This is a genomic window from Teichococcus wenyumeiae, from assembly GCF_003696345.1.
GTDB classification, from domain to species: Bacteria; Pseudomonadota; Alphaproteobacteria; order Acetobacterales; family Acetobacteraceae; genus Pseudoroseomonas; species Pseudoroseomonas wenyumeiae.
Genome location: NZ_RFLX01000012.1, coordinates 112,943 through 168,333, shown reverse-complemented (window position 1 = coordinate 168,333; position 55,391 = coordinate 112,943). Strand labels below are relative to the sequence as shown.

Genomic DNA, 55,391 nt, shown 5'->3' with positions numbered 1-55,391 from the left:
CGGAAGTGGTCGGGCTTGCTCACCTCGATGACGCGGGTGCCGGTGCGGATCTCCACCCCCGCCGCCGTGCATTCGGCCAGCAGCATGGCCACGATGTCCCGCGCCGAATGGTCGCAGAACAACTGCCCCAGCGTCTTCTCGTGGAAGGGGATGCGGTGCTTCTGCACCAGCTCGATGAAGTGGCGCGGCGTATAGCGCGCGAGTGCCGAGCGGGCGAAATGCGGGTTCGCGGAGAGGAAGCGGTCCGGCACCGTGCCCGTATTGGTGAAGTTGCACCGCCCGCCGCCGGAGATGAGGATCTTGGAGCCCACCTGCGGCGCATGGTCCAGCACCAGCACCTTCCGGCCCCGCTGACCGGCGCTGATGGCCGCCATCAACCCGGCCGCGCCGGCGCCGAGCACGATAGCGTCATAGTGATTCATGGCAGGTGTGGCTCCGGCGGGACGGGGGACATGGGCGCGGGGTCTTTCCACCGCCATTCGCCGCGACAGCGAAGAGGGCGGAGGAACAACGGCCTGGGGGGCGATGCCGCGAAAGGGTGTGAACAGGCGGGCTCTAGCGCCCCCTGTGGACAACATCAAGGACGACTCGCGTCAATTGCAAACTACGCAAAATCCACAGCTTTATTCCCATATCTAGTGTCGAAACCTGATAAGGTGACTAGATGTTGGGTGCGGGAAGCTTTAAGTGAGCCGCAACCGAATTGCGAATCAGCGCATCGATTCGCAACTTCAGTGCGTCTTGGCACTGACCATTTTCTGAGGGGCCCGCCATGCCTGACACCCACCTCGCTGCCCGACCCGTCACCACGACGCTGCAGATCCTGCGCCGTGATGGCCGGCCCGCGTCCTTCGACCCGGGCAAGATCAGCCGCGCCATGACCAAGGCCTTCCTGGCCGTGGAGGGCGCCTCCGCCGCCGCTTCCCACCGCATCCATGAGGTGGTGGAGGAACTGACGGAGCAGGTGGTCGCCGCCCTGACCCGGCATGGCACCCAGACGCTGCATATTGAGGACATCCAGGACCAGGTGGAGCTGGCGCTGATGCGCAACGGCCACCACAAGGTGGCCCGCGCCTATGTCCTGTACCGGGAGGACCGCAAGCGCGAGCGCGCCGCGGCGGCGCAGGTGCCGGCCGCGCCGGTGCTGCATGTGCGCGGCGCCGACGGCACGCTGCGCCCGCTGGACGAGGCGGCGCTGGCGGCGCTGGTGGCCGAATCCTGTGTCGGCCTGAGCGATGTGACGCCGGAGCCGGTGCTGGTCGAGGCCCGCCGCAACCTCTACGACGGCATCAGCGAGGAAGAACTGGCCCAGGCGCCGATCCTGGCCGCCCGCACGCTGATCGAGCAGGAGCCGAACTACGCCTATGTCTCCGCCCGGCTGCTGCTGGCGGTGGCGCGGCGCGAGGCGACGCAGTTCGTGCAGGGCAGGGCGGCGCAATCCCAGGCCGAGATGGCGGCGGCCTATCCCGAGTATTTCGTGGCCTATGTCGCCAAGGGCGTCGAGGTGCAGCTGCTGAACCCGGAGCTGGCGCGCTTCGACCTGAAGCGCCTGGGCGCCGCCCTGAAGCCGGAGCGGGACCTGCAGTTCCAGTATCTCGGCTTCCAGACGCTGTACGACCGCTACCTGCTGCACAATGACGGCACGCGCTTCGAGATGCCGCAGGCCTTCTTCATGCGCGTCGCCATGGGCCTGGCGCTGAACGAGATCGACCGCGAGGAGCGGGCGATCGAATTCTACAACCTGCTCTCCTCCTTCGACTTCATGTGCTCGACGCCGACGCTGTTCAACAGCGGCACGCGGCATTCGCAGCTGTCTTCCTGCTTCCTGACCAGCGTGCCGGACGACCTCGATGGCATCTTCGCCGCCATCAAGGACAATGCCATGCTGTCCAAGTTCTCCGGCGGCATCGGCAACAGCTGGACGCGGGTGCGTGGCCTCGGCGCGCATATCCGCGGCACCAACGGGCAGAGCCAGGGCGTGGTGCCCTTCCTGAAGGTGGCCAATGACACCGCCATCGCGGTGAACCAGGGCGGCAAGCGCAAGGGCGCCGTCTGCGCCTATCTGGAAACCTGGCACATCGACGTCGAGGAATTCCTCGACCTGCGCAAGAACACCGGCGACGACCGCCGCCGCACGCATGACATGAACACGGCCAACTGGGTGCCGGATCTCTTCATGCAGCGCGTGGAGCAGGATGGCGAGTGGACGCTCTTCTCCCCGGACGAGACGCCGGACCTGCACGACCTCTATGGCATCGCCTTCAAGGAGGCCTATGAGCGCTACGAGGCCAAGGCCCGTGCCGGCGAGCTGAAGGTGCATAAGACCGTGCGCGCCCTGGACCTGTGGCGCCGCATGCTGACCATGCTCTTCGAGACCGGCCATCCCTGGATGACCTTCAAGGACCCGTGCAACCTGCGCTCGCCACAGCGGCATGCCGGCGTGGTGCATTCCTCCAATCTCTGCACCGAGATCACGCTGAACACGTCCGACAGCGAAGTGGCGGTCTGCAACCTGGGTTCCATCAACCTGGGCCAGCACGTGACGGAGAAGGGCCTGGATCGCGAGCGGCTGGCCCGCACCATCCGCACCGCGATGCGGATGCTGGACAACGTCATCGACGTGAATTTCTACACCATTCCGCAGGCCCGCCGCTCCAACCTGCGGCACCGGCCGATCGGCATGGGCATCATGGGCTTCCAGGACGCGCTGCACGCGCTGCGTCTGCCCATCGCCTCCGACGACGCCGTGCGCTTCGCCGATGAAAGCATGGAAGTCATCTCCTACCACGCCATCGAGGCCTCGGTGGAACTGGCGGCCGAGCGCGGTGCCTATGCCTCCTTCGAGGGTTCGCTCTGGAGCCAGGGCATCCTGCCGGTGGACAGCATCCGCTTCGTCTCCGAGGCGCGCGGCGAGGCGCTGGACCAGTCCGCGACGCTGGACTGGGAAGGGCTGCGCGAGCGGGTGAAGACCATCGGCATGCGCAACAGCAACACCATGGCCATCGCGCCGACGGCGACGATCTCCAACATCGTCGGCGCCACGCAGTCCATCGAGCCGACCTTCCGCAACCTCTACGTGAAGGCCAACATGTCCGGCGATTTCACGGTGGTGAACCCGGCGCTGGTGCGGGACCTGAAGGCGCGCGGGCTGTGGGACCAGGTGATGGTCTCCGACCTCAAGTACTACGACGGCAGCCTGGGCCCGATCGACCGCATCCCGGAGGACCTGAAGGCGCTCTATGCCACGGCCTTCGAGGTGGACCCCTCCTGGCTGGTGGAAGCCGCGGCGCGCCGGCAGAAGTGGATCGACCAGGCGCAGTCGCTGAACCTCTACCTGGCCAACCCGAATGGCCGGAAGCTGGACCAGCTCTATCGCCTGGCCTGGAAGCGCGGCCTCAAGACCACCTACTACTTGCGCACCCAGGCGGCGACGCATGTGGAGAAGTCCACGCTCCGCAAGAGCGACGGCAAGCTGAATGCCGTGAAGCTGGAGCCCACGCCGGCGCCCGCCCCCGTCGCGCCGCAGGTCTGCTCCCTCGACGACCCCACCTGCGAAGCCTGCCAGTAAGGAAGCCTGACAACCATGGACACCAATATCCTGAGCTGGGGCGATGGCGAGGCCGAGAAGCCGGTGGCGGATGCCACCGGCCTGGGCGAGATCACCCAGGGCGCCGCGCGCGTCTCGGTCGATGACAAGGCGATGATCAATTGCCGCGCCGACGTGAACCAGCTGCTGCCGCTGAAGTACCGCTGGGCCTGGGAAAAGTACCTCGCCGGCTGCAACAACCACTGGATGCCGACCGAGGTCTCCATGCAGGCGGACATCGCCCAGTGGAAGTCGCGCGACGCGCTGACGGAGGAGGAGCGGCACGCCGTGAAGCGCAACCTGGGCTTCTTCGCCACCAGCGAATCCCTGGTCGCCAACAACATCGTGCTGGCCGTCTACCGCCACCTGACCAACCCGGAATGCCGCCAGTACCTGCTGCGCCAGGCCTTCGAGGAAGCGGTGCACACGCATACCTTCCAGTACATCGTGGAAAGCCTCGGCCTGGATGAGGGCGAGCTGTTCAACATGTACCGCGAGGTGCCCGCCATCACCGCCAAGGCGGCCTGGGCGCTGAAGTATACGCAGAACCTCTCGGACTCCGCCTTTGCCACCGGCACGCCGGAGAACGACCGCGCCTTCCTGCGCGACCTCATCGCCTTCTATGTCGTCTTCGAGGGCATGTGGTTCTACACCGGCTTCGCGCAGATCCTGTCGCTGGGACGGCGCGGCAAGATGGTGGGCATCGCCGAGCAGTATCAGTACATCCTGCGCGACGAGAGCATCCACCTGAACTTCGGCATCGATGTCATCAACCAGATCCGGGCGGAGAATCCCGGCCTCTGGACGGCGGAATTCGCCGGGGAGGTGCGCGAGATGCTGCGGGAGGCCTGCGAGCTGGAAGTGGCCTATGGCCGCGACACCATGCCGCGCGGATTTCTGGGCCTGAACGCGGCGCTGTGCGAGCAGTACATGCACTTCATCACCAACCGCCGCTGCGCGCAGCTCGGCCTCGCGCCGCTCTTCCCGGAGACGGAGAACCCGTTCCCCTGGATGTCCGAGGTGATGGACCTGAAGAAGGAGAAGAACTTCTTCGAGACGCGGGTGATCGAATACCAGAACGGCGGCGCGCTGAGCTGGGATTGACCTGACGCCGGCTGGAACTCTTGCCCGCATGACCCGTTCTTCCCGCCTGGAACGGCGGGAAGGGCCCCAACCGTGGACGAGGTGAATGAAGGCGGGGCCTGGGACGCCGTGATCGTCGGCGGCGGCCCGGCCGGCTTGAGCGCCGCGCTTCTGCTGGGGCGGGCGCGGCGGCGGGTGCTGCTGTGCGATTCCGGCACCTATCGCAATGCGCCGTCCCACGCCATGCACGGCTTCCTGTCCCGTGATGGCATCGACCCGGCCGAGTTCCGCGCCAGGGCGCATGAGGAACTGGCTACCTATCCCGGCATCCGGCTGCTGCCTGCCGAGGTGCTGGAGGCGGAGCGGAAGGAGCAGGGCTTCACCGTCTCCCTCCGCCAGCACTCGCGCCCGGTCCAGGCCCGGACCTTGCTGTTGGCCACAGGGCTTGTGGACGCGTTGCCGGATCTGCCCGGGCTGAGCGAGGTCTATGGTCGCGATGCCTGGCACTGCCCTTATTGCGATGGCTTCGAAAATGCCGATCGTGTTCTCGCTATTTATGGGCAGGGCATGCTGGGCGTGCGGCTGGCGCTGGAACTGCGCGGCTGGAGCCAGAACCTGACCCTCTGCACCAACGGCCTGCCCCTGGCGGCGCGGGAGCGGCGGCATCTGGCACCGCTCGGCATCGGCTTACGGGAAGAAGCCTTGGCGGGACTGGAGATCGCGGAAGGGCGCCTCCGCGGCATGCGCTTCGCGGGCGGCGAGGTCCTGCCGGTGGAAGGGCTGTTCCTGGCCATGCCCACGCACCAGCGCTCCGCGCTGGGGCAGCGCCTGGGGTGCCAGCTGACCAAGACGGGCAGCCTGCGCGCCGACAAGCACGGCGCGACCGAGGTGCCGGGCCTTTTCGTCGCCGGCGATGCTTCCCCTAGTTTGCAGATGGCCATCGTGGCGGCGGCGCAGGGCACCGTCGCGGCCTTCACGCTGAACAACGAGCTGCTGCGGCAGGATCTCTCGGCGCGGCGGCGCAGGCCAGCAAAGCCTGGATAAAGATCGATAAGGCCGAGTTGAAAGCACCCACGGCCTCGCTGGGCGGCGGAACGACACGGTGGAGATCATGGAGGCTATCGCTTCCGCCTGCCGCCGGAGGATACCGACGCTCTGGGCGCAGTATTTGAGCAGGCTGCGGCCGGTGCGCGAGGCCGCCGCGGCGCCCTGAGCCTCAGGCCAGCGGCGCCGGGGCGCAGAAGAGTTCCTCCAGCACCAGCGGGGCGGCGCGGGGCGCGCAGAGCAGCTCGCCCTGCACCTCCTCGCAGCCCAGTTCCAGCGCCGCCCGCCATTGCTGCGGGCTCTGCACCCCCACCATGTCCACCGCCATGCCCAGCCGCAGCGCCAGCCCGGTGAGGGCCCGCGCCACACTGGCGGAGGGCTCGGTGGCGACACTGCGCACCGGCGCACCGCCCAGGCGCAGGCGGTCGAAGGGGAAGGAGAGCAGGGTGGTGACGGCCATGGCGCTGTCGCCGAAGCTGTCCAGCGCGACCGAGACACCCAGCGCGCGCAGCTTGCACAATGTGCGGGCGGCGGCGCCCTGGGCCTCGTTCAGCATGGCCTCGGTGACGGAGATGCGCAGGCGATGCGGCGCCAGCCCACTGGCTTGCAGCGTGTCCTCCACCAGGGCCGGGAAATGCGGGTCGCGCAGCTGCACGGCGCTGGCGGGCACCTGCACCCGCAGCGCCGGGGGCCATTGCCGCGCGGCCTCGCAAGCCTGGCGCAGCAGCAGGGCGCCCAGCGGGATGATCAGCCCGGTCTTTTCCGCCAGTGGCAGGAAGACCTCCGGCGCCACCGGGCCAGCCTCCGCGCAGTGCCAGCTGGGCAGCACGGCGCAGCCCAGCATCCGGCGCTCCCGCGCCGCGTAGAAGGGCTGGAACAGGGCGCCGATCACTTCCTCCGCCACCGCGCGGCGCAGGGCGGTCTCCAGCCCCTCGGCGGCGCGGGCACTGACTTCCAGCGCGGCGCTGTAGAGGCAGACGCGGCCGCGCCCCTGGTGCTTGGCATGGTAGAGCGCGAGGTCGGCGCGGCGCAGCAGGGTGGCGCCATCCCGCGCATGCAGCGGCGCCAGGGCCAGCCCGGCGCTGACGCCGATCACCGCCTGCCGCCCCTCCAGCTCATAGGGCGCGGCGAGGCTGCCGACGATGGCGGTGGCGGTCTCCATGGCATCCGAGACATCCTGGTCCGCCAGCATCACCGCGAATTCGTCGCCGCCCAGCCGGCCACCGAGGCTGCCGGGCGGCAGAAGGTCACGCAGCCGCTGCGCCAGCTGCCGCAGCAGCGCGTCGCCGCTGGCATGGCCCAGGCGGTCGTTGACCTCCTTGAAGAAATCGAGGTCCAGCAGCACCACGGCGGTGCGCGGCTGCACCTCGCCGGAGGCCATCCGCGCATCGAGCCGGCTGAGGAATTCGGGGCGGTTGCCGAGGCCCGTCAGCGCATCGTGGCGGGCCATGTAGTCGATCCGCGCCGCCCGCTCCTCCCGCTCCGTCACGTCCCGGTCGATGCCGCGGTAGCCGAGCAGCGTGCCGTCCTCGGCCAGCAGCGGGATGCCGCTGGTTTCCAGGATCACCATGCGCCCATCGGCGCGGCGGTTGCGGTTCAGCAGGCCGGAGAAAGGCTGCTTGCCGGCGATGATGCCGCCGAAGATGGCGCCGACGCGCGCCGCTTCCTCCGGAGGCATGAAGTCGAAGGGCGTGTGGCCGAGCATCTGCTCCGGCGCATAGCCCAGCAGATGCCGCGAATGTTCGGAGACAAAGACGTAGCGGCCCTGGGCATCGACCTCCCACAGCCAGTCGCTGTTGGTGTTGATCAGCCGCTGCAGGCGGTCACGCTCACGCGCCAGCGCCTGCCGGTCCGGCAGTTCCTCGGGCGAGGGCGGGGCGGGAAGTGGTGTGGCGGAGGTGGACCGAAACCGAAGCCTGGAAAATGCGCGGCGCAGCCAGGGTCCGGAGTGTTGCACGGCGATGCCTTGGTCAATCAGAGAGATTGCCGAGGGCTCCCCGGCAGCAGGGAAACGCACGGGTCAGGCCAGCGGCGCCCGACATCGGAAAAAGAAGTAAGCCTGGTCCGTATCCCTTTGGAGATCCGGCTGATTTCGGGAGATGGCCGTTGCGGCCTTGTATCCATGCCATGCCAGGGAAACAAGACCCCTGGCCATGTGGGCGGGCTGGTGTGGCCTTCCGGCACCAGCGGATCGCCGTGCCGCAAGGGATGGCGGGGCAGGCCGGGAAAAACCCGCTCCGTGTCCCCCGGTAACCTGCCGGGTCCATCCGAAGCCGATCGCCAGAGGCCGGGAGCCACGCCCGGACGATCCCATGAGCAGGCCCGTTCTGGCAGCCGCTGGAAAGAAGCCGGCGCGTTGAACCGCAGGCGCTCAGGCCGCCACGGCGCTGTATCAGACCATCATGTCAGAAAGACAAGGAATGGTGCCCAGAAGTGGAATCGAACCACCGACACTGCGATTTTCAGTCGCATGCTCTACCAACTGAGCTATCTGGGCCCATAGCGAAGGTGGCGTTTCCGTCACCGTCTGTAGAGGAGGCGTCAATTAGACGAAGGCGGCCCCCCTGTCCAGCCGTCTTTGCCGATTATTTCGCTTGCGCTTAAGCTTTAGTTCTCCGCCTCGTCTTCCTCGGGCTCGACCGGCGCGCCGGGGATCACATAGCTGCCGCTCAGCCAGCGGCCGAGGTCCACCTGCCGGCAGCGGGCGGAGCAGAAAGGGCGGTGTTCGGGCGTGGCGGCCTTGCCGCAGATCGGGCAGGCGGTGGTCGGCTTACTCGGCATAGATATCTTCCTCTCCCGGCAGGCAGAGCGGGTCGGGCCGGAGTTGCAGGGGGCCGGCCTGCGCCACGAAATCCTGCAAGGCGCCAGGCCAGTCCTGCAGGGCGGCGCAAACGGCGGGATGGGCCTTCAGCACCAGCCGGGCACCCGGCCGCGCCTGCCGCAGCCCCCGCCGCAGCGCGGCCAGGCCGCGCGTCAGTGCAGAGGTCGGTTGGCCCAGCACCTCATGCAAGGGGGTGCGGACGCGGCGGCGCTGCAACTCGATCAGCCCCAGGCCGGTGATGCCCACCACCCGCAGGTCCGGGTCGGCGGCGGCGGCTTCCTGCATCGCCGGCAGCAGCGCCTTGCGGCGGGCCATGGGCAGCCCGGCCATGTCCACCAGGATGGCGCCGGCCAGATGCCGCAGGCGGATCTGCCGCGCCACCTCGAAGACCGCGCGCCGGTTCAGCGCCAGATGCGCCCCGGCATCGCGCCCGCCGGCCAGGCTGCCGGCATCCACGTCGATGGCCACCAGGGCCGGCGTCGGATGGATGCTGAGCCGGCCGCCGCCGGGCAGGGCCACATCGGGGCCGGCCAGTTCGTCAAAGGCGGCTTCCACCTCGTCATCGAAGACGGGGGTGGGGGAGAGGGTGACGCGTTCCTTGCCCAGGGCCGCGCGCAACCGGGCGGCGGTGGTGGCGCTGTCGGTCAGCAGCGGCGCGTCGGGATACTGGCCAGCCAGCCGCAGCGGCGCATCCGGCCCGCGGGACAGCAGGCGGGGCGGGCCGCTCACCGGCTCCGGCGCGGGGCGCGAGGCCAGACGCGGGCCCTTGCCGCCCTGGGCGGCGCGGGTGATGGCCACACGCAGCCAGTCGCCTTCCGTATGGCCCTTGGCGCCGTCTGAATCGGGGAGGAAGCCGGTCTCGCCTCCGGCCAGGGCCACGAAGGCGCCGCCCATGGCGGGCGCGCGGGCGGCAAGGCGGCCGATATGCAGGTCGCCCAGCCCCTCCGGCCGGGCGGGGCGTTCCACGAAGGCCGCCTCCAGCCGGTCATCCAGCAGCAGCGCCGTCCGCTGCTCGCCGGGGGAGGTGCTGACCAGGATCAGGGGCGCAGCCAGCCGATGCCCCGTAGGAGCTGTGCCGTCTCGAACAACGGCAGGCCGACGACATTGGAATGGCTGCCCGACAGGAAGCGGACAAACATCTCGGCCGATTCCTGGATGGTGTAGCCGCCTGCCTTGCCGCGCCATTCGCCGGAAGCGACATAGGCGTCGATTTGCTGCTGCGTCAGGCGCTGGAAGGTGACGATGCTTTCCACCACCCGCTTCAGCACCCGCCCGTCCGGCAGGGCCAGGGCCACGCCGGTGGTGACGCGGTGCCGGCGGCCGGAGAGCAGGTCGAGGCAGGACCGTGCCTGCTCCTCCGTCTCGGCCTTGGGCAGGATGCGGCGGCCGACGCCCACCACCGTATCGGCGGCCAGCACCAGGCAACCCGGCGCGGCGGGCGCCACGGCGGCGGCCTTGGCGCGCGAAAGCCGGCCGGCGAGCTGGCGTGGCAGCTCGTCCTTCAACGGCGATTCGTCGATCTCGGAAGGCAGGATGCGGTCGGGTTTGATGCCGATCCGCGCCAACAGGTCCACGCGGCGCGGGCTGCCACTGGCCAATACCAGCGGCGGGCGTTCAGCCGATGCCACGTTACTTGAAGCGGAAGGTGATGCGGCCCTTGGTCAGGTCGTAAGGCGTCATCTCGACATTGACGCGGTCACCGGCCAGCACGCGGATGCGGTTCTTGCGCATCTTGCCGCTGGTATGGGCCAGGACCATGTGCTCGTTGTCGAGCTTCACGCGGAACATCGCGTTGGGCAGCAGTTCAACGACCTGGCCGCTGAACTCGATCATATCTTCTTTCGACATCAGACCTCTATCGTCGCCGGAGCGGGAGCGCTGGGGTGGATACATGCCATTTAGGCATGCAATGGCGCCCGCCACTGGCAGGTGCCGGAAAATTCACAGGCGGAACATGATGGCGCAGCCGCCGCCGGTCAAGGACAGGCTCACTGTCCCAGGCGCATGGCGATGCTGCGGGCATGGGCGGTAAGGCCCTCCGCCTCGGCCAGAAGCACGGCATCGGGGCCGATGGCATGCAGCCCTGCTTCCTCCGGCTCGATCCAGGTGGTGCGCTTCAGGAAGTCGAATACCGAGAGGCCGGAGGCGAATCGGGCCGTGCGGCCGGTGGGCAGCACATGGTTGGGGCCGGCGATGTAGTCGCCCAGCGCTTCCGGGCAGAAGCCGCCCAGGAAGGCGGCGCCGGCATGGCGGATGCGGGCGAACAGCGCGCGCGGCTCCGCCACCAGCAGCTCCAGGTGTTCCGGCGCCAGGCGGTCGCAGAGGGTCGCGGCCTCGTCCAGGTCGCGGGTCAGCAGGATGGCGCCGTTGCGGGCCCAGCTTTCGCCGGCGATGGCGGCGCGGGGCAGGGTCTTCAGGGCATCCTCGACCGCGCGGGCCACGGCCTCGGCCAGGGCGGCGCTGTCGGTGATCAAAATGGCCTGAGCGCTTTCGTCATGCTCGGCCTGGGCCAGCAGGTCCATGGCGACTCGCGCCGGGTCCTGCGCCGCATCGGCGATCACCACGACCTCGGAGGGGCCGGCGATGGAATCGATGCCGACGCGGCCGAAGACCTGCCGCTTGGCCTCGGCCACATAGGCATTGCCGGGACCGGCCACGCGGTCCACCGGGGCGATGGAGGCGGTGCCCCAGGCCAGGGCCGCGATGGCCTGGGCGCCGCCGATGCGCCAGATCTCGGTGACGCCGGCGCGGCGGGCGGCGGCCAGCACCAGCGGGTTCAGCACGCCATCCGGGGTGGGAACGCACATGGCGACGCGCGCCACGCCCGCCGCCCGGGCCGGAATGGCATTCATCAGCACGGAGGAGGGATAGGCCGCCTTGCCGCCCGGCACATAGATGCCGACGGCGTCGATGGCATTCCAGCGCATGCCGAGTGTCAGCCCGGCCGGGTCATCCAACTGCAGGTCCTGCGGCAGTTGCGCGCGGTGGAAGGTCTCGATGCGGCGGGCGGCATGGTCCAGCGCCGCGATCAGCGCCGGGTCGCAGGCGGCGACGGCGGCCTCGATCTCGGCTTCCGTGACGCGCAGCGCCACGGCGGAGGCGGGCGTCCAGCGGTCGAAGCGGCTGGTCAGGTCCAGCAGGGCGGCATCGCCCTCCTGGCGCACCTGGGCGATGATGCCGGCCACGGCGGCATCCACCCGGGCGGTGGTGTCGCGGGCCATGTCGAGCAGCGCGGAGAAGCCGGCCTCGAAGCCGGGCTCGCGCGTGTCCAGCCGGATCATGCGGCCTCCAGCGCCGCGCGGAAGCGGGCCAGCCAGGCGCCGATGGCCTCTGGCTGGGTCTTCAGCGCCGTGCGGTTGACGATGAGGCGGGAGGTGACAGGGGCGATGACCTCGGTCTCCACCAGCCCATTGGCCTTCAGCGTGGAGCCGGTCTGCACCAGATCGACGATCAGGTTGGACAGGCCCATGGCCGGCGCCAGTTCCATGGCGCCGTTCAGGTGCACCACCTCGGCCTGGATGCCGCGCGCGGCGAAATGGCGGCGGGCGATGTTGGGGTACTTGGTGGCGACCCCGACGCGGGAAAGGCGGGCGCGGTCGGCGGCCGGCTGCCCCTCGGGCTCGGCCACCGAGACGCGGCACTTGCCGATGCCGAGGTCGAGCGGCGCGTAGATCTCGGGATAGTCGAATTCCATCAGCACATCGGCGCCGCAGATGCCGATCTGCGCCGCGCCGAAGGCCACGAAGGTGGCGACGTCGAAGGAGCGCACCCGCACCACGTCCAGCATCGGGTCGCTGGTCTCGAAGCGCAGGCGGCGGCTCTTCTCGTCATGGAAATCGGCGGCGGGATGGATGCCGCTGCGGGCCAGCAGCGGCCCCAGTTCCTTCAGGATGCGGCCCTTGGGCAGGGCCAGGACAAGGGGAACGGCGCCATTGGCCTGTTCCGTGCCGGTGGTGGTGAAGGGCTGGTCCATGTCGGCTCTTAGCACCGCTGCTGTTGCGGAGTCATGTCACTCGCGCAGACGTTGGATGTCGGCGCCGACGCGGGCCAGCTTCTCGTCCACCCGCTCATAGCCCCGGTCCAGGTGATAGACGCGGTTGACCACCGTGTCCCCCTGCGCCGCGAGGCCCGCGATGATCAGGGAGACGGAGGCGCGCAGGTCGGTCGCCATCACCGGCGCGCCGGTGAGGCGGGAGACGCCGCGCACGATGGCCGAGGAACCATGCGCGTTGATGCGCGCGCCCATGCGGGTCAGTTCCGGCACATGCATGAAGCGGTTCTCGAAGATCGTCTCGGTGATCATCGCGGCGCCCTCGGCCACCGACATCAGCGCCATGAACTGGGCCTGCATGTCGGTCGCGAAGCCGGGGAAGGGTTCCGTGACCGCATCCACGCCGCGCAGGCCATCGACACGGGCGACGCGCAGGCCGGCATCCTCCTGCACCAGCTCCACGCCGGCATCGCGCAGGTTGGCGGCGCAGGCGCCAAAGATCTCCAGCCGCACGCCTTCCAGCAGCACCTCGCCGCCCGTGATGGCGGCGGCACAGGCGAAGGTGCCGGCCTCGATGCGGTCGGGCAGGATGGGGTGGGTGGTGCCGTGCAGGCTGTCCACGCCCTCGATGACCAGGCGGTCGGAGCCGATGCCCTCGATATTGGCGCCCATGGACACCAGGCAGGTGGCGAGGTCGCAGATCTCCGGCTCCCGCGCCGCGTTCACCAGCGTGGTGGTGCCGCGCGCCAGCGTGGCCGCCATCAGCAGGTTCTCGGTGGCGCCCACCGAGACCTGCGGGAAGAGGATCTTGGCGCCCTTCAGGCCATCCGGCGCCGAGGCGTCGATATAGCCGGCCTCCAGGTCGATCTTGGCGCCCATCGCCTCCAGCCCCTTCAGGTGGAGGTCCACCGGGCGGGTGCCGATGGCGCAGCCGCCGGGCAGCGAGACGCGCGCGGAGCGGTAGCGCGCCAGCAGCGGCCCCAGAACCAGGATGGAGGCACGCATCTTGCGCACCAGGTCGTAGGGCGCTTCCAGGTTGGTGGCGGCGCCTTCTAGGTGGATCTTCTGCCCCGCCCGGTCATGGTCCACCCGCAGCCCGTGCTGGGCCAGCAGGGCGCCCATGGTCACCACGTCGGACAGCGCGGGGGCATTGGTCAGCGTCACGCCCTGGTCGGTCAGCAGGGCGGTGGCCATCAAGGGCAGGGCGGCGTTCTTGGCGCCGCCGATGGCGATATTGCCCTTCAGGGTACGGCCACCCCGGATGCGGATGCGGTCCATCGCCTTACTTCCTTACCAGCTTACAGCCGCGGCAGCGCGACGCCGCGCTGGCCCATGTACTTGCCCTTCCGGTCCGCATAGGACACGTCCGGCGGCGCCGAGCCCTGCAGGAACAGGAACTGGCAGATGCCCTCATTGGCATAGATGCGGGCGGGCAGCGGGGTGGTGTTGCTGATCTCGATCGTCACCTGCCCCTCCCATTCCGGCTCCAGCGGCGTGACATTCACGATCAGGCCGCAGCGGGCATAGGTGGACTTGCCGAGGCAGATCACCAGCACGTCGCGCGGCACGCGGAAATACTCGACCGTATGGGCCAGCACGAAGGAATTGGGCGGGATGATGCAGGTCGGCCCCTGGCGGGTGACGAAGCTGCCCTCGGCGAATTCCTTGGGGTCCACCAGCGCGTTGTCCACGTTGGTGAAGATCTTGAACTCATCCGCCACGCGCGCGTCGTAGCCGTAGGAGGAGAGGCCGTAGGAGATCACGCCCTCCCGCCGCTGGTTCTCCACGAAGGGCTCGATCATGCCGTGCTCGGTCGCCATCCGACGGATCCAGTGGTCGGGCATGATGGACATGGGCGTGGCTTCCGTGCGGCGGGGCGGGAGCGCGCGACCCGGGCCCGGGCGCACGCGGAGAGGCGCCGGGGTCTAGCCCAGCGGCAGCCTGGCCGCAACCAAGACGGACAAGGCCGTCAGCCTTGTTCCGGCGTCGATGCTGGGGTGGGGGCGTCGGCCTGGCTGGCCTCGCGGGCGCGGGACTGCGCCTTGCGGCGGCGCAGGTTCTCGCGCAGCGCGGCGGCGAGGCGTGCCTCGGCTTCGGCGGCGCGGCGTGCCGCGGGTGTCTCTGAAGAGCCTGGGGGGGCTGAGGCGGAAAGCTTCGTCATCGGGGCAATGCAACCTGGCCGATGCGGAAAGACATCCCGATGGTGCTGCTGCAGGGAATCGAACCCTGGACCTCTCCCTTACCAAGGGAGTGCTCTACCGCTGAGCTACAGCAGCAGGACCGTCGGTATGCGGCGCTTCCTAAGGTCTGGCTCGGTGGCGCGCAACCCCCATTATGCGTGGAGGTGCATAGAATTGGGTGGAGGCGCGCCGATTCTTGTCACGTGACAGACACGCGGTTCCCAATGCGTTCACCTGGCCTGCCTGACAGAAGCCGGCGCCGGCCAGATGCCCCACATCTCGCGGATGGCGTCCTCATGGCCGACCGGCATGATGTGAGCGTGCGAGGCCGCCTCGGTGGTGCCGGAACCTGCGCCAGTCTGGCGGGCGCTGGAGGGCCATGACCTGCTGGCCTACGCCCTTGCTCGCCTGCTGCTGCTCACCGACCCCTATGCGGTCCCCGAAACGGTAAACGCTGGGTGGGATTGCTATGCGAAGGGACTGTGGCGCCCGGGCAAGCCGCACCGCGACAAGTGGGACACGGCCTGGGCATATGCCGTGGGCCAGTATCCATTGGAGATGGCGGATCTGATGCGGGAGGGGTGAGGTCGGTTCTGCACAGGTTGCAGCAATCGTAGGCGGATGCGTTAACAGGTCCTAGAAATCGCCTACTTTTGCCCGCGCTGGGCTGCGCGTCTTTGCGAGCGATTTGGCGCACTGCTCGTTCGCCGCTGTTTGGCTGCAGGAGGTACCTTATCTTTCTTGCCTGCCGTAATAATCGTTCTAATCAAAACAAAGACAGGCACCGTCATGAATACGCCGCCGCCATAATATTCTTTGTGATAGAAGAAAAAGGCGGATATCGCAAAGGCGGCGGCTGCCAATATCCATCCCAGTATTAGCGCGCCAGACTGCATGAACACATCGTTGATGAGAGCCTTCTGCTCCCAAGAATGCCGATGTTCCTGCTCTTTTTTTGCCATTTCTACGATGTCTCTCCCTAAACCAGGGAGGACGCTCTCGTAGTGGTGGAGCATTCCTGGGGGAGGTATAGGTCCGGAGAAGCTGGCCTGAACTGACATAGTTACCGACCGCGTAAGCTCGGCTTCCAGCTTCTCTTTCTGCCTAGTCGGCAAGTTAACATTGGACCGACCCAAGGCGTCAGCAACGCTTGCCTTGATCAGCTCGCTAGCTTCTGGATCGACCTCTTCGACTTCCGGGAGGTTATCCGGCTGGGCAGTGTCCCTACGAGGGTCTGGTTCGCTAGGCCCAGCCACAGCCTCCATTAGGAAGCTTTTTCCATCTTCTGTGTGGACCTAGCAATCGCTCGCGCGAAGTCAGATCCAATGGCGCGCTGATCACCGCGGAACCCTTGGCCATTGTAGGTCACGGTTCCCGACGGAGCAGCATGATTAAGTGTTAGGCCCAGGAACAGGCTAGCGCCGAAGCCGGCTTTACCCTCGCTAAGGCGCGCCATGCGAGACAGCCCCTTACGAACGGTGGTCATACATTTCCCTTTCTGCCTTCACCCTGCGGCGATAACGCTGGACGTGCGAGATCAGCTACAGGCCCCATACCGAAGGCGGTTTATGATATAGTTAAATCCCACGAGAGTGTCCACGCCCAGCTTGTAACGCTGAGATGACGGTTTTTCCGTCATGGTTATCGCAGCCAAGCAGGCTGATTGGCGGACACCTAATCTAGATGGGCCTGCATCCGCCGATATCAACCAAACGATCCCGGCTTCGCGTGGCCATCCACCCAATAGGGCGCTGTCACGACAGCGACACGCAAGCGCCCGCAATGCCGAAAATCGTCAAGATAATTCATGTGGTTAGAAGTGTCGCGGGAGCCCCTTACCAAGGGAGTGCTCTACCGCTGAGCTACAGCAGCAGGACCGTCGGTATGCGGCGCTTCCTGAGGTCTGGCTCGGTGGCGCGCAACCCCCATTATGCGCCGGGATGCACAGAATTGGCCGGGAGGCGCTGATTTCCGCCACATCGCAGGCACGCGGTCGCTGGGCGTCGATCCTGCCTGTTTCACGGGTTGGCTCTCGGGCAGCGCTACAGCTCCCACCCCGGCCGCTTCTCAGGCAGCAGGCCATTTCCGGGCCCGAGCCGCAGCACCGCGCCACAACAAAACCCTACTCGGGACGTTGAGCTGCCCCGATTCAGGGCTTCCTGAGGCTGGACGCAAGCTGCGGCCGTTGGCCGGGGCTCTTCACGGGGTACAGGGGATAGGCTGATGAAGCGGAAGGGAGGTCTGATATCCGAAGCGGAACTGGGCTTCGCACTGGCGGTGACGGAACAAGGCCTGGGCTCGGTGCCGCCCGGCACCCGTTTCACCTCCTTGTGCCTGATGGCTGTGGTCGTGGCGCGGTACCCGCCTGGAGACGCCCAGGACGCGGCCGAGGACCGGCTTGCCGCCGCGATCGCGCGTTGCGAGCTTGGGCATGACGATATCGACATCATCCGCAGGTTCCGGCGGGACGGCTTGAAGGCCGACATGGAACAACCGGGCTTGAGCCGGAAGATCGCGCCGAGCCTGCGCCGGCAGTTCTGACCAGCCGCGCGCGCCTCAGCCCTGCTGGCCTTGCCCTTCGTGCAATGAGGCCACCGGCCCTTCAAGCTGGTAGAGCAATCCTTCAGGCCGGAAGTCGAGGTTGGCGCTGCCCTCGAAATAGCCCGGCAGGGTGCGGCGGATCATGAAGCTGCCGAAGCCGGCGCGGGCCGGGGGCTGCACCGGAGGGCCGCCGCTTTCCTGCCAGCGCAGCTGAAAGGTGGTCTCGGCGCCATCGAAAGGCGGCAGGATACGCCAGGAGAGCGACACCCACCCGTTCTCGGCCGAAAGGGCGCCGTATTTGGCGGCATTGGTGGCCAGCTCATGCAGGGCCAGCGTCAGGGCCAGGGCGCAGCGGGAGGAGAGGCGGAGCGAAGGGCCCTCGACTCGGAAGGCGCTGGCGCGGCTCTCATGCGGCAGCAGGGCGGCGCGCACCACCTCATGGATCTCGGCACCCTGGCTTTGCATGTCCAGCAGCCCGCCATGGGCGCCGCTCAGCGCCACCAGGCGCGCCTCCAGCGCCTCCTGTGCCTCGGGCAGCGAGCGGGACTGGCGCAGCGTCTGGTTCATCACCGCCTGCACCATGGCCAGGGTATTCTTCAGCCGGTGCTTCAGTTCCTGGTTCAGCAGCTGTTGCTGTTCCTCCAGCCGCCGCTGCGCCGTGATGTCGCGCGCGACGCAGAGCAGCCGCTCCGGCTGCCCGTCACCGTCCAGCATGGGCGTCACCGCCACGTCCCACCACAGCGGCCGGCCGCGCATGGTATGCGCCAGCCCCTGGAAGCGCGCGGCGCGGCCGGCGCGGGCCTCGGCCACGGCGGCCTCCGCCTCGGCCCTTGCCTCCCCCTGCCACAGCTCGGGCCAGGGGGCATGGTGGATGGTGGCGAAATTCGCCACCTCCATGCTGCGGCGGCCGCCCTCGCTCATGAAGGTCAGGCGGGCATCGAGGTCCAGCACGGTGATGCAGTCGGCGGAACTGGCCAGCACGCCGCTGAGGAAGGCGTTGCTGGCATCGGCCGCCGCACGGCCGTCTGCCGCATCGGCAAGGGCCTGCCGCAATTGCGCGAGATCGGCGTCCCGGGCATCCAGGGTGCGGCGGAAGGCGGAGCAGACCAGCGCGAGGGCGGCGGCGACCAGGGCGAAGAGCGCCGTCGCCGTCCATTGCTCGAAGGGGATCTGCAGCGTGTAGTAGGGGGGAATGAACAGGCCCACGGCCAGCAGCGTGGCCAGGGCGGTGGCGAAGAGGCCGGGGCCGTTGCCCAGCAGAAAGGCCACCGCCATCACGGGCGGGATGAAGAACAGGTAGGGCGGGCCGATGACGGGCAGTGCCAGCCGGATGCCGCCCGCCGCCAATACCATCAGCGCCGCGAGGCCATAGCGTCGCGGCATGGAAAGATGCCGGCGCGGCAGGCGCCGCATGACCTTCTGCCGCAAAGGCGTGTGGTGGCGCAACTAAGGCATGATCCTGAACAAGCGGAGCGACGGCCACCGGCCACCTGCGCCGCGAGGCCTGGCATCCCGGCGCTGTGACAAGACATGGGCCGGCATATATAGGCCGGCCCGGCGAAAAGCACACGCCTTCGCTTTTCGCCGGGCTGGGGAGAGGCTCAGCCGGCGCGCATCATCATGGCCATGCGCTGCGCCCGCGCCGGTGTCTGCCGTGCCCAGAGCGAGGCCAGCATGCCTGCCGCCGCGGCCTCGTGGTCGCCGCGCCGCAGGGCGGCCAGGGTGCCCTTGAAGCCCAGCAGCCCGGCGAGGCCGAGCTGGAAGGCCATGGCCTCCAGCACCATGCGGCGGTTGTCGGTGAGTTCCGCCGCCCAGGGCAGCGCCGCTGCCACAGCCGTACGAACCTCGGCCAGGTCGTTCTCCAGCAGTCCCAGGGCTTCGGCTGTCGTGATGCCACGCCGGTCCAGGCAGCGGCCGATACCGATGGTGGGATGGCCGCGCAGCGTGCTGCCGGGCAGCAGGGGCTGGCCGGTGGCGTCGTCGTAGACCGTCAGCCGCAGGCCTTCCTCCCGCAGCAGCAGCGCGGCCAGTGAGCTGGGTGCCGTGCTCAAGACCGGGCCGCCTTGCTGCCCTCGGGCATCAGGGCCGAGATGGTGCCGAGCAGCAGGATGGAGACATCGACAAAGCCCTGGATCGTGCCGGCATCCGGCACGATGCCCTTGATCGCGAAGACCACGACGGCGAGCGAGCGCAGCGTGCCCGGCTCGGCCATACGGTCGAGGAGATAGCGCATCGGATGAGGTCCTTGCTGGGGGAGGAGGTTGCCGGCCGCGCGACGCGGCCGGCGGGGCGCTATTCGGCGCCGATGGTCAGCGCCTCGGCCGCCAGCGTCACCGTGCCGGCGCCGGAGACAGGGGCGGTCTGCGTCAGCGGCCCGAAGGCCAGGGCATTGCCGCCGGCGGCAGCGTCGTAGAGCCCGACATGCGTCAGCGTGCCGGCGGCGGCGGTGAAGACGAAGCGCAGCGCCTCGGCATTGCGCTGCTCCCCGGTGCCGGTGAAGACGACCTTCTGGCGGGCATAGCCATTGCCGGCGGGCTCGCCGGACAGGCCATTGGCGACCGTGCCGCCGGTGCCCAGCGCCGCATAGACGGCGGCAGGCAGGGAAGGGCCGCGGGCGCAGATGGCGCGGGCGACGAGATTGCGGGCGTAATCGGTCAGGACGGGCATGGGTCTCGCTCCTTCGGAAAAGGCCGGCTGCCGCTCAGGCGGCGCCGGAGAGGGCCTGCAGCATGGCGTTGGGCAGGCGGGTGGGGCGGTAGTCCAGCAGTTCCACCTCGCCGAAGGCGGCGCGGTTGAGCTGGGTGGAAGCATGGCCGACCAGCAGGCGGGTGAGGCCGGTGGGCAGGACGGCGGCGGCGGTCTGCACCTCGCCGCCGGAAAGGCAGAGCGCCTGGTCTCCGGGCGCCCAGGCAAAGGCGGCACGGAAAGGCACGCCGGGCGTCATGTTGCCGGGGGAGAGGGTGGCCAGGTTGGTGCCGCCCAGGTCCACCACGCCGGTGATGGCGGAGCCGGCGGAGGTGTTGCGCAGCGCGATGCGGTTCTGGTCCGTGCCGTCGTCGATCTGCCACAGCCCCTGGGAGGCGCCGAAGGGCGCCAGCTGCGGCAGCATGGCCCGTACCACCAGCGTGCCCTGCGCGCCGAAGCCGCCGGCCGGTGCCCAGGCCGGCTGGTCAGCCTCCCGGGCCGAGACCGCCGGAGCGCCAGCGGGAGGCAGGATGACCGAGGATGGAAAGGCGGCGTCGGGTTCCAGCGTCGGCGCCGCGATCCGCAGCGACACATCGTAGCTGCCGCTGAAGCGGAGGCGGGAGACGATGCTGACAGCGCTCGGGAACACATAGACATTCGTGAAGCGTTGCGACGCCAGGCGCGCGCCCGTGGGCGCGATCGCGATCTTGTTGATGGAGGTAGCGTTGTTGGCGAAGAAGTCCACTTCCAGCAGAGCGGCATCCGACAGCGCGCCGGCCAGCAGACGGACATGAACGGCGCTGGCGATGCTCTGCCCGGCGGCGGCGGCCGCCTCGGTCGGCGCACCGAAGCGCAGCGCGAAGGTGCTGCTGCCCGCCGCGCGGATATCCGTGTAGTTGAGCCCGTCCTCCTCCCCGGTGCCGAGGATCTCCAGCAGGGCCGGCGTGACGCCGTTGAGCCCCCAGAAGCCCGGCAGCGCGCCGCCGCTGGAATAGGGGCCGGGAACAGCGCCTTCGCCGCGCGCGTTGCGGATCTGGTTGCTGCGCCGCCCTTCCACCAGCAGCCGCCGGGCCGCGCCGCTGAAGCGTGGCAGGTTGGCGGTGGCCGTGGCCACCGAGGATGTTGCGGTCAGTGTCGTGGCGCTGCCCGCGCGGCCGACTGTGAGCCGGCCCGGATTGTCTGGCCCCAGCACGCGGAGGGCCGCATGGCCCTCCAGCGTACCGGCCGGAAAATACGAAAGGTTCATGTCAGGGGGCTCCCGCCCCCGTCAGGTGGCAGATCTTCGTGGTGCCGCCATCGGGCGAGTAGACGAGCAGCGAGGCGATGCCGCCGGCGCGGATCCTGGTGAAGCCGTCGGCATTGGTGGGCGCCGTGTTGACGGTGAAGCCCGAGAGCGACAGCGCCAGGTCCGTGCCCAGGCGGTTGACCACGGTGCAGGAGAAGCCATCCCCCGCATTGGCCCAGCTCAGCGACAGCGTGGTGCCGGCATTGGCGATCAGCATCCGGCCGTTGTGCAGCGCATGGGTCAGGGCGGTGGCGGCGGAAAGCAGCAGGGTGGCCAGCCGGCGCTCGGTGAACTGGCCATCGACATAGCGCTTGGTGGCGGCATGCAGGTTGGCCACCGGGTCTCCCGGCAGCACCAGCGGCCCCTTCAGCGTCGCGGTGCCGGTGGAGGAGATGCGGAAGCGTTCGGCCACCGTACCCGCCGCGCGGGTTTCGAAGACCAGCGCGCCGGCCTCGCCGCCAGTCGTCACGTTTTCCGCCACGGCGGCGAGGCGGGCGAAGGTCTGCTCGGCGGCGGCGCTGTTGTTGCCATTGGCTTCCAGCACCGCGATGCGGTCGTTGGCCGCCGGGCTGGCGGAAAGGCGCCGCAGCCGCAACGTCTGCGGCTGCGTCATGCCGGCGCCGCCCAGGCTCAGCGCCGCATTCGGGTTGTTGCCGATTTCACCTGCGAAGTTCACATCGGTGCCGGAGAGGGTGAAGCTCGCCGCCGGCTTGTCGGCCGCATCCAGCAGCCGCAACTGCGCGCCGTTGCCGCCCCGCTTGTGGATATTCACCGCGCCATCGGCATCGGCGGAAAGCCGCGTCTCGATGGCGGCGGTATCGGACACCGAGGCGATCTCCACCCGCCCCGCCGCGATGCGGTTGGTGCTTTCCGTGGTATGGCGGTTGGCGGCGAGGCTGATGCGCTTCATCGCCGCCGCGCTGTCGGCGGTGAAGGTCACGGGGCGGGTATCGCAGCCGGTGACGATGACATTGCCCGCCGCTTCCGCCAGGTGGATGGCGGCGATGGTCTGGTTGCCGGTGCCGGGGCCGCCGGTGAAGTCGCAGCCCACAAAGGAAACCTGCCCGTCCAGCACTTCCACGATGCGGCGGGCGCCGCCGGTCACATCGACGCCGATGATCTCGTGCTGCTCCGTGCCCGTGGTCGAGACCTGCACGGAAACGCCCTTGGAGGACAGGAAGCCGCCAATGAACTTGTTGCGCTGGGTGGTGCCGCTGAGGCGGATGCCGACGGTGGTGGGGTCCGCCGCATCCACCCAGCCATCCACGCCGATATTGGCGAAGGTGCAGGCATGCACGTCGCCATAGATGTCGAAGCCGATGTCGTGGCCGTATTCGAAGCAGTTCTGGAAGGACGCCATGTCGGTGCTGGTGACGGTGAAGGCGGTGCCAAGGCGGCGGTTCGGCTGGATATAGGCGGCACCGCCGGAGCTCCAGCCGGCAACATAGGTGGAATTGTCGAGGTCCACGCGAGTGGAATCCACCACCGTGACGGACCAGCGGCCATAAAGGCCGGGGCAGCCGCTGCTGCGCACCTCGGAGATGTTCATCAGCTCGCCGGTCTTCAGGCTGTGCTCGCCGGTCAGCGTGACACGGAAGCGCCCGGCGCCATTGTCAGTGACATTGCCGATGGCGATGCGCGTATTGGACCAGATGCGCCCGGTGGTGACGAGCGGGTGCCAGTTCACCTCGCTGATGCGGCAGACATCGAAGGCATTGCCGATGAAAAGCCCGTTGCGCGCATCGCCCAGCACGTCCTTCACGCGCAGGCGCGCATTGCCATGGCTGTAGATGCCCCAGTTGAAGCCCAGGATCAGCAACCCCGCCAGCGTGGTATCCGCGCCGTTGCCATTGCCGCCGCCGCCGCTGCCATCGCCCACCGTGATGGCGGTGCCGGCGAAGGCGGCCATGGCATCCAGCCCCTCGCGCAGATTGGTAGGCACCGTCATGCCCCGGCGCAGCACCGCCAGCCCTTCCAGCCCGCCATTGCGCTGCACGCGGATGGTGCGCGCGGGGTCCAGCAGGATGGCGTGGTTGACGCTGGTGAAATCGCCATTCTGGCGCCAGCCGCCGGCGCTGGTGCGGCCGCGCAGGAAGACCCCGTTCTTCACCGTGATGTCGCCCCCGGACACCAGGTAGCGGCGCGGCCCCAGCAGCACCACGCCGCCACCCTGCGCCGCCGCGGTGTCGATCGCGCGCTGGAAGGCGGCGGTGTCGTCAGTGATGCCATCGCCCACCGCGCCATAGTCGCGCACATGCAGCGGGCGGTCGGCCAGCATGGCATTGCGCATGGCGGCGATGGTGGTGCGGCGCGTCACCGCCAGGGCGGCGCTGCCCTGCACCAGGGCGGCGATATCGGCATCGGCGAGGGTCGCGGCGGTGGGAAGTTCAGAGATCTTCGAATTGGCCATCGGGGCGGGGGTCCTTCAGGGGGTGGGCGCGCGGGGAGGGGAGCTGAGGGCCGCTCAGATCAGCAATTCGCCGCCGTCCTGCATCAGCATCGTGTTGCCGGCCTCGGTGAGCAGGACATAGGGCTCGGTCACGACAAAGGAGGTGGAGGTCTGCGTCACCAGCGGCTCACCGGCATCCCGCACCACGACGCGGTAGCCGGAGCCTGGGGCGGGCGCCGTGAAGGTGACGGAGGCGGAACCCGACAGCGCGCTGACCGAGACCGGCCCCGCGACCACCGCGCCGCTGCCGTTGACGATGGAGAAGACCAGCGTGGCGACTGGCCCGGTGACGCGGGCGGAGACGGTGAAGGAGCGGCCGATGTAGAGGCCGGCCGGCACCGGATCGAGCGCCACGGTGCGCGTTTGCACCGTGGCGGCGCCCAGGCGGAACAGGATCTTCAGCGCGGCGCCGGTGGTGATGCGCACCGGCGGCGCGGTGGCATCCAGCACCAGCCCGTTGCCCACAGCGCCATTGCTGCGCACGGGAATGAGGCTGAGCGCATCCGAGGTCTGCAGCAGGATCAGGTGGCCCGGCATCAGCTTGCCGGCGGCCGAGGCGAAGTAGCCCTGGGCCAGCACGGCGGCACGGGTATCCGTGGTGGTGTAGAGCCACATCGTGAAGCCGCCGGCGGAATCCAGCGGCGTGAGGTTGCGGGCGTCGAAGGGCATGCGCGTCTCCTGGGACGGGCTGGCGGGAGGCGCGCGCGAACAGCCCGCCCACGGGAGGCGGGCAGGCCGGGCGCGGGCGGATGGGGGCTTCGTGGGACGGGGAAATGGTCAGGGCGCAGTTCGCCCGGTGACGGCCGGAATAGACAGGAATTCCAACCTTTAGTCAAGAAAAAAATCCTATATACATGCCCCGAGAAGCGCGGTGATTGAGCCGTGGCGCAATCCGCCGCTAGGCTGGCCGCTTGCTCCCCGCTGTCAGGAAGGGCCCGACATGCTCCGCCGTCTGCTTGCCGCCTCGCTCTGCGCCGCCGCCCTCCTGGCCGGAAGCCTGCCGCATCCCGCCGCCGCCCAGGCGGAGAAGACGCTGAACGTCTACAACTGGTCCGACTACATCGACCCCGACGCGGTGGCGAAGTTCGAGCAGGAGAGCGGCATCAAGATCCGCTACGATGTCTTCGACAGCCTGGAGACTCTGGAAGGCAAGCTCTCGGCCGGGCGGTCCGGCTACGACATCGTGGTGCCGACCAGCGAGCCCACCTTCGCCCGCCTGGCCAAGGCCGGCGCGCTGCTGCCGCTGGACCGCGGCAAGATTCCCAACTGGGGCAACCAGGACCCGGCGCTGTTGAAGCAGGTGGAGAGCAGCGACCCCGGCAACCGCTTCGGCGCCATCTATCTCTACGGCACCATCGGCCTGGCCATCCGCCCCGACCGCGTCCGTGCCCTGGCGCCCGATGCGCCGCTGGACAGCCTGGACCTGCTGATGAAGCCGGAGAATGCGCGCCGCCTGGCCGGCTGCGGCATCGCGGTGATGGATTCCGCCATCGACGTGTTGCCCACCGTGCTGAAATGGGCCGGCCGCAACCCCAACAGCAGCGACACCGCCGACCTGCGCGTGGCGGAGGAAGCGCTGCTGGCCATCCGCCCGCATGTGCGCGCCATCACCGCCAGCAGCAGCATCCTGGATGCGCTGGCCAATGGCGAATACTGCGTGGCGCTGACCTATTCCGGCGACGCCATCCAGGCGCAGGCCCGTGCGCGGGAGGCGAAGCGCGGTGTCGAGATCGGCTATGTGCAGCCCAGGGAAGGCGCGCAGCTCTGGTTCGACATGCTGGCCATTCCCGCCGATGCCCCGAACCCGGAGGGCGCCCACGCCTTCATCAACTTCCTGCTGCGGCCGGAGGTGATGGCCGGCATCACCAACCAGGTGCGCTACCCCAATGCCGTCACCGCCGCCACGCCGATGGTGCAGGAGGATGTGCGCAACGACCCCAATATCTACCCGACGCCGGAGATGCTGGCGCGCACCTTCACGGTGCAGGCGCTGCCGGCCAGCGCCGCGCGGGCCTATGGCCGCAGTTGGAACCGCTTCAAGGCCGGGCGCTGAATTGAGCCTGCTGGAGATCGCCGGGCTCTCGAAGCATTTCGGCGGCATCGCGGCGCTGGAGGCGCTGGACCTGCGCGTGGAGCCGGGGGAATTCCTGGCGCTGTTGGGCGGTTCCGGTTCCGGCAAGTCCACCCTGCTGCGGCTGGTGGCGGGGTTCGAGCAGCCGGATGCCGGCAGCATCCGCATGGAGGGGCGCGACCTGGTGCCGGTGCCGCCGCATGCGCGGCCGCTGAACATGATGTTTCAGTCCTATGCGCTGTTTCCGCATCTCTCGGTGCAGGGGAATGTCGCCTATGGCCTGAAGCGGGATGGCGTTCCTCGCGCCGAACGCGATGCACGGGTGGCCGAGGCGCTGGAGATGGTGGGGCTGGCCGGCTTTGCCTCCCGCATGCCGCACCGGCTTTCCGGCGGCCAGCGCCAGCGCGTGGCCCTGGCGCGGGCGCTGGTGAAACGCCCGCGCCTGCTGCTGCTGGACGAGCCGCTGGGCGCGCTGGACGCCAACCTGCGCGAACGCACCGGCTTCGAGCTGCGCGCCCTGCAACGCCGCACCGGTGCCTCCTTCATCATGGTAACGCACGACCAGAACGAGGCCCTGGCCCTGGCCGACCGCGTGGCGGTGCTGGAAGCCGGGCGGCTGGTGCAGCTTGGCCCGCCACGCGCCGTGTACGAGCGGCCGGCAACGCGCTTCGTGGCCAATTTCCTCGGCGCCGCCAATGTGCTGGAAGGCCAGCCGGACGGGGCAGGGGGGCTGGATTGTCCTACCCTGGGCGCCAGCCTGCGTCCGGCTGAGCCGATGCCCCCTGGCGCCACGGCCTGCGCCCTGCGGCCGGAGCGCATCCTGGCCCAGCCCGGCGCCAGCGGTCCCAATACGGCGCGCGGCGTGGTGGAGGATGTCGCGTTTCGCGGCGACGACAGCCTGCTGCTGGTGCGTGCCGCCGGTGGCGCCCTGCTGCGCGTCAGTCATGCCGAGGAGGACGGCCCACCGCCGCCGCCCGGCACTGCCCTGGACCTGCGGTGGGAGGCAGCGGCGCTGGTGCCGCTGGCCGGCTGATGCGGCGCATCCCGCTGCTGGTGCCAGCACTGTGGCTGCTGGGCTTCGTGGCGCTGCCGCTGCTGGTGGTGCTGGCGCTGGCCATCTCCCAGCCCGGCGATGGCGTGCCGCCCTTCGTGCTGCCTTATTCCGCCGCCACCGGCTGGCAGCCGAACTGGGAGCCGCTCGGCCTGCTGGTGCAGGACGACTATTACTTCTCCGCCTTCCTGCAATCGCTGCGGGTGGCGGGGGGAACGGCGGCGCTCTGCCTGCTGCTGGGTTTCCCCATGGCACTGGGCATCACCCGCGCCACGCCACGCCGCCGCCCGTTGTTGCTGATGGCGGTGCTGCTGCCTTTCTGGACCGGCTTCCTGCCGCGCATCGGCGCCTGGACCGGCATCCTGCGCGACGAGGGCTGGATCAACGGGTTGCTGCGTGGCCTCGGCTGGATCGATGCGCCGCTGCCGCTGCTCTATTCCGACACGGCGATGTTCCTGGGCATGGTGCATGCCTATCTGCCCTTCGCGGTGCTGCCGCTCTACGCCAGCCTTTCCCGCCTGGACCGGACGCTGGAGGATGCGGCGGCCGATCTCGGCGCCCGTCCGGCCACTGTCTTCCTGACCGTCACACTGCCACTGGCGGCGCCGGGGGCGGTGGCGGCCTTTCTGCTGGTCTTCATTCCCGCCGCCGGCGAATACGTCATCCCGGAACTGCTGGGGCCGCCCGAGGCGCTGCTGGTCGGCCGCGTGCTGTGGCAGGAATTCTTCCAGAACCGCGACTGGCCCGTGGCCGCCGCCCTGGCGGTGGCGCTGCTGCTGGTGTTGATCCTGCCCATCCGCCTGTTCCAGCGGCTGGAGGCGCGGCAATGACCCGGATCGGCCTCTGGCTCGGCCTCGGCTTCCTGTGGCTGCCGGTGCTGCTGCTGGCGGGCTATGCCTTCAGCGACAGCCGCGTGCCCTTCCAGTGGGGTGGCTTCTCCCTGCGCTGGTTCGCGGCGCTCGCCGCCAACGACCGGCTGCGGGAGGCCGCTTGGCTCTCCCTGCGAATCGCCGCGGGCTCCGCCACCCTGGCGGTGCTGCTGGGCGGCGCCACCGGCTGGGTGCTGGCGCGGCGCGGCCCTTTCGCAGGCCGGGCGATCTTCGGCGCCCTGGCCGGCGCGCCCCTGGTGCTGCCGGAAGTGGTGACCGGCCTGTCCCTGCTGCTGGGCTTTGTGCTGCTGCAGGCCGCCACCGGCTGGCCGGCCGAGCGCGGTGCCACCACCGTGCTGCTGGCCCATGCCACCACCGGCCTGGCCTATGTCGCCGTGGTGGTGCAGGCGCGGCTGGCCGGCATGGATGCCTCGCTGGAGGATGCGGCGCGCGACCTCGGCGCCACGCCCTGGGTGGCTTTCCGCACGATCACGCTGCCGTTGATACTGCCAAGCCTGTTGGCGGGCTGGCTCCTGGCCTTTACGCTCTCGCTGGATGACGTGGTGGTGGCCAGCTTCGTATCGGGCCCCGCCGGCACCACGCTGCCGATGGTGGTCTTCTCCATGCTGCGGCTGGGGCTGACGCCGGAGGTGAATGCGCTGGCCGTGGTCATCCTGGCGCTGGCCCTGCTGGTGGGCGGCGTGGCGGGCTGGGCGCTGCGGCGTGTGGGGAACTAAGGGCACGCGGAAGGCGGCCATACGAAAGGGAGAAGGCCATTGCCGGTGGTGAGAGCTGTGCCTGTGCTGCTTTCGGGACTGCTTCTGTTGGGGGGATGCCAGTCACTGCTGCGGGAAGGCACCGCCGATCTTGCCGGTATCGCCGGCGCCTCGCTGTCGGATGCGATCACGGACAATGGCGCGGTCACAGCCGGTATCGGCCTTGGCGTCCGCTCCCTGGCCCAGGCCGGGCTGCAATATGCCGAGCGCCGCACCCAGCGCGCCGAGCAGGACAGCATCGCCAATGCCGCCGGGCCGCTGGCCATCGGCAAGGTGGCGGCCTGGGGCGTCCGCCATCAGGTGCCGGTGCAGCCCAACCGCCACGGGCAGGTAACAGTCTCGCGCGACATCGGCGGCCTCGGCCTCGAATGCCGCGAGATCGTCTTCTCGGTCGAGAGCGAGGTGCAGGAAGTCGATGGCGTGGTGCGGCCGCACAAGGCCTTCTACACCGCCGCCATCTGCCGCAACGGCGAACAATGGAAATGGGCCAGCGCCGAGCCAGCCACGGAGCGGTGGGGAGCCTTGCAGTGAGCCCCGCCGCGCGGCGGGCCGCCGCCGTGCTGGTGGTCGCCCTGCCACTGGCGGGTTGCCAGGCGGCGGGCGGCATTGTGGGTGGTGTCTCCGGTGTCACGGCGGGCATCGCCACCGGCAATGCGGCGGTGGGCTATGCGGTGGGCGTCGGCATCCGCGCCGCCGTCACCGCCACGCTGCAATATGTCTCCCGCCGCATCGCGCGTGGGGAGCAGGACAGCATCTCCGCCACCGCCGGCGCCATTCCGCTGGGTACCGTGGCCGACTGGAAGGTCGAGCACGCCTTGCCCTTCGGCTATGGCGACGCGCAGGGCAGCGTGCAGGTGGTGCGGCTGATCAACACGCCCCTGGCCGAATGCCGCGAGGTCGCGATCGGCATCGGCGAGAAGGTGGAGGAGCGCATCACCATCATCGCCACCACCTGCCTGCAGGACGGCAAGTGGAAATGGGCGAGCGCCGAGCCGGCGGTGGAGCGCTGGGGCGTGCTACAGTAGCGCCAGCTCGGGCCTGCGCAGCGGCGAGAGGTCCGGGTCCGGGTCCGGCATCGCCGCCAGCAGCATCTTGGCGTAGTCGCTCCGCGGCGCGGTGAAGACCTCTTCCGTCTCGCCCTGTTCCACCAGCCTGCCATGGTGGATCAGCGCCACGCGGTCGCAAATGTAGCGGATGACGCCGAGGTCGTGGCTGATGAAGAAGTAGGTCAGCCCTAGGCGCGATTGCAGGTCGTGCAGCAGGTTCAGCACCTGCGCCTGCACTGACACGTCCAGCGCGCTCGTGGGTTCATCCAGGATCAGGAAATCCGGCTTTGGCGCCAGGGCGCGGGCGATGCCGATGCGCTGCCGCTGCCCGCCGGAGAATTCATGCGGGTAGCGGTTCAGGTGCTGCGTGGTCAGGCCAACCTGCTGCAACAGCTCCGCCGCCCGGTCCGTGCGCTGGCGCGGCGAAAGCGCGATCTTGTCGTGATGGATCTCCATCGGCTCTGCGATGATGTCGCGCACGGTCATGCGCGGGTTCAGCGAGGCGTAGGGGTCCTGGAACACGATCTGGATGCGCGCGCGCAGCGCCTGCATCTGCTGCGGCGTCTGCGCCGTCAGGTCGATGCCGTCATAGACGATGCGGCCGGAACTCACCTTCTCCAGTTGCAGGATGCAGCGGGTGAGGGTGGTCTTGCCGGAACCCGATTCCCCCACCAGCCCGAAGCTCTCGCCCTTGCGAACATCGAGGCTGACATCCTGCAGCGCCTTCACCGGCGGCGCGCGGTCGAAGAAGCCGCGCCGGGCGCCGGGGAATTCCTTCACCACATTCTCGATGGAGAGGATGGTGCCGCCCGGCGCCGGCCGGGGCGGCGGCGGCGCCAGGGGCTCGGCGGCCAGCGCGCCGCCGGCCAGGCCGCGCAGCTCGCCGCGCTTCATGCTGGGCTTGGGCACGGAGGCCAGCAGCCCGCGCGTATAGTCGTGTTGCGGGTGCTTCAGCACCTCCCGCACCGGGCCGGATTCCACGATGGCGCCGGCATACATCACCGCCACATGGGTGCAGAGCTGCGCCACCACGCCGAGATTATGCGTGATGAAGAGGACGCCGAGATTGTGCTCCTCCACCAGCCCATGGATCAGCCGCAGGATCTGAGCCTGTACGGAAACATCCAGCGCCGTGGTCGGCTCATCCGCGATCAACAGGTCGGGCCGGCCGATCAACGCCATGGCGATCAGCACGCGCTGCTTCATGCCGCCGGAGAACTGGTGCGGGTAGTCGTTCACCCGCGCGGCGGCATTGGGGATGCCGACCTTCTCCAGCATGGCGACGGCGTGCTTCTCAGCCGCCTGCCGCATGGCGCGGCGGGAGGCACCGGGCGCCAGCCCCAACAGGGCAGGGTCCTGCCGTGCCGCGTGCATCGCCACGTCCACCAGCTGCGTGCCGATGCGGAAGGTGGGGTTCAGGTTGGTGGTGGGGTCCTGGAAGATCATGCCGATGCGGCGGCCGCGCAGGGTCCGCATCGTCTCTTCCGTCTGGGCGAGCATGTCGCGCCCCTGGAAGCGCACGTTGCCCCCGAGGTAGCGGCCCGGCGGCGTCGGTACGAGGCGGGAGACGGAGAGGCCGGTGAGCGACTTGCCCGAGCCTGTCTCCCCCACGATGCCCCAGATCTCGCCGCGCTTCACGGCGAAGGAGACGCCGTTGAGAACCTGCACCTCGCCCTCGAAGGAGCGCATGGCGAGGTGGAGGTCCTTGATCTCCAGCAGGGTATCGTCAGTCATCAGCGGCGCGCCTTCGGGTCCAGCAGGTCACGCAGACCATCGCCAAGCAGGTTGAAGCCGAAGACGGCCAGGAAGATCGCGAGGCCGGGGAAGATGGCCGTCCACCAGTAATCCGGCATGTTCACCCGCGCGACGGAGAGGAGGGAGCCCCATTCCGGCGTCGGCGGCTTCACGCCGATGCCGATGAAGCCCAGCGAGGCCACGGTCAGGATCGCGAAGCCCATGTCCAGCGACATCTTCACAATGATCGGCGAGACGATATTGGGCAGGATATGCCGCCACAGCAGCCGCCCCGTGCCGGCACCCATGGCGCGGGAGGCAAGCACGAAGGTTTCCTCGCGCTTGGCCATCACCTCGCCCCGCACCAGCCGCGCGTAGCCGGGCCACCAGGAGAGGGCGATAGCGAAGATCATGTTGACGATCCCCGGCCCCAGCGCGGCGGCGACGGCCATGGCCAGGATCAGCCCGGGAATGGTCAGCTTCAGGTCGGCGATGCGCATCAGCACCTCATCGACCCAGCCGCCGAAGAAGCCGGCAAGGGCGCCGACGAAGACGCCGAAGGCGGCACCCACGATTACCACCGCCATGCCCGCCAGCAGCGAGATGCGCGTGCCGGCCACCACCAGCGAGAAGACATCCTGCCCCAGTTCGTTGGTGCCGAACCAATAGGACATGGAAGGCGGTTGCAGGCGGGAGCTGGTATCCACCACGCCCTGGATATGCTGCGGAAAGGGCGTCAGATGCGCGCCGCCGATGGCCAGCACCAGCAGCACCAGCACGATGAGGAGGCCAAGAACAGACACCCAGCTCTGGCGGAAGCGGTAGAAGCCGCGCCGCCAGCTTTCGACGCGGGGATGGGCGGTAGCGCTCACTGGTAGCGGACCTTCGGGTTCAGCAGGCCGTAGAGCATGTCCACCACCAGATTGACGGTCACGAAGATGGCGCCGATGCAGAGCGTGACGCCGATGATCGGCATGAAGTCCTGCGTCAGCACGGCCTGGGTGGCGTAGAGCCCGATGCCGGGCCAGTCGAAGACGGTCTCCACCAGCACCGTGCCGCCCAGCAGCCAGCCGAAATACAGGCCGATGACGGTGAGCGTGGCGGAGATGGCATTCTTCAGCACGTATTTGAACAGGATCAGCCGCTGGCTGAGGCCGAGGGCGCGTTCCGTCAGCACGTAATCCTGTTGCAGCACCTCAATGGTCGAGGCGCGCATCATCCGCATGATGGTGGCGAGCGGGGAAAGCGCCATGGCAATCGCAGGCAGCGCCAGATGCGAGAGCGCGATGCCCAGCGCATGGAACTGGCCGGAGAGCACGGCATCCACCGTCAGCAACCCGGTCACGGTGGGCGGCGGTTCCTCGATCAGCGGGAAGCGGCCGGACAGTGGCAGCCAGCCCAGCCACATCGCGAAGAACAACTGGAACACCAGCCCCAGGAAGAAGCGCGGCATGGAGATGGCGCCGAGCGAGACGGTGCGCGACAGGAAATCCGGCCACCTGTTGCGGAAGACCGCCGCCATCAGCCCCAGTGGAATGCCGAAGCCGATGGCGAGGAACATCGCCGCCAGCACCAGTTCCAGCGTCGCCGGCAGAAAGGCGGCCAGATCCTCCGCCACCGGGCGGCGGGTGAAGATGGAGACGCCGAAATCACCGTGCAGGATGCCGGTCAGGTAGTTCCAGTATTGCAGGGGCAGGGGCTGATCCAGCCCGAATTCGCGCGCCACCGAGGCCACATCCGCCGCCGTCGCATTCGGCCCCGCCGCCAGCGCCACCGGGTCGCCTGGCAGCAGCCGGGCGATGGCGAAGACCAGCAGCGACAGGCCCAGCAGCACCGGCACCAGCAGCAGGATACGGCGGAGGATATAGCCCAGCATGCGACGCGGTCAGCCGAGCGAGAGCGGGAAAAGCTCGATGGCGTTGGAGGCCACCGGGGTGAAGGCGAAGCCCTTCACGTTGTTCCGCATCGCCAGCTTGCGCATCTCCAGCACGCCGAAGATATCCGGGCTGTCATCCATCACGATGCGCTGGAACTTCTTGTACAGCTCGCGGCGCTTCTCCGGGTCGGCCTCGGCCCGCGCCTGGTCCAGCACGGCATCGACCTCGGGGTTGGCATAGACCGGGTTCTGCCAGTTGCCGTTGCGGGAGGAATGGAAGCCCGCATAGGCCAGGTTGTCGGCATCGCCGTAATTGGCGGTCTGGTAGACCATGAAGAAGTCCGGCACCGTCTCGGGCGAGCGGCAGGCGGCGACCATGTCGGGCCAGATCATCGGCTTGATGTCCAGCTCGATGTTCAGCGCCCGCAGACTGTCCAGCAGAACTAGCGCCCAGCGCCGCTGCTGCTCCAGGCCGGAGACATGCGCCAGCGTCAGCTTGATGCCGCCATTCGGGCTGCGGGACTTGGCCAGGAACTCCTTCGCCTTCTCCAGGTCCGTGCGATAGATCGGCAGCTCCTTGTCGAAGCCGTCGATGCTCTCGGGCAGCGGGCCCTTCATCAGCTCGGCATAGCCGCTGACATCGAGCATACCCTGGTAGTTGAAGGCACAGGCGATGGCCTTGCGGAGGTTCTTGTCCGCCAGCGGGCCGTGCTTCGAGTTCATCTTGATCTGGAAGGTGCGGTATTCCGGCTCCAGGATCAGGTTGACGCCGGGGCGGCCCTTCAGCGCTTCCATGTCCTCGCTGGTCAGGTCCACCGCGATCTGCGCCTCGCCCCGCTGCACCATCAGGCGCTGCGTCGCGGTCTCCCGCGTGATCTTCCAGATGGCGCCGGTGAGGTTGCCGCCGCCCTTCCGCCAGCCATCCGCCACGCGCTCGAACTGGTAAAGGTTGCCGGCCTCGGCGCGGGTGATGTTGAAGGCGCCGGAGCCCGCTATATTGGTGCGCAGCCAGGTCTGGCCGTCGTCCGAGCCCTTGTTGGCCTCCACCTGCTTCGGGTTCACGATCCAGACCCAGGGCAGCACGGACAGGAAGGGCACGAAGGGCGTCAGCAGCTTCACGCGCACCGTCTGCGCATCCACCACCTCGGTGCCCGCGGGGTCCACGATGCCGGCGACCATCCAGGCATTGCCGCGGTTCAGGCGCAGCAGGCGCTCGATGGAATACTTCACCGCCGCCGCATCGACCGGCGAGCCGTCATGGAACTTGGCGGCCGGGTCCAGCTTGAAGGTGTATTCGCGCCCGTCCTCCGACATGGTCCAGGACTGCGCCAGATGCGGCACCGGCTTGGGCGGGTTGCCTTCCACCCGCACCAGCGAGTCATAGACGTTCCGCATCGCCATGGCGGTGGAATAGCCGCTGGCCAGATGCGGGTCGAAGTTCGGGATATCCTGGTTGGAGGTGATCACCAGGATGCGCCGGGCCTGCGCCTCGGCCGGCCGCATGCCGGCCATGCCGGCCAGCAGGGCGGCACCGCCCGCCATCACACCGCGTCGTGTTGTCGTCAGCATCGCTTTACGCTCCAACAATCGGGTTCAGGCCGTGGGGGCCGCTTCGGGCTGCTTGGCGGCGTAGTCGCGCGCCGCTCCTTCCTCGGATACCAGGCCCAGGCGCTTGTCGCGCGCCAGCGCCTCGGGGTCGCGTTCCGCCGGGTTGCCGTAGCCGGAACCGCCGGCCAGCACGATCTCCACGATCTGCCCGGCGGTATCGACCTCCACCAGCATGCCGGTGCCGCAGTTCAGCGTCTCATTGCCCTCGGTGTCCAACACGCGGCCACTGGCCTCGCCGCCCGCCTTGCCGCCAAACAGGCCGGCAATGGGGTTGCCGACGCCTTCCGGATAGACCGTCACCAGCGTGGGCAGGCCGTCGTTCTTCAGCTTGCGCACACGCACGCGCTGGCCCAGGCCGCCGCGATGCCTGCCGGCGCCACCGGAATCCGTGATGTAGGTCTTCTCGATCACCAGCGCCGGCACGCGCGCCTCGAACAACTCGATCGAGGTATTCGCCGCCGAAGTCGGCCACAGCAGGCCCGACTTGCCGTCGCCACGCGCCGAGGCACCCTGGCCGCCGCCGATGAACAGCATGTCGGAATAGGTCTGCCCGTTCTCGTCCTGGCCATACATGTAGGCGGCCATGGGCAGGCCGGTATTCGCCTGCACCTGCGCCGGTGCGGCATCTGACAGCGCGCGGAAGATGTTCGGCGCCAGGTACCAGCCCGTGCGGGTGCGGATGTTCACCGAGGCCGGGCGCTTCGGGTTCAGGATGGACCCTTCCGGCGCCTTCACGGTGAAGGGGCGGTAGCAGCCGGCATTGCCGCGCACGGCCGGCGTCAGCATGCACTTCAGCGGATAGGTGGCATGGGCGGCCGTGTAGTTCATGGTGGAGTTCAACCCGCCCTGCGGCAGCTGCGGCGGCGCGCCGTCGAAATCCAGCTCGATCTCGTCGCCCTTCACCGTCAGCTTCAGCGGGTAGTCCAGCCGCTTGCCCAGCGGGTTGTTCCAGATGGTGCTGTTGTATTCGCCATCCGGCAGCGCGCGGATGGCGTCGCGCATCGCCTTTTCCGAACGCCCCTGCACCACGGCGGCCAGCGCCCGCAGGTCCGTCATGCCGTAGTCCGCCATGAAGGAGAGCAGCCGCTCCCCGCCCAGCGAATTGGCGGCGACAAAGGAATGCAGGTCGCCCAGCACCTGCTCGGGGCTGCGGATATTCTCGGCCAGCAGGCGGAACAGGCTCTCGTTCGGCCGGCCGGCCTCGTAGAGCTTCATCGGCGGGATCTGGAAGCCTTCCTCAAAGATCTCGCGCGCCCGCAGCGAATCCTTGGTGCCGCCGATGTCGGAGACATGGCCCACCGTGCCCATCAGGCCGACGACCTTGCCGTTCAGGAAGACCGGCGTGACCACCGCGATGTCGAAGAGATGCCCGGCGCAGAGCCAGGGGTCGTTGGTGATCAGCACGTCGCCGGGCTGCAGCGTCTCGGCCGGGTAGCGTTCCAGCAGCGCCTTCACCGCGCGGGGCAGGGTGAGGTTGAAGACCGGCATGGCGCGCGGGGAATGCGCCAGCGTCTCACCGGTCGGGTCCAGGAGTTCCGTGGCGAAGTCCTGGCTTTCCGAGATCACCAGGGAGAAGGCGGTGCGGCAGATCGTCAGCCACATCTCCTCCACCACCGTGATCAGGCGGGACCACATGATCTCCAGCGCGATCGGGTCGGCCTCGATGCGCGCCATCGCCTGTTCCAGCGGCATGTCCGCGGTGATGGCGGTATCCGCCTGCGCGGTGGCGGCGATGGCGATGCGAAGGTTCAGGCTCTCATCCACCGTCACGCTGTCGCCCGGGGCGATGATGGTGGTGGATTCCCGCTCCTCGATGATTGCGGGGCCGGCCAGGGTATGGCCGGCGGCTAGGGCGTAGCGGTCGTAGACCGTGGTGTCGTGCCAGCCGCCTTCGAACCAAGCCTTGCGCGTGCCCTTCACGGCCTTGCTGGTATCGCCACCGCCCACCGCGCCGCTGAGGGAGAGCTTCGGCTCCGGCCCGACGACGCGGACGCGGAAGTTGATCGCCTCCATCCGCGCGCCTTCATACACCGAGGTGTAGCGGGCGGCGTAGGCGGTGGTGAAGGCGGCGCCGATGGCCTCCAGGCTCTGCTCGCCCAGCGCGCCGGCCGGCAGCGGCACGGACATGTCGTGCATCTGGCCGACCAGGCGCATGTCGGCGCTGCGCTCCACCCGGATGTCCTCCGGCTTCACGCCGGCGGCCAGCAGGTGCTTGCGGTTCTCCGCCTCCATCTCGTCCAGCAGCGCGTTGACGCGCGCGGCGTCGAAGCCCGGCGCGAATTCCACCGGCAGAGAACGGACGGTTTCGAAGGACAGCGGCGCCGCCAGGAAGCCCAGCGCGGAGGCCGCGCCCGAGGCGGGCGGAATGATCACCTCCTTCACGCCCAGCGCGCGCGCCACATCGGCGGCATGGGCCGGGCCGGCGCCGCCGAAGCCCACCATGGCGTAGTGGCGCGGGTCCTTGCCCTTTTCCACCAGATGCACGCGGGCGGCGGCGGCCATGCTTTCCACCACCACCTTGTGGATGCCCCAGGCGGCTTCCGGCACGGACATGTTCAGCGGCTTGGCGACGGAGGCGAGCGCCGCCTCGCAGGCCGCCATGTCCAGCTTCATGCGCCCGCCCAGGAAGAAGGCGGGGTCGTAGTAGCCGAGGATCAGGTTGGCATCCGTCACGGTCGGCTTGGTGCCGCCCATGCCGTAGCAGGCCGGGCCGGGGTCGGAGCCGGCGGAATGCGGGCCCACCTTCAGCAGCCCGACCTCGTCGATGGCGGCGATGGAGCCACCGCCCGCGCCGATCTCGATCATGTCGATGACGGGCGCCTTGATCGGCAGGCCGGAACCCTTGGAGAAGCGGTGCACGCGCCCGGCTTCCAGCATGGGCGCGATCTCGACGCGCCCGTCCTCGACCATGCAGGCCTTGGCTGTGGTGCCGCCCATGTCGAAGGAAATCACGTCCTTCTTGCCCGCCAGCTCACCGAACAACGCGGTGGCCAGGCCGCCACCGGCCGGGCCGGATTCCAGCAGGCGGATGGGGAAGGCGCGCGCCGTCTCGGGCGAGACCAGCCCACCGGCGGAATGCATCAGCCGCAGCGCGCCGGTGAAGCCGCGCGAGGCCAGCTCCCGCTCCAGCCGCTTCAGGTAGCGGTCCATCAGCGGCTGCACATAGGCATTGGCGCAGGTGGTCACCGCGCGCTGGTATTCCCACAGCTCCGCGACAACCTCGGCGGAGAGCGAGACGGCCAGTTCCGGGAATTCCTCGCGCGCGATGCGGCCGATGGCCTGCTCATGCACCGGGTTGCGGTAGGCGTTGATCAGGCAGACGCCGACGGCCTCGACGCCCTCGTCCAGCAGCTTGCGGAAGGCGGCGCGGACATCGTCCTCGTTCAGCGGGGTGACGGTGTTGCCGTCGCGGTCCAGCCGCTCCGCCACTTCCAGGCGCAGGTCGCGGGAGACCAGCGGCTCCGGGAAGCCCAGGAACAGGTCATAGATGTCGTAGCGCTGCTCCGTGCCCATCTCCAGGATGTCGCGGAAGCCCTGGGTGGTGATCAGGCCGACCTTGGCACCCTTGCGCTCGATGACCGCATTGGTGACCAGCGTGGTGCCGTGGATGATCTCGCCCACATCGCCCAGGCCGATGCCGCCCATGGCCACCAGTTCCTCCAGCCCCAGCAGGGCGGCGGCGGAGGGGTCGTGCGGCGTGGTCAGGCGCTTGTGCAGCCGCACGCTGCCTTCCTGCCCGTCATAGAGGATGAAATCGGTGAAGGTGCCACCGATGTCGAAGCCGATCCGCCAACGGGAAGAAGCCAGGGGGGAGGATGCCTGTGTCATGCGCGCGAGTGTCCTTCAGGCGGCCTTGCGGGCGGCGTGCCAGGGGTCGTCCACCATCGTGGCGATCTCCAGCGCTTCCGCGAGCAGGGCGTTGAGCATGGCCTGCCGTTCCGAGGCGGAGACGGTGGCAACGGGGTAGACGAGGTTGAGCGAGAATTCCTCGCCGGTGGCGCGATCCCCCACCGCGACGGCGAGGCCGCCGACGCCCGGGTTCGCTTCTTCCAGCGAAATGGCGAAGCCCTGGCGCCGCACTTCCGCCAGCAGCGCCAGCAGGGCGTTCATGTCCTGCGGCGAATGCGGGCTGGCGGGGCGCAGCGGCTCCGGATGCAGGGCGCGCACCTCGGCATCGGTGCGGCGGGCGAGCAGGGAGCGGCCGGTAGAGGAGGCGAAGGCCGCCAGCCGGCGCCCGATGGGCGTGCCGACGCGCAAGGTGCTGCTGCCCTCGTGATGCGCCACGCCCACCACATCGGCGCCATCCATCACCGAAACATAGCCGGTATGGCCGAAGCGTCGGGACAGGCGCCCCACCGCCTCATCGGCCCGGGTCAGCAGGGTGGAGGCGCGCCGGTAGGTCTGGCCCAGCTCGAACAACAGGATGCTGGGGCGGTAGCGGCGGGAGCCCGGCGCCAGTTCCAGCAACCCCGCATCGCGCATCGCCCGCAGCAGGCGCGAGGTGCTGCTCTTCGGCGTGCCCAGGATGGCGACGACGTCGGTGAGCGTCAGCTCCAGGCGCTGGGAGGTGAAGCAGCGCAGCACATCGGCGGCATTGGCCAGGATGGTCATGGCAGTTCCGAAAAATGGAACCGTGGTTCCGGTTCAGGCAACCATGCCGTGCTGCATCGTTATTTTCAACCCGTTTCAGCCGCCCGGAAGTAAGGAAAGAACCGGATCTGCCCAGCTTTTGTGCCTTTCGCTGCGCGATTGCCCAAGGAAAGGACGTCCCGGAAACGTGTGTGGCGAAGCGTCGCTGCCGGCGCGCAGACTCGCCGCCGTGGTGAACCCGGCTTCGCGGCGCGTGGTCATCCTTCGGCGCGGCGTTCGCCAGGCCCTCCGCAATCGCATTGCGGCCCGTGCCCTTCTGGGCCGGCCCAGGGAGGACGCAGATGCCCCGATATTCTCCATCCTATGCGGGACAGCCACTGGCGCAGGCGCAAGCCGGCCTGCCCAAGGTGCGCCACGTCGGCACCGATGCTGTTTGGCGGGCGCTGGCCCTGGGGTGGCGGGACTTCCAGGCCAATCCGACGCAGCTCATCTTTCTGGCCATCATCTATCCCGTCATCGGCCTCATCGCCGCCGGCGCCGCCGCGGGGCGGGACATGATGCCGATCATCTGGCCGCTGCTCTCCGGCTTCGCGCTGGTCGGGCCTTTCGCGGCGCTGGGGATCTATGAACTCAGCCGGCGGCGGGAGGCCGGGCAGGACCCGAGCTGGGTGGATGCCTTCGCGGTGCTGCGCTCGCCCTCCATCTCCTCCATCCTGGCGCTGGGCGTGATGCTGCTGGCCATCTTCGTCGCCTGGCTCTTCACCGCCCGCGCCATCTACGACACCACCTTCGCCGGCATGCCGCCCGCCGCCTCCATCGGCGAGTTCCTGCGGCAGGTGCTGGAAACCAGCGCCGGCTGGCGGCTGGCCATCCTGGGCAACCTGACCGGGCTGGTCTTCGCGGCGGTGGTGCTCTCGCTCACCGTCATCTCCTTCCCGCTGCTGCTGGACCGGCCGGTGGGGGCGGGGGTGGCGCTGCGCACCTCGTTGCAGGCAGTGGTGACCAACCCGCTGCCCATGGCGCTCTGGGGCCTGACCGTGGCGGTGATCCTGGTGGTGGCCAGCATTCCGGTGTTTGTCGGGCTGGCGGTGGCGGTGCCGGTGCTGGGCCATGCCACCTGGCACCTCTACCGCGCGGTGGTGCCGCATTGAGGGTGGCCACGGCGAAAATGACAGGAGCGTAACTTTCCCGGCGTTCCCGCGCTAAGCAGCTGGACCCTCGCTGATGAAAGACGCCTGATGGACGCGCTCCTGGCTCTCGCCGCCGACCCTGCCGCCTGGGTGGCCCTGGCTACCCTGGTGGCGATGGAGGTGGTGCTCGGCATCGACAACCTCATCTTCATCTCGATCATCACCAACAAGCTGCCGCCAGAACAGCAGGAACGCGCCCGCCGCGTCGGCATCGGGCTGGCGCTGGTGCTGCGGCTGGCGCTGCTGGGCACGGTGGCGATCATCGTCCGGCTGACCGCGCCGGTCTTCGAGATCTTCGGCCATGGCCTGTCCTGGCGCGACATGATCCTGATCGCCGGCGGCCTCTTCCTGGTCTGGAAGGCCACCAAGGAAATCCACCACAACGTGGACCCCGACCCCGGGCCGGACATGTTCGACGCCAGGAAGGCAACGCTGGGCTTCGGTGCCGCCATCGGGCAGATCCTGGTGCTGGACCTGGTCTTCTCCATCGACAGCATCGTCACGGCGGTGGGCATGACGCCGCATGTGCCGATCATGGTGATCGCGGTGCTGGTGGCGGTGGCGGTGATGCTGCTGGCGGCCAACCCGCTGGCCCGCTTCATCCAGGCCAACCCGACGGTGGTGATGCTGGCGCTGGGATTCCTGCTGATGATCGGCATGACGCTGATCGCCGAGGGCTTCGGGGCGCATGTGCCCAAGGGCTATGTCTATGCCGCCATGGCCTTCTCCACCCTGGTGGAGGCGCTGAACATCTTCAGCCGCCGCGCCCGCCAGCGGCGCGGCGGCGGCGCCCACTGACCGGCCAGGCCGGGGGAGGGCATCCTTCCCCCGGCGTTATGGCTGGCGCCCTTCTGCTGCGGGTTGTCCCGCGCCAAACTGGGGGGTAGGGTCCGGGCCGTTCTTTTGTTCCGGATCGTCCCTCACCATGAATCTGACCGCCGAGCGGCTCGACCGCATCGCTCCCTCCCAGACCATCGCCATCACGGCGAAGGCGCGCGCCCTGAAGGCGGCTGGGAAGAACGTCATCAGCCTCTCGGCCGGTGAGCCGGATTTCGACACGCCCCAGAACATCAAGGACGCCGCGATCCGTGCCATCCAGGCCGGTGAGACGCGCTACACCGATGTCTCCGGCACCAAGGTGCTGCGCGAGGCGGCGGCGGCCTATTTCAAGCGTGAGCACGGGATCGAGTACAAGCCGGAGGAGATCGTGGTCTCCACCGGCGGCAAGCAGGTGATCTTCAACGCCATGCTGGCCACGATCGATGCGGGCGACGAGGTGGTGATCCCCGCCCCCTGCTGGGTCTCCTATCCCGACATCGTCTCCCTGGCCGAGGGCAAGCCGGTCATCGTGCCGGCCGGGCAGAACCAGGGCTTCAAGATCACGCCCGAGCAGCTTGAGGCGGCGATCACGCCCAGGACCAAGTGGATCATCCTGAACAATCCCTCCAACCCGACCGGCGCCGCCTATTCCGAGGCGGAGCTGAAGGGGCTGGCCGAGGTGCTGCTGCGCCACCCGCAGGTCTGGGTCTTCACCGACGACATCTACGAGAAGCTCGTCTACGGCGACTTCAAGTCCAAGACGATGGTGGAGGTGGAGCCGCGCCTGAAGGATCGCACCATCACCATGAACGGCTGCTCCAAGGCCTGGGCCATGACCGGCTGGCGCATCGGCTTCGCCGGCGCGCCCCTGGCGCTGGCCAAGGCCATGGACAAGCTGCAGAGCCAGTCCACCTCCAATACCTCCTCCGTCTCCCAGGCCGCCGCCGTCGAGGCCCTGAACGGCCCGCAGGATTCGGTGGAGGAGATGCGCAAGGTCTACGAGAAGCGCCGCGACCTGGTCGTCGGCCTGCTCAACAAGGCCCCTGGCATCCACTGCATCACGCCCGAGGGCGCCTTCTACGTCTTCCCCTCCGTCCACGGCTGCCTCGGCAAGACCGCGGCTTCCGGCCGGAAGATCGAGACGGACGAGGATTTCGTCACGGCGCTGCTGGAGGATGAGGGCGTGGCCGCCGTGCATGGCTCGGCCTTCATGTTCCCCGGCCACTTCCGCATCAGCTACGCCACCGACGACGCTTCGCTGATCGAGGCCTGCACGCGCATCCAGCGCTTCTGCGCCGGCCTGAAGTAACATGCTGAACGGAGTTCGCTTCCGCCCCGCGGCGGAAGCGGATTTCGAGGCGCTGCACGACCTTTCGGTCCGCACCATGCGCCCGCATCTGGAGCGGATCGGGCGCTGGGACCCGGAACGCCGGCGGCGCAATGCCCGCAAGGCCTTCGATGCCGGTGGCATCCGCGTTATCGAGCGCGACGCCGCCATGCTGGGCTGCGTCGGTTTCCTGCGCCACCCCGACCATGCCGAGATCACCGGCTTCTTTCTGGAGCCGCATTGCCAGGGCCAGGGCCTCGGCGGCGCCATCCTGCGCGCGCTGGTGGCGGAGGCCGGCGGCCTGCCGGTGCATCTGGAAGTGCTGAAGCAAAGCCCTGCCATGCGTTTCTACGAACGCGCGGGCTTTGTGCGCACGGCCGAGCAGCCTTATGACTGGCTCTACATCTTGCCCGCCCGACCGGAGTCCAAGCCCCCCATGCCCGCCCTTGCCGAACGCCTGAAGGACGTCACCGTCTCCCCGATCGTGGCGATGAGCACCCGCGCCCGCGCACTCAAGGCCGAGGGCCATCAGGTGATCAGCCTGGCAGTGGGCGAGCCCGACTTCCCCACGCCCCCGCATGCCATCGAGGCGGCGCACCAGGCGGCGCTGCGCGGCGAGACCAAGTACCCGGCCCAGGACGGCAGCCCGGCGCTGAAGAAGGCCATCCAGGCGAAGTTCAGGCGCGAGAACGACCTCGACTACGCGCTGGACGAGATCTGCGTCTGCAACGGCGGCAAGCAGGTGCTGATGAACGCCTTCTTCGCGACGCTGACGCCGGGCGACGAGGTGGTGATCCCCGTGCCCTTCTGGGCCAGCTACGCCGAGATGGTGAAGCTGGCCGGCGGCGTGCCGGTCTTCGTGCATTGCCCGCAGAACAACGGCTTCAAGCTGCGGCCCGAGGATCTCGACGCCGCCATCACGCCGAAGACCAAGATGGTCATGCTGAACTTCCCCAACAACCCGACCGGCGCCGCCTGCTCGCGCGATGAGATGAAGGCGCTGGGCGAGGTGCTGGTGAAGCACGGGCATGTCTGGGTGCTGACCGACGACATGTACGAGCACCTGGTCTTCGACGGCTTCGAGTTCTGCACCATCGCGCAGGTGGAGCCGCGCCTGAAGGACCGCACCATCACCTGCAACGGTGTCTCCAAGACCTATGCGATGACGGGCTGGCGCGTCGGCTATGCCGGTGGGCCGAAGCAGGTCATCAAGGCCATGGTGAACATGCAGGGGCAGGTGACCAGCGGCGTCAGTGGCATCACCCAGGCCGCCGCCGTGGCGGCGCTGGAAGGCCCGCAGGACCTGGTGCGCGGCCGCGCCGAGGTCTACCGCACCCGCCGCGATCTGGTGGTGGAGATGTTGAACCAGGCCCCCGGCCTTGTCTGCCACAAGCCGGAGGGTGCTTTCTACGTCTACCCGAATGTCGCCGGCTGCCTGGGCAAGACCACCGCAGGCGGGCGCAGGATCGAGACGGATGCCGATTTCGCCATGGCTCTGCTGGAAGAAAAGCTGGTGGCCGCCGTGCATGGCGCTGCCTATGGCATGAGCCCCTACCTGCGCATCTCCTACGCCACCGATACGGAGAGCCTGCGCGAGGCCTGCACCCGCATCCAGGACTTCTGCAAGGGCCTCGCGTGAGCACCATCATCCGCCCCGGCCTCGACAGCGACGAGGCCGGCTTCATCCGCCTGATCGGCGATGCCTGGTCCGAATACCCCAACTGCATCCTGGATGTGGACGGCGAGGTGCCGGAACTGCGTGCCCTCTCCACCTACTTCACCAAGGCCGGCGGCGCGCTCTGGGTGGCGGAGCAGGAGGGTAGGGTGGTCGGCATGGTGGCCACGCGGCCGCTGGGCTCCGACCGCGCCTGGGAAATCTGCAAGATGTATGTCGAGAAGGGGCAGCGCGGCACCGGCCTCGCGCATCGCCTGCTCGGCGGCGCGGAGGACCACGCGATCCAGCAGGGTGCCGAGCGCATCGTGCTCTGGACCGATACGCGCTTCGATGCCGCCCACCGCTTCTATGAGAAGCGCAGCTTCGTCCGCTCCGGTTCCATCCGCATCCTCGACGATATCTCGAAGTCGCTGGAATTCCGCTACGCCAAGCCGGTGCGCGGCGTGGTGGTGGAGGCGGTGGACGCCGCCGCGGCCGCCAGCGCCGAGCGGCGGCTGGCCGATATCCTGGTGGCCTGCGTCGATGCCGGCGCCAGCGTCTCCTACCTGCCGCCGCTGTCGCTGGACACGGCGCGCGGCTTCTGGCGCAAGGTCTCGGGCGATGTCGCCATGGGCAACCGGCTGCTGCTGGTGGCCTGGGTGGATGGGCGGCTCGCCGGGACGGTGCAACTGAACCTCGCCACGCCCCCCAACCAGCGCCACCGGGCGGAACTGGACAAGCTGCTGGTGCATCCCGAATTCCGCCGGCGCGGCATCGGCCGTGGGCTGATGCAGCGGGCGGAACAGGCGGCACGCGGCATCGGCCGCACTTTGCTGACCCTGGATACCCGCGCCGGCGACGACGGGGAGGCGCTCTACCGCAGCCTCGGCTGGCAGGAGGCCGGGCGCGTGCCGAACTTCGCCAGCGATGCCGCCGGGAAGCTGCACGATACGGTCTTCTTCTACCGGGCGCTGCAGTCGTGATCACTCCGGCCTGGTGCCAGATGATGGCGGCCTACAATGCCGAGATGAACAGCCGCTTCTACGCCGCCGCCGCCCGGCTGCCGGATGCGGTGCGGCGGCGTGAGGAGGGGGCCTTCTTCGGCTCACTGCACCGCACGCTCTGCCATTTGGTCTGGGCCGACATGGCCTGGATGGCGCGCTTCGATGGCGGCCCGCCGCCGCAAGTGGGGCTGGCCGAAAGCCCGGAGATGATCGCGGATTTCGAGGCGCTGCGGGAAGCCCGTACCGCCACCGATGCCCGCGTCGCCGCCTGGGCCGGGGCGGTGGAGGAAGCCACCCTGGCCGGCACCCTGCGCTGGTACAGCCAATCGGCGGCGCGGGATCTGGAGCGCCCCATGGCGCTGGCGGTCACGCATCTCTTCCTGCACCAGAACCACCACCGTGGCCAGGCGCATGCGCTGCTGACCCGGGCCGGCAAGGACCCCGGCGTCACAGACCTGCCTTTCGTGCTGCCCTGATCTGCAAAACCTTGTCGCGGCCCGGCTGTTTCTCTCCCTGACGCCACAACAAAGGAGAGCAACATGACGGATATCCGACAGGCCCGTATCCTGGTGCTCGCCACCGACGGCTTCGAGCAATCCGAACTGCTGGTGCCGGTGGAGCAGCTCCGCGCCAAGGGCGCGACCGTCGAGGTCGCGGCGCCGGAGAAGACCATGGAGCCCGGCCAGATCACCGCCTGGGACGGCGAGGCCGCGAAGCCCGGCTGGGGCCAGAAGGTCAAGGTGGACCGCAAGCTGGCCGAGGTGCGGGCGGAGGATTACGACGCCATCGTGCTGCCGGGCGGCCAGATAAACCCGGACAAGCTGCGCATCGAGCCGCAGGCGGTGCAGCTGGTGCAGGACTTTGCCGCCAAGGGCAAGGTGGTGGCCGCCATCTGCCACGGCCCCTGGCTGCTGGCCGAATCCGGCCTCGCCAAGGGACGGACGCTGACCTCCTTCGCTTCCATCAAGACCGACATGAAGAATGCCGGCGCAACCTGGGTGGACAAGGAAGTGGTGACCGACAAGGGCATCGTGACCAGCCGCTCGCCCAAGGACCTCGACGCCTTCGTGGCGAAGATCGTCGAGGAAGTGGGCGAGGGCAACCACGGCGACCGCCGCGCCGCCTGATGGCGAAGGTGGGGGGCTCAGCCCCCCGCCGGCGCATCCAGGAAAGGCTCCAGCAGGGCCAGCACGGCCTCCGGTGCCTCTTCCGCCAGATAATGCCCGCTGGGAACCGCCTGCCCGCTGACCGGGCCGGCGGCATAGCTGCGCCAGATCTCCAGCGGCTCATACCAGGTACCGATCTTGCCCTTGGCGCCCCAGAGTGCCAGCAGCGGGCAGCGGATCTTCTCCCCCGCCGCGCGGCTGGCGCGGTCATGCTCCAGGTCGATGGTGGCGGCGGCGCGGTAATCCTCGCAGATGGCCTGGACCGTGCCGGCCTCGTGCAGCGCGGCGAGGTAATCCGCCCGCGCATCCGGGTGGAAGAAGCCCTGGTCCTTGGGCTCCCGGCTGGTCTGCAGGTCGAACCAGTCCTCCACGTCGCGCAGGATCATGCGCTCCGGCAGGTCATGCTTCTGGGCCAGGAAGAACCAGTGGTAGTAGCCCATGGCGAAGGACATGTCGGTGCGCTCGAAATGCTCCAGCGTGGGCACGATGTCCATCACCGCCAGCCGCTCCACCGCCTCCGGCGCATCCAGCGCCAGCCGGTGCGCCACGCGAGCGCCCCGGTCGTGGCTGACCACGCCGAAGCGGGGGAAGCCGAGCTGCCGCATCAGCCCCAGCATATCCGCTGCCATGGCGCGCTTGGCATAGGGCGCGTGGTCCGGCGTCACCCCCGGCTTGCCGGAAAAGCCATAGCCGCGCAGGTCCGGGCAGATCACGGTGAAACGCCGCGCCAGCACCGGCGCCACGCGGTGCCACATCATATGCGTCTGCGGATTGCCATGCAGCAGCAGCAGCGGCGGGCCGTCGCCACCCCGGCGCAGGCGCAATGCCTGCCCCTCAACAACCCGCTCCTCCAGCGCGAAATCCGCGAACAGCATATGGCGTCTCCCCTTCAACCGAGGAGACGATAAGCCCCCAGCGCGATACCGGCCACGGCCATGATCATCGACAGACCCGGCCAGGTCGGGCGCGGCCCCCGCACCGCCAGCACCAGGTTGAACAGCAGCGAGGTGGCGAAGCCCAGCACCGGCTCAAACCAGGGCCGCATCACGGCGCCCCAGATCAGCAATCCGAGCCAGAACAGGAAGCTGAACTGCGCCAGCAGCTTCCAGGCGGTATCCGCGGCCTCCGAAGCCGGGCGCAGCTCCGGCACGTTGGAGCGGGAATTGAGGAAGGAGGCGCCGGAGAGCAGCATCAGCGCGGGGACATAGGTATCCATGGCTTGGCGGTACCCTGCATGCTCCAGCTTGCCAAGCCCATGCGTGGCGTCATGGAGCAACCCCCGCCGGGCACGGCTCGTTCACCTTCATACAGGCTGGAGGAACAAGCCATGGTGAAACTTGTCTATCATATTGTGCAGCACGATGGGGGCTGGGCCTACAAGGTCGGCGACGCCTTCTCAGAATCCTACCCGACCCATGATGCCGCCGCCGCCGCCGCGCGCTCGGCTGCCGCCAAGCAGCAGCAGGCGGATGAGACCGAGGTGATCGAGTACCAGGACAGTGAGGGTAAGTGGCGCGTCGAGACGGCGCGGGGCGATGATCGCCCTGAGACTTCAGTTGTAGATTAATATCGAACTGCATCCGGGGCAGGGCTGCATCAGCCATGCCCCGGAATACTTGCTAGTGCTGCCTAATGCTGCTCCGGGAACTGGCGCACCAAAGCCAGCAGATCTTCCGGAAGGGGCTCCTCCAGCGTCTGGTCGTACTGATCTTTCAGGACACGCTGAGTCCACTGATCCAAGGCTCGCTGTTCTACTGAGACCATCTGACCGTACCGCTTCATGCCCTTGTGATCTTTCCTGCCCTGAACCTGCATGCCGCCACCGCGCCGTGGCGCTCCTTCGCCGTTGCCTTCCACTCAACACAGGAAGGTCGTGAGAGTTCCGTTACAGCGTGTCTTCCTTCACGCTGTGACCGCATTGCAACAGCGGAACCCACGCAAAAAGAAGGCCCGGAAAACAGTGTTTTCCAGGCCAGTCATACAGGGAGGCTTCACGTCTGGGAGACGAAGGGTTTCACAACCCTTTCCGGACAAGTGCCGGATGCGCCCATGATAAGCCAAGTCTTGGCTATGCGCTTATTGCCTTTGGCCGTATCGGCCATGCAACTTTCGCATGCCAGGTTCAGGAAGCGTTCAGCGCCGCCAGCTCCGAGACCAGGAAGTCACGGAAGACGCCAACACGCTTCGAGTGCCGCATTTCCTCCGGATACACGAAATAGGCGTCGATCCGGGGCGACTTCAGATCCGGCAGCACGGTCGTCAGTTCGTTCAGATCGTCGTTCATGTAGTCCGGCATCGCTGCCAGCCCGAGCCCGGCCCGCACCGCGTAAAGGATGGCGGGCAGGCTGTTCACCTCCACCGCCGCGCGGCGGGGGCTGCCGGCGCGGCGCCCGGCCTCGATCAGCCAGTTGATGCTCTCCACCGGCGGCCGGTAGTCGCCGTAGACGATCAGGCGGTGGTTATCGAGGTCCTCCGGCCGCTGCGGCATGCCGGCGCCCTTCAGGTAGTCGGCGGAACCGACGATCTTGTAGCCGAAGGTGGCGATGTGGCGCTGGATCAGGTCCGGCTGCTTCGGCGGATGCATGCGAATGGCCACGTCGGCCTCCCGCATCGCAAGGTCGAGGTCCGAATCGTCCAGCAGCAGCGTCACCGTCACATCCGGGTGCTGTGTCATGAACTTCTTCAGCCGCGGCGCCAGCCAGGTGGCGCCGAAGCCGGTGGTGGTGGTCACCTTCAGCCGGCCGGCCGCGCGCTCGCGGCTCTCGGTCAGCAGCGCCTCGGTCATGGCCAGCTTGGCGAAGACTTCCCGCACCGTGCGGTTCAGGCTCTCGCCCTGCTCGGTCAGGATCAGGCCGCGCGCATGGCGGTGGAAGAGGGGTACCTGCAGTGCCTCTTCCAGCGCCTGGATCTGGCGCGAGACGGCGGACTGGCTGAGGTTCAGCGATTCACCCGCATGGGTGAAGCTGCCGGCCTCGGCGACGGCGTGAAAGACGCGGAGCTTGTCCCAATCCAGCGGCATGGCGGCTCAGGCGGCTTCGGCTTGCGACTGGTCCTCGCTGAGGGCGAGGAACTTCTCGGCTTCCAGCGCGGCCATGCAGCCGGTGCCGGCGGCCGTCACGGCCTGCCGGAACACCCGGTCCTGCACGTCGCCGGCGGCGAAGACGCCCTCCACGCTCGTGCGCGTCGAATCAGGCTCGGTCACCAGATAGCCCTCCGCATCCATATCCAACTGCCCCTTGAACAGGCCCGTGGCCGGGGAATGGCCGATGGCGACGAAGACGCCTTCCACCGCCAGTTCCGACCGCTCGCCGGTGTTCACGTCCCGCAGCGCCAGCCCGCGTGCCACCGGGGCGCGGCCGGTGGTCTCCGCCAGCACCTCCTCGGTCACGGTGTTCCAGCGCACGGTCACATTCTCCTTGGCCAGCAGGCGCTTCTGCAGGATGCGCTCGGCGCGCAGCGTGTCGCGCCGGTGGATCAGGGTGACGCTCTTGGCCAGGTTGGCGAGGTAGAGCGCCTCCTCCACCGCCGAATTGCCACCGCCGATCACCGCCACATCCTTGCCGCGGTAGAAGAAGCCGTCGCAGGTGGCGCAGGCGGAGACGCCGAAGCCCGACAGCTCCTTCTCGCCCGGGATGCCGAGCCAGCGGGCCTGGGCGCCGGTGGCGATCACCAGCGCCTCGGCCTCGTAGATGTCACCCGAGTCGCCCACGGCGCGGAAGGGCCGGCGGGAGAGATCGACCGAGGTGATGAGGTCGTACTGGATGCGGGTGCCGACATGCTCGGCCTGCTCGCGCATCTGCTCCATCAGCCAGGGGCCCTGGATCGGCGCGGCGAAACCGGGGAAGTTCTCGACCTCCGTGGTGATGGTCAGCTGCCCACCCGGCTGCATGCCGGCTACAATCATGGGTTGCAGCCCGGCACGCGCGGCATAGATGGCCGCCGTATACCCGGCCGGGCCGGCGCCCATGATCAGAAGGCGGGTATGATGCAGTTCGGGCAAGGTCTTGGTCCTGATAACTCACGCGAGACGGAAGATATCGGCAAGATCGGCTTCCACCGCAACCCGGATGCCTTGAATACGGGAGGCTATGCAAGGATATTGCGCTGCATGAGCCGCGTGAGCAACCAACGGTATAATTGATGCCCGAATCCATAGATAACCTTGACGCGGTCGACCGCCAGATTCTGGCCGAGCTGCAATCGGACGGCCGCATGACCAATGTGGAGCTGGCGCGGCGGGTGGAATTATCGGCGCCGCCCTGCCTGCGGCGGGTCCGCCGGCTGGAGGAAGCGGGCATCATCCGCGGCTACCACGCGGAAGTCGATCCGGTTGCACTGGGCTGGCAGATCACCTTCTTCGCGCTGGTGGGGCTGGAGAGCCAGAAGCAGGCGCTGCTGGATGCCTTCCAGGATGAGGTGAAGACCTGGCCGGAAGTGCGGGAGTGCCACATGATCCGTGGCGGCGGCGACTTCCTGCTGCGACTCGTGGCGCGCGACACCGCGCATGAGAACGCCCTGACTCAGCGCCTGACCGGGCACAGCACCGTCAACCGCGTGCAGACGCTGCAGACCATCCACACCGCGAAGCAGATGCCGGGCGTGCCGCTCTAGGCAGCCCGGCGGGGCGGGTCCTCAGACCCGCCGCACCACGTATTGCCCGGCTTCCAGCGCTGCGATGATGGCATTGCCCTGGGCCGAGTCGCGCACCTCGATCATCAGCTCCAGCTCCGTGGACTGCACGGTCGGGGCGCCGAAGAGCTGCTGGTGCTTCACCTCGATGACATTGCCGCCGGCATCGGCGATGCGCTTCGAGATATCGGAGAGCACGCCGGGCCGGTCCGGAATGTCGAAATGCAGCCGCAGGATGCGGCCATCCCGCAGCAACTGCCGCAGCAGCACGTTGGACAGTGCGCGGGCATCGATATTGCCGCCGCAGACCGTGGTGCCGACACGCCGGCCGGCGAAGCGCCCCGGATGCGTCAGTAACGCCGCGACGCCGGCGGCGCCGGCACCTTCCGCGACCACCTTGGCGCCCTCGGCCAGCAGGGCCACGGCCTGTTCCACCGCGCGCTCCGGCACCACCAGCACCTCGATGCCCAGGCGCTTCAGCAGGGCATAGGGCGCCTCGCCCACGTCCCGCACGGCGATGCCCTCGGCGATGGTGGGGCCGCCCACGGCCACTGGCTGCCCGGCCAGGCGCTGCGCCATGGCGGGATAGCCCTCGACCTCGACGCCATAGACCTTCAGGCGCGGGTTCAGCTCCGCCATGGCGGCGGCGCAGCCGGCCAGCAACCCGCCGCCGCCCACGGGAAAGACCAGGGTGTCGAGTTCCGGCGCGTCCTCCACCATCTCCAGGGCCATGGTGCCCTGGCCGGCGATGACGCCCGCGTCGTCATAGGGGTGGATAAAGGTCAGGCCGTCCCGCAGCGCCAGGTCATGCGCATGGGCGGCGGCCTCGGCCAGCGTCTCGCCATGCAGCACCACGCGCGCGCCCCAGCTCTCGGTGCGCACCACCTTGGTGGAGGGGGTGAATTTCGGCATCACGATGGTGGCGGCGATGCCCAGCAGCGAGGCATGGCGCGCCACCGCCTGGGCATGGTTGCCGGCGGACATGGCGATGACGCCCGCCGCGCGTTCCCGCGCCGTCAGCAGCGCCAGCCGGTTGGCGGCGCCGCGTTCCTTGAAGGCGCCGGTGGCCTGCAGGTTGTCCAGCTTCAGCCAGACCTCGGCGCCCACCGCCCGCCCCACCGCATGGGAGGGCAGGGTGGGCGTGCGGATCACCGCGCCCTGGATGCGGGCGGCGGCGGCGCGGATCTCAGCCAGCCCGATGGTGGGCAGGCTGAACTGTTCCACCACAGGCCGGCTCATCTCAGCGGAACCGGACGGCCGTGATCTCGTAGGCGCGGGCGCCGCCAGGGGCAGGCACCTCGACCGTGTCGCCCACCGACTTGCCCAGCAGGGCCTTGGCCAGCGGGGAGGACATGGAGACCGAGCCGTTCTTCATGTCGGCCTCATAGGCGCCGACGATGCGGTAGGATTTCTCCTCCTCCGTCTCGTCGTCGACGATGGTGACATAGGCGCCGAACTTCACCTGGTCCCCGGAGAACTTGGAGACATCGATGATCTCGCTGGCGGGGACGATGGTCTCCAGCTCGGCGATGCGGCCCTCGATGAAGGACTGGCGTTCGCGCGCCGCGTGATATTCGGCGTTCTCGGACAGGTCGCCATGGGCGCGCGCCTCGGCGATCGCGCGGATCACCGCGGGGCGCTCCTCGGCCTTCAACTGGCGCAGCTCTTCCTCGAGACGGGCGTGACCTTCGGCGGTCATCGGGAACTTCTGCACGGCTAGCCCTTCCTGCACATACGCGATGCCCCACCGTTTGCTCCGGGCGTGGCGCTTCTCGCCGTGCCGGTGCCCTCGGTGGGGTAGGGGATCATTAAGGAGGTTAGGGCCGCTTTCCCTTGTAGGAAAGCGGCCCCACCCGTTCAGAACGAAGGGGGAAAGTAAGCCTGGACCGGCGCCACATCAAGTGTTCCGGCCTTCAGGGCCGCGATGGCATGCACGGCGGCCCGGGCGCCGGCCATGGTGGTGTAGTGCGGCACCCCCGTGGTGAGCGCCCCGCGGCGGATGTCGAAGCTGTCCGCAACAGCCGCGCCGGAGCCGGTGGTGTTGATCACCAGCTGGATCTCGCCGTTGCGGATGGCGTCCACGCAATGCGGCCGGCCTTCCATCACCTTGTTGACCACCGTCACCGGCAGCCCGGCATCCCGCAGCTTGGTGGCGGTGCCCCGGGTGGCCAGCAGGGAGAAGCCCATCTCGTTCAGGCGGCGGCCGAGCTGCACCACGGTGTTCTTGTCCGCATCCTTGACCGAGATGAAGGCGCCGCCCGCCTCCGGCAGCTTCACGCCGGCGCCCAGCTGGGACTTGGCGAAAGCGCGCTCGAAGGAGGTGTCGAGGCCCATCACCTCGCCGGTGGACTTCATCTCCGGGCCCAGGATGACATCGACGTTGGGGAAGCGGTTGAAGGGGAAGACCGCTTCCTTGACGGCGACGTGGCGGCTGATCGCCTCGTCATCCAGCTTGAACTCGGAAAGCTTGGCGCCGGCCATGACGCGGGCACCGATCTTGGCGACCGGGATGCCTGTGGCCTTGGCGACGAAGGGCACCGTGCGGGAAGCGCGCGGGTTGACCTCGAGCACGAAGATCTCGCCGTCCTTCACCGCGTACTGCACGTTCATCAGGCCCTTGACCTTCAGGGCCCTGGCCATCGCCTCGGTCTCGGCCCGCAGCTCCGTGATGATGGAGGGCGGCAGGGAATAGGGCGGCAGGGAGCAGGCGCTGTCGCCGGAATGGATGCCGGCTTCCTCGATATGCTCCATGACGCCGGCGACATAGACCTCGCCCGCCTCGTCGGCGATGCAGTCCACGTCCACCTCGATGGCGTCCTGCAAGTACTGGTCGATCAGGATCGGGTTCTCGCCCGAGACCTTCACGGCTTCCTGGCCGAAGCGCAGGAGCTGTTCCTTGTTGTAGGCGATCTCCATCGCCCGGCCGCCCAGCACGTAGGAGGGGCGCACCACCACCGGGTAGCCGATGCGCTCGGCCTCACCCACCGCTTCTTCCAGCGTGCGGACGATGCCGTTCTGCGGCTGCTTCAGGCCCAGGCCCTTCAGCAGCTGCTGGAAGCGCTCGCGGTCCTCGGCGATGTCGATGGCCTCGGCGGAGGTGCCCAGGATGGGGATGCCCGCCTTGTGCAGGGCCTGGCTCAGCTTCAGCGGCGTCTGGCCACCGTACTGCACGATGCAGCCCAGAACCTCGCCCTTCTCCTGTTCCTTGCGGATCAGGCTGATCACGTCCTCGGCCGTCAGCGGCTCGAAATACAGGCGGTCGGAGGTGTCGTAGTCGGTGGAGACCGTCTCGGGGTTGCAGTTGACCATGATGGTCTCGAAGCCGGCCTCGCGCAGCGCGTAGCAGGCATGGACGCAGCAATAGTCGAACTCGATGCCCTGGCCGATGCGGTTCGGGCCACCGCCGAGGATGATGACCTTCTTCTTGTCCGTTGGCCGGCTCTCGCACTGCGGCGCGCCGAAGCCGCCCTCGTAGGTCGAGTACATGTAGGGCGTGTCGGAGGCGAACTCGCCCGCGCAGGTGTCGATGCGCTTGAACACCGGCAGCACGGAAAGGGTCTGGCGCAGCGCCGTCACCTCGGCCTCGGTCTTGCCGGAAAGCGCGGCGAGGCGCTTGTCCGAGAAGCCCATCGCCTTCAGGCGGCGCAGCCCATTGGCATCGGCCGGCAGGCCGCCGGCGCGCACGCCTTCCTCGGCACGGACGATCTTCTCGATCTCGCGCAGGAACCAGGGCTCGAACTTGCAGGCGGCGTGGATCTCATCGACCGTCAGCCCGGCGCGGAAGGCCTGCGCCACGTTCAGCACGCGGTCCGGCTTCGGCGTGGCCAGCGACGCGATATGCGCTTCCTTCGAGCCATCGCCCGGCTGCTCGATGTCATCGAGGCCGGAAAGGCCGGTCTCCAGCGAGCGCAGGCCCTTCTGCAGCGCCTCGTTGAAGGAGCGGCCGATGGCCATCGCCTCGCCCACCGACTTCATGGAGGTCGTCAGCGTCGCAGGCGTGCCCGGGAACTTTTCAAACGTGAAGCGCGGGATCTTCACGACCACATAGTCGATCGTCGGCTCGAAGGAAGCCGGCGTCACCATGGTGATGTCGTTCTTCAACTCGTCCAGCGTGTAGCCCACGGCCAGCTTCGCGGCGATCTTCGCGATCGGGAAGCCCGTGGCCTTCGATGCCAGCGCGGAGGAGCGCGAGACGCGCGGGTTCATCTCGATGACCACCATGCGGCCATCGGCGGGGTTGATGCCGAACTGGACGTTGGAGCCGCCGGTATCGACGCCGATCTCGCGCAGGCAGGCGATGGAGGCATCGCGCATGC

General features: G+C 68.5%; 53 protein-coding genes, 2 tRNA genes and 1 pseudogene (2 of these 56 running past the window's edge). 21 read left to right on the top strand and 35 right to left on the bottom strand.

Annotated features, from left to right (window positions below; all coding sequences use genetic code 11):
* Positions 1–422, bottom strand: the 5' portion of a protein-coding gene (locus EBE87_RS16560) for a BaiN/RdsA family NAD(P)/FAD-dependent oxidoreductase (RefSeq protein WP_120640099.1). It extends 754 nt beyond the left edge of the window; the window shows 422 of its 1,176 coding nt (coding positions 1–422); it begins with the start codon at positions 420–422; the stop codon falls past the left edge of the window.
* A 350-nt stretch (positions 423–772) separates the two neighbouring features.
* Here EBE87_RS16560 and EBE87_RS16555 point away from each other — a divergent pair, with 350 nt between their 5' ends.
* The 3 genes from EBE87_RS16555 (at position 773) to EBE87_RS16545 (ending at position 5,713) form a co-directional block, all read left to right on the top strand.
* Positions 773–3,568 (top strand): ribonucleoside-diphosphate reductase subunit alpha, encoded by a 2,796-nt coding sequence (locus tag EBE87_RS16555; RefSeq protein ID WP_122140075.1) that lies wholly within the window; start codon positions 773–775, stop codon positions 3,566–3,568.
* A gap of 15 nt (positions 3,569–3,583) precedes the next feature.
* Positions 3,584–4,690 carry a ribonucleotide-diphosphate reductase subunit beta gene (locus EBE87_RS16550; RefSeq protein ID WP_120640550.1) on the top strand — a complete coding sequence of 369 codons (1,107 nt, stop codon included), beginning with the start codon at positions 3,584–3,586 and terminating at the stop codon, positions 4,688–4,690.
* A gap of 72 nt (positions 4,691–4,762) precedes the next feature.
* Positions 4,763–5,713, top strand: coding sequence for an NAD(P)/FAD-dependent oxidoreductase (locus EBE87_RS16545; RefSeq protein ID WP_120640549.1), 951 nt, complete (start codon positions 4,763–4,765; stop codon positions 5,711–5,713).
* A gap of 172 nt (positions 5,714–5,885) precedes the next feature.
* Here EBE87_RS16545 and EBE87_RS16540 read toward each other — a convergent pair whose 3' ends face one another.
* The 12 genes from EBE87_RS16540 to EBE87_RS16485 all read right to left on the bottom strand — a co-directional run bounded on the left by EBE87_RS16540 (position 5,886) and on the right by EBE87_RS16485 (position 14,801).
* Positions 5,886–7,670, bottom strand: a complete 1,785-nt coding sequence (locus EBE87_RS16540; protein ID WP_158601036.1) for a putative bifunctional diguanylate cyclase/phosphodiesterase — start codon at positions 7,668–7,670, stop codon at positions 5,886–5,888.
* A gap of 464 nt (positions 7,671–8,134) precedes the next feature.
* Positions 8,135–8,210, bottom strand: a tRNA-Phe gene (locus EBE87_RS16535).
* Between the two features lie 110 nt (positions 8,211–8,320).
* Complete coding sequence (yacG, locus tag EBE87_RS16530; RefSeq protein ID WP_120640547.1) at positions 8,321–8,494, bottom strand: DNA gyrase inhibitor YacG; 174 nt, start codon at positions 8,492–8,494, stop codon at positions 8,321–8,323.
* Entirely contained in the window at positions 8,484–9,500 is a 1,017-nt protein-coding gene (locus tag EBE87_RS16525) for a ribonuclease E/G (RefSeq protein WP_233560119.1), read from the bottom strand. Before EBE87_RS16525 ends, yacG begins: the two co-directional genes overlap by 11 nt.
* Before the next feature lie 71 nt (positions 9,501–9,571).
* Positions 9,572–10,162 carry a Maf family protein gene (locus EBE87_RS16520; protein WP_120638933.1) on the bottom strand — a complete coding sequence of 197 codons (591 nt, stop codon included), beginning with the start codon at positions 10,160–10,162 and terminating at the stop codon, positions 9,572–9,574.
* 1 nt (position 10,163) lies between these two features.
* Positions 10,164–10,382 carry a translation initiation factor IF-1 gene (infA, locus tag EBE87_RS16515; protein ID WP_007003972.1) on the bottom strand — a complete coding sequence of 73 codons (219 nt, stop codon included), beginning with the start codon at positions 10,380–10,382 and terminating at the stop codon, positions 10,164–10,166.
* Positions 10,383–10,522: 140 nt separating this feature from the next.
* Positions 10,523–11,815: a histidinol dehydrogenase gene (gene hisD / locus EBE87_RS16510; protein WP_120638932.1), complete on the bottom strand. Its 1,293-nt coding sequence runs from the start codon at positions 11,813–11,815 to the stop codon at positions 10,523–10,525.
* A complete protein-coding gene (hisG, locus tag EBE87_RS16505; RefSeq protein WP_120638931.1) occupies positions 11,812–12,507 on the bottom strand; it encodes an ATP phosphoribosyltransferase in 696 nt (231 codons plus the stop codon). The genes hisD and hisG overlap by 4 nt, the downstream gene beginning before the upstream one ends.
* Before the next feature lie 36 nt (positions 12,508–12,543).
* Positions 12,544–13,803 carry a UDP-N-acetylglucosamine 1-carboxyvinyltransferase gene (gene murA / locus EBE87_RS16500; RefSeq protein ID WP_120638930.1) on the bottom strand — a complete coding sequence of 420 codons (1,260 nt, stop codon included), beginning with the start codon at positions 13,801–13,803 and terminating at the stop codon, positions 12,544–12,546.
* 20 nt (positions 13,804–13,823) lie between these two features.
* A complete protein-coding gene (dcd, locus tag EBE87_RS16495) occupies positions 13,824–14,378 on the bottom strand; it encodes a dCTP deaminase (protein WP_120638929.1) in 555 nt (184 codons plus the stop codon).
* Positions 14,379–14,494: 116 nt separating this feature from the next.
* Positions 14,495–14,686: a hypothetical protein gene (locus EBE87_RS16490; protein ID WP_120638928.1), complete on the bottom strand. Its 192-nt coding sequence runs from the start codon at positions 14,684–14,686 to the stop codon at positions 14,495–14,497.
* 40 nt (positions 14,687–14,726) lie between these two features.
* A tRNA-Thr gene (locus EBE87_RS16485) sits at positions 14,727–14,801 on the bottom strand.
* A gap of 240 nt (positions 14,802–15,041) precedes the next feature.
* Between EBE87_RS16485 and EBE87_RS16480 the strand changes: the two genes are divergently transcribed.
* The gene (locus EBE87_RS16480; protein ID WP_199707465.1) at positions 15,042–15,290 is read left to right on the top strand and encodes a hypothetical protein; all 249 of its coding nucleotides are present in this window, start codon (positions 15,042–15,044) and stop codon (positions 15,288–15,290) included.
* 62 nt (positions 15,291–15,352) lie between these two features.
* Here the strand turns inward: EBE87_RS16480 and EBE87_RS29740 are convergent, their stop codons facing one another.
* Positions 15,353–15,721, bottom strand: coding sequence for a DUF2335 domain-containing protein (locus tag EBE87_RS29740; protein ID WP_158600915.1), 369 nt, complete (start codon positions 15,719–15,721; stop codon positions 15,353–15,355).
* Between the two features lie 1,207 nt (positions 15,722–16,928).
* On the opposite strand from EBE87_RS29740, the gene EBE87_RS16470 reads away from it, so the two are divergent.
* On the top strand, positions 16,929–17,246 hold the full coding sequence (locus tag EBE87_RS16470) for a hypothetical protein (RefSeq protein ID WP_120638926.1): 318 nt from the start codon (positions 16,929–16,931) through the stop codon (positions 17,244–17,246).
* A 15-nt stretch (positions 17,247–17,261) separates the two neighbouring features.
* Here the strand turns inward: EBE87_RS16470 and EBE87_RS16465 are convergent, their stop codons facing one another.
* The 7 genes from EBE87_RS16465 to EBE87_RS16435 all read right to left on the bottom strand — a co-directional run bounded on the left by EBE87_RS16465 (position 17,262) and on the right by EBE87_RS16435 (position 24,334).
* Positions 17,262–18,629, bottom strand: a complete 1,368-nt coding sequence (locus EBE87_RS16465; protein WP_158600914.1) for an HWE histidine kinase domain-containing protein — start codon at positions 18,627–18,629, stop codon at positions 17,262–17,264.
* A 218-nt stretch (positions 18,630–18,847) separates the two neighbouring features.
* Entirely contained in the window at positions 18,848–19,297 is a 450-nt protein-coding gene (locus EBE87_RS16460; protein WP_120638924.1) for a glycoside hydrolase family protein, read from the bottom strand.
* The gene (locus EBE87_RS16455; RefSeq protein ID WP_120638923.1) at positions 19,294–19,479 is read right to left on the bottom strand and encodes a hypothetical protein; all 186 of its coding nucleotides are present in this window, start codon (positions 19,477–19,479) and stop codon (positions 19,294–19,296) included. The genes EBE87_RS16460 and EBE87_RS16455 overlap by 4 nt, the downstream gene beginning before the upstream one ends.
* Before the next feature lie 59 nt (positions 19,480–19,538).
* Positions 19,539–19,913, bottom strand: coding sequence for a phage tail fiber protein (locus EBE87_RS16450; protein ID WP_120638922.1), 375 nt, complete (start codon positions 19,911–19,913; stop codon positions 19,539–19,541).
* Between the two features lie 34 nt (positions 19,914–19,947).
* Entirely contained in the window at positions 19,948–21,177 is a 1,230-nt protein-coding gene (locus tag EBE87_RS16445; RefSeq protein WP_120638921.1) for a hypothetical protein, read from the bottom strand.
* Between the two features lies 1 nt (position 21,178).
* Positions 21,179–23,626, bottom strand: a complete 2,448-nt coding sequence (locus EBE87_RS16440; protein ID WP_120638920.1) for a glycosyl hydrolase family 28-related protein — start codon at positions 23,624–23,626, stop codon at positions 21,179–21,181.
* A gap of 54 nt (positions 23,627–23,680) precedes the next feature.
* Positions 23,681–24,334, bottom strand: a complete 654-nt coding sequence (locus EBE87_RS16435; RefSeq protein ID WP_120638919.1) for a hypothetical protein — start codon at positions 24,332–24,334, stop codon at positions 23,681–23,683.
* 271 nt (positions 24,335–24,605) lie between these two features.
* On the opposite strand from EBE87_RS16435, the gene EBE87_RS16430 reads away from it, so the two are divergent.
* From EBE87_RS16430 to EBE87_RS16405, 6 genes are read left to right on the top strand one after another with little or no spacing between them, the layout of a single operon-like run.
* Positions 24,606–25,718, top strand: coding sequence for a polyamine ABC transporter substrate-binding protein (locus EBE87_RS16430; RefSeq protein WP_120638918.1), 1,113 nt, complete (start codon positions 24,606–24,608; stop codon positions 25,716–25,718).
* A gap of 1 nt (position 25,719) precedes the next feature.
* Positions 25,720–26,769: an ABC transporter ATP-binding protein gene (locus EBE87_RS16425; protein WP_120638917.1), complete on the top strand. Its 1,050-nt coding sequence runs from the start codon at positions 25,720–25,722 to the stop codon at positions 26,767–26,769.
* A complete protein-coding gene (locus tag EBE87_RS16420; RefSeq protein WP_120638935.1) occupies positions 26,769–27,617 on the top strand; it encodes an ABC transporter permease in 849 nt (282 codons plus the stop codon). Before EBE87_RS16425 ends, EBE87_RS16420 begins: the two co-directional genes overlap by 1 nt.
* Complete coding sequence (locus EBE87_RS16415; protein WP_120638916.1) at positions 27,614–28,393, top strand: ABC transporter permease; 780 nt, start codon at positions 27,614–27,616, stop codon at positions 28,391–28,393. Before EBE87_RS16420 ends, EBE87_RS16415 begins: the two co-directional genes overlap by 4 nt.
* Before the next feature lie 48 nt (positions 28,394–28,441).
* Complete coding sequence (locus tag EBE87_RS16410; RefSeq protein ID WP_233553264.1) at positions 28,442–28,963, top strand: hypothetical protein; 522 nt, start codon at positions 28,442–28,444, stop codon at positions 28,961–28,963.
* On the top strand, positions 28,960–29,457 hold the full coding sequence (locus EBE87_RS16405) for a hypothetical protein (RefSeq protein WP_120638914.1): 498 nt from the start codon (positions 28,960–28,962) through the stop codon (positions 29,455–29,457). Before EBE87_RS16410 ends, EBE87_RS16405 begins: the two co-directional genes overlap by 4 nt.
* On the opposite strand, the gene EBE87_RS16400 is transcribed toward EBE87_RS16405, so the two are convergent.
* The 6 genes from EBE87_RS16400 to EBE87_RS16375 are packed head-to-tail and all read right to left on the bottom strand — an operon-like array spanning position 29,449 to position 39,307.
* The gene (locus tag EBE87_RS16400; RefSeq protein WP_122140074.1) at positions 29,449–31,212 is read right to left on the bottom strand and encodes an ABC transporter ATP-binding protein; all 1,764 of its coding nucleotides are present in this window, start codon (positions 31,210–31,212) and stop codon (positions 29,449–29,451) included. The two genes, EBE87_RS16405 and EBE87_RS16400, sit on opposite strands and share 9 nt — an antisense overlap.
* On the bottom strand, positions 31,212–32,084 hold the full coding sequence (locus EBE87_RS16395; protein ID WP_120638270.1) for an ABC transporter permease: 873 nt from the start codon (positions 32,082–32,084) through the stop codon (positions 31,212–31,214). Before EBE87_RS16395 ends, EBE87_RS16400 begins: the two co-directional genes overlap by 1 nt.
* Complete coding sequence (locus tag EBE87_RS16390) at positions 32,081–33,088, bottom strand: ABC transporter permease (RefSeq protein WP_120638269.1); 1,008 nt, start codon at positions 33,086–33,088, stop codon at positions 32,081–32,083. Before EBE87_RS16390 ends, EBE87_RS16395 begins: the two co-directional genes overlap by 4 nt.
* A 9-nt stretch (positions 33,089–33,097) precedes the next feature.
* Entirely contained in the window at positions 33,098–34,657 is a 1,560-nt protein-coding gene (locus EBE87_RS16385; RefSeq protein WP_120638268.1) for an ABC transporter substrate-binding protein, read from the bottom strand.
* 24 nt (positions 34,658–34,681) lie between these two features.
* Positions 34,682–38,524 (bottom strand): hydantoinase B/oxoprolinase family protein, encoded by a 3,843-nt coding sequence (locus tag EBE87_RS16380; protein ID WP_120638267.1) that lies wholly within the window; start codon positions 38,522–38,524, stop codon positions 34,682–34,684.
* Between the two features lie 15 nt (positions 38,525–38,539).
* Complete coding sequence (locus EBE87_RS16375; protein ID WP_120638266.1) at positions 38,540–39,307, bottom strand: IclR family transcriptional regulator; 768 nt, start codon at positions 39,305–39,307, stop codon at positions 38,540–38,542.
* Positions 39,308–39,627: 320 nt separating this feature from the next.
* Here EBE87_RS16375 and EBE87_RS16370 point away from each other — a divergent pair, with 320 nt between their 5' ends.
* The 8 genes and pseudogenes from EBE87_RS16370 (at position 39,628) to EBE87_RS16340 (ending at position 46,407) form a co-directional block, all read left to right on the top strand.
* On the top strand, positions 39,628–40,437 hold the full coding sequence (locus EBE87_RS16370; RefSeq protein ID WP_120638265.1) for a DUF2189 domain-containing protein: 810 nt from the start codon (positions 39,628–39,630) through the stop codon (positions 40,435–40,437).
* A gap of 87 nt (positions 40,438–40,524) precedes the next feature.
* Complete coding sequence (locus tag EBE87_RS16365; protein ID WP_120638264.1) at positions 40,525–41,274, top strand: TerC family protein; 750 nt, start codon at positions 40,525–40,527, stop codon at positions 41,272–41,274.
* A gap of 127 nt (positions 41,275–41,401) precedes the next feature.
* Positions 41,402–42,604, top strand: coding sequence for a pyridoxal phosphate-dependent aminotransferase (locus EBE87_RS16360; RefSeq protein WP_120638263.1), 1,203 nt, complete (start codon positions 41,402–41,404; stop codon positions 42,602–42,604).
* A gap of 1 nt (position 42,605) precedes the next feature.
* Positions 42,606–42,995: pseudogene (locus tag EBE87_RS29735) on the top strand (GNAT family N-acetyltransferase); the annotation flags it as partial.
* 63 nt (positions 42,996–43,058) lie between these two features.
* The gene (locus tag EBE87_RS16355; protein WP_233553190.1) at positions 43,059–44,261 is read left to right on the top strand and encodes a pyridoxal phosphate-dependent aminotransferase; all 1,203 of its coding nucleotides are present in this window, start codon (positions 43,059–43,061) and stop codon (positions 44,259–44,261) included.
* On the top strand, positions 44,258–45,259 hold the full coding sequence (locus EBE87_RS16350) for a GNAT family N-acetyltransferase (protein WP_120638261.1): 1,002 nt from the start codon (positions 44,258–44,260) through the stop codon (positions 45,257–45,259). Before EBE87_RS16355 ends, EBE87_RS16350 begins: the two co-directional genes overlap by 4 nt.
* A complete protein-coding gene (locus EBE87_RS16345) occupies positions 45,256–45,756 on the top strand; it encodes a DinB family protein (protein ID WP_120638260.1) in 501 nt (166 codons plus the stop codon). Before EBE87_RS16350 ends, EBE87_RS16345 begins: the two co-directional genes overlap by 4 nt.
* A 63-nt stretch (positions 45,757–45,819) precedes the next feature.
* The gene (locus EBE87_RS16340; RefSeq protein ID WP_120638259.1) at positions 45,820–46,407 is read left to right on the top strand and encodes a type 1 glutamine amidotransferase domain-containing protein; all 588 of its coding nucleotides are present in this window, start codon (positions 45,820–45,822) and stop codon (positions 46,405–46,407) included.
* A 17-nt stretch (positions 46,408–46,424) separates the two neighbouring features.
* Here EBE87_RS16340 and EBE87_RS16335 read toward each other — a convergent pair whose 3' ends face one another.
* Positions 46,425–47,321 (bottom strand): alpha/beta fold hydrolase, encoded by an 897-nt coding sequence (locus EBE87_RS16335; protein WP_120638258.1) that lies wholly within the window; start codon positions 47,319–47,321, stop codon positions 46,425–46,427.
* Positions 47,322–47,335: 14 nt separating this feature from the next.
* Complete coding sequence (locus tag EBE87_RS16330) at positions 47,336–47,662, bottom strand: multidrug DMT transporter permease (protein ID WP_120638273.1); 327 nt, start codon at positions 47,660–47,662, stop codon at positions 47,336–47,338.
* 111 nt (positions 47,663–47,773) lie between these two features.
* Here EBE87_RS16330 and EBE87_RS16325 point away from each other — a divergent pair, with 111 nt between their 5' ends.
* Entirely contained in the window at positions 47,774–48,013 is a 240-nt protein-coding gene (locus EBE87_RS16325; protein WP_120638257.1) for a DUF2188 domain-containing protein, read from the top strand.
* Between the two features lie 62 nt (positions 48,014–48,075).
* On the opposite strand, the gene EBE87_RS28660 is transcribed toward EBE87_RS16325, so the two are convergent.
* The 3 genes from EBE87_RS28660 to trxB all read right to left on the bottom strand — a co-directional run bounded on the left by EBE87_RS28660 (position 48,076) and on the right by trxB (position 50,446).
* Positions 48,076–48,261, bottom strand: coding sequence for a hypothetical protein (locus tag EBE87_RS28660; protein WP_120638256.1), 186 nt, complete (start codon positions 48,259–48,261; stop codon positions 48,076–48,078).
* A 307-nt stretch (positions 48,262–48,568) separates the two neighbouring features.
* Entirely contained in the window at positions 48,569–49,465 is an 897-nt protein-coding gene (locus EBE87_RS16320) for a LysR family transcriptional regulator (protein WP_199707345.1), read from the bottom strand.
* 6 nt (positions 49,466–49,471) lie between these two features.
* Positions 49,472–50,446, bottom strand: a complete 975-nt coding sequence (trxB, locus tag EBE87_RS16315) for a thioredoxin-disulfide reductase (RefSeq protein ID WP_456316273.1) — start codon at positions 50,444–50,446, stop codon at positions 49,472–49,474.
* Between the two features lie 140 nt (positions 50,447–50,586).
* On the opposite strand from trxB, the gene EBE87_RS16310 reads away from it, so the two are divergent.
* On the top strand, positions 50,587–51,057 hold the full coding sequence (locus tag EBE87_RS16310; RefSeq protein ID WP_120638255.1) for an Lrp/AsnC family transcriptional regulator: 471 nt from the start codon (positions 50,587–50,589) through the stop codon (positions 51,055–51,057).
* Positions 51,058–51,078: 21 nt separating this feature from the next.
* Here the strand turns inward: EBE87_RS16310 and EBE87_RS16305 are convergent, their stop codons facing one another.
* From EBE87_RS16305 to carB, 3 genes are all read right to left on the bottom strand, one after another.
* A complete protein-coding gene (locus tag EBE87_RS16305; protein ID WP_120638254.1) occupies positions 51,079–52,314 on the bottom strand; it encodes a threonine ammonia-lyase in 1,236 nt (411 codons plus the stop codon).
* 1 nt (position 52,315) lies between these two features.
* Positions 52,316–52,789, bottom strand: a complete 474-nt coding sequence (greA, locus tag EBE87_RS16300; protein WP_120638253.1) for a transcription elongation factor GreA — start codon at positions 52,787–52,789, stop codon at positions 52,316–52,318.
* Positions 52,790–52,932: 143 nt separating this feature from the next.
* Positions 52,933–55,391 carry the 3' portion of a carbamoyl-phosphate synthase large subunit gene (carB, locus tag EBE87_RS16295; RefSeq protein WP_120638252.1) on the bottom strand. Its footprint extends 787 nt past the window's final position, so 2,459 of the gene's 3,246 nt are visible here — the last part of the coding sequence; its start codon lies beyond the right edge, outside the window; it ends in the stop codon at positions 52,933–52,935.

What these genes read in the sequence shown, in the direction of transcription:
- EBE87_RS16320 (WP_199707345.1), bottom strand. Translation starts at nt 49,465, where the DNA reads ATGCCGCTGGATTGGGACAAGCTCCGCGTCTTTCACGCCGTCGCCGAG.
- EBE87_RS16375 (WP_120638266.1), bottom strand. Translation starts at nt 39,307, where the DNA reads ATGACCATCCTGGCCAATGCCGCCGATGTGCTGCGCTGCTTCACCTCC.
- EBE87_RS16370 (WP_120638265.1), top strand. Translation starts at nt 39,628, where the DNA reads ATGCCCCGATATTCTCCATCCTATGCGGGACAGCCACTGGCGCAGGCG.
- EBE87_RS16385 (WP_120638268.1), bottom strand. Translation starts at nt 34,657, where the DNA reads ATGCTGACGACAACACGACGCGGTGTGATGGCGGGCGGTGCCGCCCTG.
- EBE87_RS16400 (WP_122140074.1), bottom strand. Translation starts at nt 31,212, where the DNA reads ATGACTGACGATACCCTGCTGGAGATCAAGGACCTCCACCTCGCCATG.
- hisD (WP_120638932.1), bottom strand. Translation starts at nt 11,815, where the DNA reads ATGATCCGGCTGGACACGCGCGAGCCCGGCTTCGAGGCCGGCTTCTCC.
- EBE87_RS16330 (WP_120638273.1), bottom strand. Translation starts at nt 47,662, where the DNA reads ATGGATACCTATGTCCCCGCGCTGATGCTGCTCTCCGGCGCCTCCTTC.
- EBE87_RS16310 (WP_120638255.1), top strand. Translation starts at nt 50,587, where the DNA reads ATGCCCGAATCCATAGATAACCTTGACGCGGTCGACCGCCAGATTCTG.
- infA (WP_007003972.1), bottom strand. Translation starts at nt 10,382, where the DNA reads ATGTCGAAAGAAGATATGATCGAGTTCAGCGGCCAGGTCGTTGAACTG.
- EBE87_RS16355 (WP_233553190.1), top strand. Translation starts at nt 43,059, where the DNA reads ATGCCCGCCCTTGCCGAACGCCTGAAGGACGTCACCGTCTCCCCGATC.
- EBE87_RS16450 (WP_120638922.1), bottom strand. Translation starts at nt 19,913, where the DNA reads ATGCCCGTCCTGACCGATTACGCCCGCAATCTCGTCGCCCGCGCCATC.
- EBE87_RS16490 (WP_120638928.1), bottom strand. Translation starts at nt 14,686, where the DNA reads ATGACGAAGCTTTCCGCCTCAGCCCCCCCAGGCTCTTCAGAGACACCC.
- EBE87_RS16555 (WP_122140075.1), top strand. Translation starts at nt 773, where the DNA reads ATGCCTGACACCCACCTCGCTGCCCGACCCGTCACCACGACGCTGCAG.
- EBE87_RS16445 (WP_120638921.1), bottom strand. Translation starts at nt 21,177, where the DNA reads ATGAACCTTTCGTATTTTCCGGCCGGTACGCTGGAGGGCCATGCGGCC.
- hisG (WP_120638931.1), bottom strand. Translation starts at nt 12,507, where the DNA reads ATGGACCAGCCCTTCACCACCACCGGCACGGAACAGGCCAATGGCGCC.
- EBE87_RS16550 (WP_120640550.1), top strand. Translation starts at nt 3,584, where the DNA reads ATGGACACCAATATCCTGAGCTGGGGCGATGGCGAGGCCGAGAAGCCG.
- EBE87_RS16340 (WP_120638259.1), top strand. Translation starts at nt 45,820, where the DNA reads ATGACGGATATCCGACAGGCCCGTATCCTGGTGCTCGCCACCGACGGC.
- EBE87_RS16305 (WP_120638254.1), bottom strand. Translation starts at nt 52,314, where the DNA reads ATGAGCCGGCCTGTGGTGGAACAGTTCAGCCTGCCCACCATCGGGCTG.
- yacG (WP_120640547.1), bottom strand. Translation starts at nt 8,494, where the DNA reads ATGCCGAGTAAGCCGACCACCGCCTGCCCGATCTGCGGCAAGGCCGCC.
- EBE87_RS16465 (WP_158600914.1), bottom strand. Translation starts at nt 18,629, where the DNA reads ATGCCGCGACGCTATGGCCTCGCGGCGCTGATGGTATTGGCGGCGGGC.
- EBE87_RS16470 (WP_120638926.1), top strand. Translation starts at nt 16,929, where the DNA reads ATGAAGCGGAAGGGAGGTCTGATATCCGAAGCGGAACTGGGCTTCGCA.
- dcd (WP_120638929.1), bottom strand. Translation starts at nt 14,378, where the DNA reads ATGTCCATCATGCCCGACCACTGGATCCGTCGGATGGCGACCGAGCAC.
- EBE87_RS16380 (WP_120638267.1), bottom strand. Translation starts at nt 38,524, where the DNA reads ATGACACAGGCATCCTCCCCCCTGGCTTCTTCCCGTTGGCGGATCGGC.
- EBE87_RS16430 (WP_120638918.1), top strand. Translation starts at nt 24,606, where the DNA reads ATGCTCCGCCGTCTGCTTGCCGCCTCGCTCTGCGCCGCCGCCCTCCTG.
- EBE87_RS16415 (WP_120638916.1), top strand. Translation starts at nt 27,614, where the DNA reads ATGACCCGGATCGGCCTCTGGCTCGGCCTCGGCTTCCTGTGGCTGCCG.
- EBE87_RS16440 (WP_120638920.1), bottom strand. Translation starts at nt 23,626, where the DNA reads ATGGCCAATTCGAAGATCTCTGAACTTCCCACCGCCGCGACCCTCGCC.
- EBE87_RS16335 (WP_120638258.1), bottom strand. Translation starts at nt 47,321, where the DNA reads ATGCTGTTCGCGGATTTCGCGCTGGAGGAGCGGGTTGTTGAGGGGCAG.
- EBE87_RS16360 (WP_120638263.1), top strand. Translation starts at nt 41,402, where the DNA reads ATGAATCTGACCGCCGAGCGGCTCGACCGCATCGCTCCCTCCCAGACC.
- murA (WP_120638930.1), bottom strand. Translation starts at nt 13,803, where the DNA reads ATGGACCGCATCCGCATCCGGGGTGGCCGTACCCTGAAGGGCAATATC.
- EBE87_RS16455 (WP_120638923.1), bottom strand. Translation starts at nt 19,479, where the DNA reads ATGCGCTATCTCCTCGACCGTATGGCCGAGCCGGGCACGCTGCGCTCG.
- EBE87_RS16435 (WP_120638919.1), bottom strand. Translation starts at nt 24,334, where the DNA reads ATGCCCTTCGACGCCCGCAACCTCACGCCGCTGGATTCCGCCGGCGGC.
- EBE87_RS16390 (WP_120638269.1), bottom strand. Translation starts at nt 33,088, where the DNA reads ATGCTGGGCTATATCCTCCGCCGTATCCTGCTGCTGGTGCCGGTGCTG.
- EBE87_RS16420 (WP_120638935.1), top strand. Translation starts at nt 26,769, where the DNA reads ATGCGGCGCATCCCGCTGCTGGTGCCAGCACTGTGGCTGCTGGGCTTC.
- EBE87_RS28660 (WP_120638256.1), bottom strand. Translation starts at nt 48,261, where the DNA reads ATGCAGGTTCAGGGCAGGAAAGATCACAAGGGCATGAAGCGGTACGGT.
- EBE87_RS29740 (WP_158600915.1), bottom strand. Translation starts at nt 15,721, where the DNA reads ATGCTCCACCACTACGAGAGCGTCCTCCCTGGTTTAGGGAGAGACATC.
- EBE87_RS16365 (WP_120638264.1), top strand. Translation starts at nt 40,525, where the DNA reads ATGGACGCGCTCCTGGCTCTCGCCGCCGACCCTGCCGCCTGGGTGGCC.
- EBE87_RS16325 (WP_120638257.1), top strand. Translation starts at nt 47,774, where the DNA reads ATGGTGAAACTTGTCTATCATATTGTGCAGCACGATGGGGGCTGGGCC.